Annotated in this window: 50 protein-coding genes (1 of these 50 running past the window's edge); 18 read left to right on the plus strand and 32 right to left on the minus strand. The window is 69.5% G+C overall.

The window, feature by feature from the left end; translation table 11 throughout:
* From RIB98_06675 to RIB98_06685, 3 genes are all read right to left on the minus strand, one after another.
* Positions 1-587, minus strand: a 587-nt coding sequence (locus tag RIB98_06675; protein MEQ8840647.1) for a glycosyltransferase, incomplete at its 3' end; no start/stop codon positions are given.
* The gene (locus RIB98_06680) at positions 584-1,549 is read right to left on the minus strand and encodes a methionine biosynthesis protein MetW (protein MEQ8840648.1); all 966 of its coding nucleotides are present in this window, start codon (positions 1,547-1,549) and stop codon (positions 584-586) included. The genes RIB98_06680 and RIB98_06675, both read right to left, overlap by 4 nt.
* 9 nt (positions 1,550-1,558) lie before the next feature.
* The gene (locus RIB98_06685) at positions 1,559-4,270 is read right to left on the minus strand and encodes a hypothetical protein (protein ID MEQ8840649.1); all 2,712 of its coding nucleotides are present in this window, start codon (positions 4,268-4,270) and stop codon (positions 1,559-1,561) included.
* Positions 4,271-4,301: 31 nt separating this feature from the next.
* Here RIB98_06685 and RIB98_06690 point away from each other — a divergent pair, with 31 nt between their 5' ends.
* Genes RIB98_06690 through RIB98_06700 form a run of 3 tightly spaced genes read left to right on the plus strand, consistent with a single transcriptional unit; the run spans position 4,302 to position 6,939 of the window.
* Positions 4,302-5,651, plus strand: a complete 1,350-nt coding sequence (locus tag RIB98_06690; GenBank protein MEQ8840650.1) for a glycosyltransferase — start codon at positions 4,302-4,304, stop codon at positions 5,649-5,651.
* 14 nt (positions 5,652-5,665) lie between these two features.
* On the plus strand, positions 5,666-5,941 hold the full coding sequence (locus tag RIB98_06695; protein ID MEQ8840651.1) for a hypothetical protein: 276 nt from the start codon (positions 5,666-5,668) through the stop codon (positions 5,939-5,941).
* Positions 5,938-6,939 (plus strand): glycosyltransferase family 2 protein, encoded by a 1,002-nt coding sequence (locus tag RIB98_06700; GenBank protein ID MEQ8840652.1) that lies wholly within the window; start codon positions 5,938-5,940, stop codon positions 6,937-6,939. The genes RIB98_06695 and RIB98_06700 overlap by 4 nt, the downstream gene beginning before the upstream one ends.
* Here RIB98_06700 and RIB98_06705 read toward each other — a convergent pair.
* Positions 6,851-8,092, minus strand: a complete 1,242-nt coding sequence (locus RIB98_06705) for an O-antigen ligase family protein (protein ID MEQ8840653.1) — start codon at positions 8,090-8,092, stop codon at positions 6,851-6,853. The genes RIB98_06700 and RIB98_06705 overlap by 89 nt on opposite strands.
* Positions 8,093-8,135: 43 nt before the next feature.
* On the opposite strand from RIB98_06705, the gene RIB98_06710 reads away from it, so the two are divergent.
* Together RIB98_06710 and RIB98_06715 are read left to right on the plus strand one after the other, a co-directional pair.
* Positions 8,136-8,957 (plus strand): ABC transporter permease, encoded by an 822-nt coding sequence (locus RIB98_06710; GenBank protein ID MEQ8840654.1) that lies wholly within the window; start codon positions 8,136-8,138, stop codon positions 8,955-8,957.
* Positions 8,954-9,718 carry an ABC transporter ATP-binding protein gene (locus RIB98_06715; protein ID MEQ8840655.1) on the plus strand — a complete coding sequence of 255 codons (765 nt, stop codon included), beginning with the start codon at positions 8,954-8,956 and terminating at the stop codon, positions 9,716-9,718. The genes RIB98_06710 and RIB98_06715 overlap by 4 nt, the downstream gene beginning before the upstream one ends.
* Here the strand turns inward: RIB98_06715 and RIB98_06720 are convergent.
* The 3 genes from RIB98_06720 to RIB98_06730 are packed head-to-tail and all read right to left on the minus strand — an operon-like array spanning position 9,702 to position 13,187.
* Positions 9,702-10,688, minus strand: a complete 987-nt coding sequence (locus RIB98_06720; protein MEQ8840656.1) for a glycosyltransferase family 2 protein — start codon at positions 10,686-10,688, stop codon at positions 9,702-9,704. The genes RIB98_06715 and RIB98_06720 overlap by 17 nt on opposite strands.
* Positions 10,685-12,082, minus strand: a complete 1,398-nt coding sequence (locus RIB98_06725; GenBank protein ID MEQ8840657.1) for a sugar transferase — start codon at positions 12,080-12,082, stop codon at positions 10,685-10,687. Before RIB98_06725 ends, RIB98_06720 begins: the two co-directional genes overlap by 4 nt.
* Positions 12,083-12,107: 25 nt before the next feature.
* The gene (locus tag RIB98_06730; GenBank protein ID MEQ8840658.1) at positions 12,108-13,187 is read right to left on the minus strand and encodes a polysaccharide pyruvyl transferase family protein; all 1,080 of its coding nucleotides are present in this window, start codon (positions 13,185-13,187) and stop codon (positions 12,108-12,110) included.
* Positions 13,188-13,225: 38 nt separating this feature from the next.
* Between RIB98_06730 and RIB98_06735 the strand changes: the two genes are divergently transcribed.
* Positions 13,226-13,957, plus strand: coding sequence for a glycosyltransferase family 2 protein (locus tag RIB98_06735; protein MEQ8840659.1), 732 nt, complete (start codon positions 13,226-13,228; stop codon positions 13,955-13,957).
* On the opposite strand, the gene RIB98_06740 is transcribed toward RIB98_06735, so the two are convergent.
* On the minus strand, positions 13,954-15,846 hold the full coding sequence (locus RIB98_06740; GenBank protein ID MEQ8840660.1) for a S8 family serine peptidase: 1,893 nt from the start codon (positions 15,844-15,846) through the stop codon (positions 13,954-13,956). The genes RIB98_06735 and RIB98_06740 overlap by 4 nt on opposite strands.
* Positions 15,847-16,013: 167 nt before the next feature.
* Between RIB98_06740 and RIB98_06745 the strand changes: the two genes are divergently transcribed.
* Complete coding sequence (locus RIB98_06745) at positions 16,014-17,972, plus strand: SpoIID/LytB domain-containing protein (protein ID MEQ8840661.1); 1,959 nt, start codon at positions 16,014-16,016, stop codon at positions 17,970-17,972.
* Complete coding sequence (locus tag RIB98_06750; protein ID MEQ8840662.1) at positions 17,969-19,873, plus strand: S-layer homology domain-containing protein; 1,905 nt, start codon at positions 17,969-17,971, stop codon at positions 19,871-19,873. The genes RIB98_06745 and RIB98_06750 overlap by 4 nt, the downstream gene beginning before the upstream one ends.
* A gap of 8 nt (positions 19,874-19,881) precedes the next feature.
* On the opposite strand, the gene RIB98_06755 is transcribed toward RIB98_06750, so the two are convergent.
* Positions 19,882-20,949, minus strand: a complete 1,068-nt coding sequence (locus RIB98_06755; GenBank protein MEQ8840663.1) for a hypothetical protein — start codon at positions 20,947-20,949, stop codon at positions 19,882-19,884.
* 24 nt (positions 20,950-20,973) lie between these two features.
* Between RIB98_06755 and RIB98_06760 the strand changes: the two genes are divergently transcribed.
* A complete protein-coding gene (locus RIB98_06760; protein ID MEQ8840664.1) occupies positions 20,974-21,870 on the plus strand; it encodes a hypothetical protein in 897 nt (298 codons plus the stop codon).
* Here the strand turns inward: RIB98_06760 and rfbD are convergent.
* The 7 genes from rfbD to RIB98_06795 form a co-directional block, all read right to left on the minus strand.
* Positions 21,863-22,699 carry a dTDP-4-dehydrorhamnose reductase gene (gene rfbD, locus RIB98_06765; GenBank protein ID MEQ8840665.1) on the minus strand — a complete coding sequence of 279 codons (837 nt, stop codon included), beginning with the start codon at positions 22,697-22,699 and terminating at the stop codon, positions 21,863-21,865. The two genes, RIB98_06760 and rfbD, sit on opposite strands and share 8 nt — an antisense overlap.
* Before the next feature lie 13 nt (positions 22,700-22,712).
* Positions 22,713-23,681, minus strand: a complete 969-nt coding sequence (rfbB, locus tag RIB98_06770) for a dTDP-glucose 4,6-dehydratase (protein MEQ8840666.1) — start codon at positions 23,679-23,681, stop codon at positions 22,713-22,715.
* A 30-nt stretch (positions 23,682-23,711) separates the two neighbouring features.
* Positions 23,712-24,281 (minus strand): dTDP-4-dehydrorhamnose 3,5-epimerase family protein, encoded by a 570-nt coding sequence (locus RIB98_06775; GenBank protein ID MEQ8840667.1) that lies wholly within the window; start codon positions 24,279-24,281, stop codon positions 23,712-23,714.
* 59 nt (positions 24,282-24,340) lie between these two features.
* Positions 24,341-25,444: a glucose-1-phosphate thymidylyltransferase gene (locus RIB98_06780; protein MEQ8840668.1), complete on the minus strand. Its 1,104-nt coding sequence runs from the start codon at positions 25,442-25,444 to the stop codon at positions 24,341-24,343.
* Positions 25,445-25,512: 68 nt separating this feature from the next.
* The gene (locus tag RIB98_06785; GenBank protein MEQ8840669.1) at positions 25,513-26,775 is read right to left on the minus strand and encodes a hypothetical protein; all 1,263 of its coding nucleotides are present in this window, start codon (positions 26,773-26,775) and stop codon (positions 25,513-25,515) included.
* A gap of 117 nt (positions 26,776-26,892) precedes the next feature.
* Positions 26,893-28,059: a molybdopterin-synthase adenylyltransferase MoeB gene (moeB, locus tag RIB98_06790; GenBank protein MEQ8840670.1), complete on the minus strand. Its 1,167-nt coding sequence runs from the start codon at positions 28,057-28,059 to the stop codon at positions 26,893-26,895.
* Between the two features lie 56 nt (positions 28,060-28,115).
* Positions 28,116-28,883, minus strand: coding sequence for a Sir2 family NAD-dependent protein deacetylase (locus tag RIB98_06795; protein MEQ8840671.1), 768 nt, complete (start codon positions 28,881-28,883; stop codon positions 28,116-28,118).
* 108 nt (positions 28,884-28,991) lie between these two features.
* Between RIB98_06795 and RIB98_06800 the strand changes: the two genes are divergently transcribed.
* Together RIB98_06800 and RIB98_06805 are read left to right on the plus strand one after the other, a co-directional pair.
* Positions 28,992-30,065 (plus strand): hypothetical protein, encoded by a 1,074-nt coding sequence (locus RIB98_06800; GenBank protein MEQ8840672.1) that lies wholly within the window; start codon positions 28,992-28,994, stop codon positions 30,063-30,065.
* Positions 30,066-30,148: 83 nt separating this feature from the next.
* Positions 30,149-30,775, plus strand: coding sequence for a hypothetical protein (locus tag RIB98_06805; protein MEQ8840673.1), 627 nt, complete (start codon positions 30,149-30,151; stop codon positions 30,773-30,775).
* Here RIB98_06805 and RIB98_06810 read toward each other — a convergent pair whose 3' ends face one another.
* The 8 genes from RIB98_06810 to lpdA form a co-directional block, all read right to left on the minus strand.
* Entirely contained in the window at positions 30,776-32,218 is a 1,443-nt protein-coding gene (locus RIB98_06810) for a leucyl aminopeptidase (protein ID MEQ8840674.1), read from the minus strand.
* 84 nt (positions 32,219-32,302) lie between these two features.
* On the minus strand, positions 32,303-33,208 hold the full coding sequence (gene ligD / locus RIB98_06815; GenBank protein ID MEQ8840675.1) for a non-homologous end-joining DNA ligase: 906 nt from the start codon (positions 33,206-33,208) through the stop codon (positions 32,303-32,305).
* Positions 33,209-33,224: 16 nt separating this feature from the next.
* Positions 33,225-34,154, minus strand: a complete 930-nt coding sequence (locus RIB98_06820; GenBank protein MEQ8840676.1) for a Ku protein — start codon at positions 34,152-34,154, stop codon at positions 33,225-33,227.
* A gap of 52 nt (positions 34,155-34,206) precedes the next feature.
* Complete coding sequence (locus tag RIB98_06825) at positions 34,207-35,061, minus strand: hypothetical protein (GenBank protein ID MEQ8840677.1); 855 nt, start codon at positions 35,059-35,061, stop codon at positions 34,207-34,209.
* Entirely contained in the window at positions 35,058-36,167 is a 1,110-nt protein-coding gene (locus tag RIB98_06830; GenBank protein ID MEQ8840678.1) for a Xaa-Pro peptidase family protein, read from the minus strand. Before RIB98_06830 ends, RIB98_06825 begins: the two co-directional genes overlap by 4 nt.
* A gap of 9 nt (positions 36,168-36,176) precedes the next feature.
* A complete protein-coding gene (gene lipA, locus RIB98_06835) occupies positions 36,177-38,030 on the minus strand; it encodes a lipoyl synthase (GenBank protein ID MEQ8840679.1) in 1,854 nt (617 codons plus the stop codon).
* A complete protein-coding gene (gene sucB, locus RIB98_06840; GenBank protein ID MEQ8840680.1) occupies positions 37,931-39,358 on the minus strand; it encodes a 2-oxoglutarate dehydrogenase, E2 component, dihydrolipoamide succinyltransferase in 1,428 nt (475 codons plus the stop codon). Before sucB ends, lipA begins: the two co-directional genes overlap by 100 nt.
* A 124-nt stretch (positions 39,359-39,482) precedes the next feature.
* Positions 39,483-40,919: a dihydrolipoyl dehydrogenase gene (gene lpdA / locus RIB98_06845; protein MEQ8840681.1), complete on the minus strand. Its 1,437-nt coding sequence runs from the start codon at positions 40,917-40,919 to the stop codon at positions 39,483-39,485.
* 368 nt (positions 40,920-41,287) lie between these two features.
* On the opposite strand from lpdA, the gene RIB98_06850 reads away from it, so the two are divergent.
* The gene (locus RIB98_06850) at positions 41,288-42,958 is read left to right on the plus strand and encodes a diguanylate cyclase (GenBank protein MEQ8840682.1); all 1,671 of its coding nucleotides are present in this window, start codon (positions 41,288-41,290) and stop codon (positions 42,956-42,958) included.
* 3 nt (positions 42,959-42,961) lie between these two features.
* Here the strand turns inward: RIB98_06850 and RIB98_06855 are convergent, their stop codons facing one another.
* From RIB98_06855 to RIB98_06865, 3 genes are read right to left on the minus strand one after another with little or no spacing between them, the layout of a single operon-like run.
* The gene (locus RIB98_06855) at positions 42,962-44,146 is read right to left on the minus strand and encodes a PqqD family peptide modification chaperone (GenBank protein ID MEQ8840683.1); all 1,185 of its coding nucleotides are present in this window, start codon (positions 44,144-44,146) and stop codon (positions 42,962-42,964) included.
* Positions 44,143-45,546: a hypothetical protein gene (locus RIB98_06860; protein ID MEQ8840684.1), complete on the minus strand. Its 1,404-nt coding sequence runs from the start codon at positions 45,544-45,546 to the stop codon at positions 44,143-44,145. Before RIB98_06860 ends, RIB98_06855 begins: the two co-directional genes overlap by 4 nt.
* A gap of 5 nt (positions 45,547-45,551) precedes the next feature.
* Positions 45,552-47,276, minus strand: coding sequence for a division plane positioning ATPase MipZ (locus tag RIB98_06865; GenBank protein MEQ8840685.1), 1,725 nt, complete (start codon positions 47,274-47,276; stop codon positions 45,552-45,554).
* A gap of 156 nt (positions 47,277-47,432) precedes the next feature.
* Between RIB98_06865 and RIB98_06870 the strand changes: the two genes are divergently transcribed.
* Both RIB98_06870 and RIB98_06875 read left to right on the plus strand, forming a co-directional pair.
* Positions 47,433-48,524 carry an aminotransferase class I/II-fold pyridoxal phosphate-dependent enzyme gene (locus RIB98_06870; GenBank protein MEQ8840686.1) on the plus strand — a complete coding sequence of 364 codons (1,092 nt, stop codon included), beginning with the start codon at positions 47,433-47,435 and terminating at the stop codon, positions 48,522-48,524.
* Positions 48,521-49,663 (plus strand): glycosyltransferase, encoded by a 1,143-nt coding sequence (locus RIB98_06875; protein ID MEQ8840687.1) that lies wholly within the window; start codon positions 48,521-48,523, stop codon positions 49,661-49,663. The genes RIB98_06870 and RIB98_06875 overlap by 4 nt, the downstream gene beginning before the upstream one ends.
* Here the strand turns inward: RIB98_06875 and RIB98_06880 are convergent.
* Together RIB98_06880 and RIB98_06885 are read right to left on the minus strand one after the other, a co-directional pair.
* Entirely contained in the window at positions 49,612-50,781 is a 1,170-nt protein-coding gene (locus tag RIB98_06880) for a glycosyltransferase family 4 protein (GenBank protein MEQ8840688.1), read from the minus strand. The genes RIB98_06875 and RIB98_06880 overlap by 52 nt on opposite strands.
* Positions 50,778-51,581 (minus strand): polysaccharide deacetylase family protein, encoded by an 804-nt coding sequence (locus RIB98_06885; GenBank protein ID MEQ8840689.1) that lies wholly within the window; start codon positions 51,579-51,581, stop codon positions 50,778-50,780. The genes RIB98_06880 and RIB98_06885 overlap by 4 nt, the downstream gene beginning before the upstream one ends.
* A gap of 79 nt (positions 51,582-51,660) precedes the next feature.
* Here RIB98_06885 and RIB98_06890 point away from each other — a divergent pair, with 79 nt between their 5' ends.
* Positions 51,661-52,617: a GNAT family N-acetyltransferase gene (locus RIB98_06890; GenBank protein ID MEQ8840690.1), complete on the plus strand. Its 957-nt coding sequence runs from the start codon at positions 51,661-51,663 to the stop codon at positions 52,615-52,617.
* A 9-nt stretch (positions 52,618-52,626) separates the two neighbouring features.
* On the opposite strand, the gene RIB98_06895 is transcribed toward RIB98_06890, so the two are convergent.
* A complete protein-coding gene (locus RIB98_06895; protein ID MEQ8840691.1) occupies positions 52,627-53,799 on the minus strand; it encodes a glycosyltransferase in 1,173 nt (390 codons plus the stop codon).
* Between the two features lie 142 nt (positions 53,800-53,941).
* Between RIB98_06895 and RIB98_06900 the strand changes: the two genes are divergently transcribed.
* From RIB98_06900 to RIB98_06910, 3 genes are read left to right on the plus strand one after another with little or no spacing between them, the layout of a single operon-like run.
* Positions 53,942-54,868 (plus strand): NAD-dependent epimerase/dehydratase family protein, encoded by a 927-nt coding sequence (locus tag RIB98_06900; protein ID MEQ8840692.1) that lies wholly within the window; start codon positions 53,942-53,944, stop codon positions 54,866-54,868.
* Entirely contained in the window at positions 54,858-55,475 is a 618-nt protein-coding gene (locus RIB98_06905; protein ID MEQ8840693.1) for a sugar transferase, read from the plus strand. The genes RIB98_06900 and RIB98_06905 overlap by 11 nt, the downstream gene beginning before the upstream one ends.
* A complete protein-coding gene (locus tag RIB98_06910; GenBank protein MEQ8840694.1) occupies positions 55,472-56,089 on the plus strand; it encodes a NeuD/PglB/VioB family sugar acetyltransferase in 618 nt (205 codons plus the stop codon). The genes RIB98_06905 and RIB98_06910 overlap by 4 nt, the downstream gene beginning before the upstream one ends.
* On the opposite strand, the gene RIB98_06915 is transcribed toward RIB98_06910, so the two are convergent.
* Positions 56,005-56,709: a hypothetical protein gene (locus RIB98_06915; GenBank protein MEQ8840695.1), complete on the minus strand. Its 705-nt coding sequence runs from the start codon at positions 56,707-56,709 to the stop codon at positions 56,005-56,007. The genes RIB98_06910 and RIB98_06915 overlap by 85 nt on opposite strands.
* Positions 56,710-56,714: 5 nt before the next feature.
* A protein-coding gene (locus tag RIB98_06920; GenBank protein ID MEQ8840696.1) for a nucleoside-diphosphate sugar epimerase/dehydratase crosses the window boundary here: on the minus strand, positions 56,715-57,671 show its 3' portion. It continues 900 nt past the right edge of the window; the window shows 957 of its 1,857 coding nt (coding positions 901-1,857); its start codon lies beyond the right edge, outside the window; it ends in the stop codon at positions 56,715-56,717.

The following is a 57,671-nucleotide window of genomic DNA, read 5'->3' on the forward strand; positions in this document are numbered from 1 at the left end:
AACAGCAGCGTTGCCTGACCCGGGGACGGCGCCCCGGAACCGCGTGGCAGGTCCGCAGGTGCACGCACTGCCTGACCCGGGGACGGCGCCGTGGCCTGTTCCCACAAGGGGGAGAACAACACCGGCGACACCGACACCGACGCGGGGGACATGCCGAGCGCGAGGAGTTCGTCGGCGTTGTACTGCGAGACGGCAATGGCGTGGTCGGCCCGTCGGGCCAGGCGGGCGAGCTGACGACGACCGTGGTCGAGCTCGGCGGCGACGGCGGGTTCCCACGGATCGAAGAACTCCGCCGGGGTCATGTTGTGATAGTTCAACACCAGTCGCTCGGGCCGCGACATCACGTAGTCGCCGACCGGCGACCCGATGGAGGTCTGGTAAAGGATCAGGTCCGGCGCCGGTGCGTTCGGGTGGTCACGGAAGTCACGACCGCGGTCGCGTACCTCGGGATGGACATGGGCCGCGAAGATCTCGGTGTCGGCGCCCATCTCGCGCAGGACGTCATCGACGGCCAGCGTGTGATGACCGACCGCGTCTCTGCCCGCCAGTACTGCCGTGAACTGGTGAACGATCGGACGACGGCTCACGAGCAGCGGGCGATCACGACCGCGTCGTGGCCGGCCTCGCCATGGGCCACCAGCTCGGTCTCGAGGCCCGCCGCCGCCATGGCCCGAACCCATGCTGCCGCCGAGAGACCTCTGCCGGCCAGGAACTCGGCATCGACCGGCGCTCGCGCCGCGAGGTTCTCGGGAACGACGGCCACCGCGCCGCCCGTGCCGACCGCCGCCACTGCCTGATCCAGCAGGCCCAGCAAGGACGACACCCCGGCACGCGCGACGGCGCCGCCGATCACCACGGCACCCAGCGTGCCCGCCTCGATGGCCGCGAGCTCCGCCGTTGCGTCACCCACTCGGAGGTCGAGCCCGGCGTCGATACCGGCCAGGACGGCGGCTGCGTCGGTGTCGACACCGAAGGCCGGGACACCCCGGTCCTGCAACGCCGCCACACACCGTCCCTCGCCGCACGCGGCGACGAGAACGGGACCGTCGACGGTCGCGAGGCGGGCCGCGAGCAGCTCGCCGATCTCGCCGCCCGGCGTGGCCGCCGGCGTGGCGAGCTGGTCGATCCGATCGTCGAGACCGACCGCGGCTTCGACCTCGGTCAGCCGCTCGTCCATCCGCCGCAGGAGGCGCGCGTGCACGTTGTGCAGCGCATTGAGCTGATCGCTCATGTAGCGCAGGTACCAGTAGGTGCCCTTGCGAATCGCACCCTTCACCTGCTTGATGCCCGGCCGCTCGCCGATCGGCGCATCGACATCGATCAGGGACAGTCGATCGACCCGGTCGAGCAGCAACTCCTCGGCGTCGCCCGCGGCGCCCGGAGGTGCGACGTCGGCCCACACCCGTTCGATCTCCCGTTCCAACCGAGCCACATTGACGTCCTCGCGGCGCCGACGCTCGGCCGAGGCGACGACCTCCGCCTGGATTCTCGCTGCGAAGTGATCGTCGTCGAGGGGCGGCACGGCAGTGGACGGGTCGAGATCTGACACGGCCCGAAGCTACCCGGCGGAGCCCGACGACGAGCGGAGGTGCCCCCGTCGGCGGCCGTCGTAGAGCAGGGCAATCGTCACCACGAGTCCTCCGGCGAGCATCCAGAGGCTCGGTCCGAGGCGGGACGGACGGAAGTCGAGGACGACCTCGTCGGTGTCCGGCCCCACGACGACACCGAGGAAGGCGGCGTCGGCCACGACCAGATCGGCGACGTTCCCGTCGACGGTCGCCCGCCAGCCCGGATAGGCCGTACGCGACACGATCAACAGCGCAGGCCGGTCGACCTCGACCCGGACCGCCACCCGGTCTCTTCCGTAGTCGACGTCGAGGACCTCGAGCCCCTCGCCCGCCGACGCAGCCGATGCAGAGGACGAGACCGTCAGGCCGACGTCGCTGTCGACGACATGCCCTCCCGCCGCCACCAGGCCCGCCGCCGCCACCGGATCGTCCTCGACCTGCACCTGGTCGACCAGCAACACCGGCTCCACCGGACGATCGAACAACAGCACGTCGCCGATGCGGGCCAGGGTCAGATCGTCGTCGCCCGCCACCGTGCCGACGGCAAGCGATCCGTCGTCGAGCGTGTCCACGAAGACGGTGCTCGCCGGCGCCCCCACCGAGACGAACACCTCGGCGCCAGGGGCCAGTTCCTCACCGAGCACGGCCACCGAGAGCAGACCCTCGTCGCTCGGCTCGAGCCATCGTTCCTCGACCAACGGACCATCGTTCGTGACCACCTGCACCTGCAGCAACCCACTCACGATCGGCTCCACCCGCAACAGCACCGCTCGCAGACCTCCGGTGGGCACCGAGACGACACCCGTGAGCGGCTGGAGCGCCGGATCGGCCTCCCCGAAGCCGGCGGGAGGTTCGACGACCGAGCCGATCGGAATCGAGTCGGGGAACTGCGCCCAGACACCCACACCGATGGCGTCCCAGACCGGTGTTCTCGGATCGGTGCCCTCGGCGATGTTCGGATAGGTCGGCGTCCCCCCGCCCTCGCGCAGGAGCATGGCGGGGTCGACCGCCCGCAGCAGCTCCTGATAGCCCGCCGACTTGAGCACCTGGCCCCGCGCGTCGTCGATGTCGAAGAGCTGGGTCGTCGAGGCGAAGAAGGTTCGCCCCTCGCCGGCCAGTCGTTCGCCGGGGGCCAGCAGATTCTTGACCTCCTCGTGGGCCGGCGTGGCCGTGAGCCGCTCGGCGGCCGACACGATCGTGGGAACCGGCATGGCGAAGCTCAACATCTCGACACCGACCACGACGACGAGCCCCCAGCCCACCACGGCAGCCGTGGCCTGGCCTCGTATGCGGGCCACGACGAGCGCCACCGTGGCGACGAGGGCGATCGCAGGAACCGTGGAGACGGCCAACACCTCGCGGAACACGCCACCGGCGCGGGCGACGTCGAGCCAATCGAGAATGGACGGCGCCAGGACGAGGGTGGCGCCACCGAGCACGGCGAGGGTCGCCACGACATCGCGCCGGGTCGCCGACCCCGGTTGTTCGAGGATCCGATCCACGCCGAGGGCGGCCCCGAGCGCGAGCCCGACGCTCAGCAGCACCTTGGCTCGCGTCATCAGACCGCCCTGCGAACCGGTGAGGTCGCCGAGCGCCACCCCGACCGGGCCGCCCACGTACGCGATCAGGACCCCGAGCAGGGCGATGGCCGCCAGTGCGAGCGCCAGTGAACGCCGCCGACCCGGGCCACTCCGCAGTCCGCTGACCAGGCCGAACGCCGCCAGCAGCACCACCGAGGCACCGGCATGGGCGTTGAACTCGATCCAGTTCCCCTCACCGAACCAGCTCGGCCCAACGGCATCGCTGCCCCAGACGGCCGGAGCGACCGCCGTCATCAGGTAGGCCACGCCGGCCGACGAGTCATCCGGGTTTCCCACCCGATGACTGGTGTCGCTCCAACCGATGTACTCGCTGAAGCCCAGCAGGTGAGGCCCACCGAGCAGCCCCGCCACCACGATCGCCGCCGCGGCAACCGCCATACGAGCGACCGGCCAACGGCGGCCGCCGGCCGCTCGCCACTCGTGGGCCACCCGCACGAGCGCGTAGACCACGGCCGCGAGCATGAGATAGATGAGCACCGAGGGGAAGTTCGACCACACCATCAGCGCAACGACTCCACCGAGCGGCACCGCCCGCCAGAGCCGCGGGTCGCGGATCAGTCGCTCGATCGCCCACAACAAGCCGGGCGCCAACGCCGCGACCGAACTGTGCGGCCAGTTCATCCAGCCGACCATGAAGCCCGAGAACCCGAACGCGATACCGCCGACCAGGGCCGACACGCGCTGGAGTTCGTGCGCCCGCAGGAAGCCGAACGTCAAGAGGATGGCCACGAGCGCGCGGACTGCGGCGACGAGACCCGGGGCATACCACTGCGGGCTGAACAGGTAGGGCAGCTCGAAGATGGGCGCGCCCGCCTTCATCGTCGGCTGTCCGCCGGCCAGGTCGGGGTTCCACCAGCCGACATCGCCGCTACGGAGATCGTCGGCCAGGCTGCCCCAGTGGGCGTGGATGTTGATCGGATCACCGGGCCCGGTCTCGAGCGAGAAGTCGTCGGGTTGATACGAGTCGAACGGCGGACTCGTGGCGACGATGTCGGCCGAAACGAGACTGCCGCCCCCGAACAACGCAGGCCAGAACGCGAAAGCCACGACGCCGAGAACGACGCCCCAAAGGGCGCGGCGGGATGTCGGAACCGGTGCCATCGTCTGCGGACGCTAGCTTCGCTGACAGCCCATGGTTGCCCTCCACCCGGTTCCGCTCGATCACGGCCCGCCCGATGCATCGATTCCCGACACTGATCTGGTGATCGCACTGGCCGACGACGCCGTGCTCGATCGGGCGGGCGCCGACGCGCTCGTCGAATACGCCGCCACCGAGCCGGCCGATGCCTGGTTCGGCGATGTCACCCACGGTTCGCTCACCCGTCTGCGCACCGCCTGGAGCCCGACCCGAGCCACGGAGGACCCCCACGCCTTCGCCCCGTTCGCGGTGCGGGCCGGCTGGTTGCGGACCCAGGGCATCGCCGCCGATGCACCCGACGTGGCGCAGCGGCTGGCGCAGACCGAGGCCGACGTCGTCCACCTCACGACAACACTGACCCGACATCCCTCGCCACCAGCCACGAACGTACGCAGCCGACCGCCGAGCGGCCGCCCCTCCACCGACATCCCTGCCGCGGCGATCCCTGCCACCGTGACCGTCGTGATCCCCACGGCCGGCGCCCGACTCCCGGACGGCGCCGTCGCGGTCGAGCGACTTCTGGCCCGCCTCGGTGCACTGCCCGAACGGATCGAGTCGGTGTTCGTCGTCGGCGACGAGTTCCACGCCGACCCGGCGGTGCTCGAGGGTCCGGGCCGCCGTGTGGTGCGGCGCCCTCCCGGGCCGTTCAATTTCTCGAGCGCGGTCAACCTCGGCGTGCTGCACGCCCGTTCCCCGATCGTGCTGCTGCTCAACGACGACACCGAGCCCGAGGGCTTCGCCTTCATCGACCGCATGGCTGCCCGCCTCGACGACCCACGAACCGCGGCGGTCGGCGCGCTCTTGACCTACCCCGACGGCACGGTGCAACACGCGGGAATCGTCATCGACGACGCTCGGCCCCTGCACCCCTTCGTCGGCTGGCAGCCGGCCGCGACCGAGCCCCACGGCGGGCTCGTCGCCCGCGACGTCATCGCCGTCACCGGCGCCTGTCTCATGGTGCGCCGTCGTGACTTCCTCGCCGTGGGTGGGATGTCGCCGTCGTTTCCGCTCTCGTTCAACGACATCGATCTGTGTATCCGTCTCCGGCGTGCCGTCGGCAACGTCGTCATCGAGCCGGCGGCCACCCTGGTCCACCACGAGACGCTCACGCGGGCGCCGGTGATCGCCCCCGACGAATGGGACCGTTGGATCGGCCGCTGGGGCGAGATCGTCGACCCGTGGTACCACCCCGCCCACCATCGGCCCGACGACCCCCACGCCCTGGCCCGCAACGCCGACCACCTCCCGCCGGCCACCGACGACCCCGCCGTCCCGGTCACGACCCGGCGCCCGGTCCTGCGGTCCCGAGTTCACCACGCCCGCCTCGCCGCGGCCGACGACTGACGTATCGTTCCGGCGTGCCCCCGTTCGACGAGCTGCCGGTGCCCGGCGACCCCGACCCCATCGAGTCCGACGATCCCACCGTCCTGCGGACCGAGATCCTCCGGCTGCGCGACGGCCTCCTCGGTGCCAACGGACGCGCCGAGGTGCTCGGCGACCGCATCGCCGAACTCGAGCGACGCGAAGCCGAGCTCGATGCCGCCAATTCCGAACTCCACGCGGCGCTGGCCGCCAACCCGCTCATGCGGGTCCTGCGGGCTGCGCGCCGGCGGATGCCTGGAGCAGGCCCGTGAACGGTCCACTCGACGAGTTCCTGTCCACCTACGGCCAGGTGGGCCCGACGCCGGAACCGACGGCCGACGCGGTCCCGTCGTTCAGCGTGATCGTACGCACCCAGGGCACCCGACCGACATCGCTGCACGAGGCCATCGAGTCGTTGGCCGCCCAGCACCATCGCGAGTTCGACGTGGTCGTGGTCGTACACGGCGACGAGGCCACTGCGGAAGGGGTGCGCCGAGATCTCGGGTCCCGTGCCGGCCTGCGCCTCGACGTGATCGGCGTACAGGGCGGCGGCCGTTCGACCCCGCTCAACGCCGGCCTCGAACGGGTCACCGGTTCACACGTGTGCTTCCTCGACGACGACGATCTCGTCGACGACGACTGGCTGGCAGCCTTCGCCGACGCGATCGGGGCGGCGCCCTCCGCGGTCATCCGCGCCGTCACCCGGAGCCAGTCGTGGACGACCGACGGCGGGGTCGAACCGGTACGGGCGACGGGCCCCGTCGAGTTCCCCTTTCCCGATCGGTTCGACCTGCTCGCCCACATGAGCCTGAACCTCACGCCGATCTGTGCGCTGGCCTATCCCCGCCACCTCGTCGACGAGTTCGGTCTGCGCTTCGACGACGACCTTCCCGTCTACGAGGACTGGGACTTCCTGATGCGCGCCGCGATGGTCGCCGGCGTCGTCTCGATCCCGGCCGCGACGTCGCTCTACCGCCGACTCGACGGTGGCAACGCCGACGACGCAGCCACGGTGGCGACATGGGAACGGGCTCACGCCGCCGTGATCGATCGGCTCTCGTCGCGCCCGGTGCTCCTGCCGGCAGGCGACGCTCGCCGACTGGCCGGCACGCACTTCGTGCTCGATGGACGCAGCCGCCACGAGCAGGACCTGGCCTCGGCCCGCGACGAGCTGGATCAGCTCACACGGTCGCCGGTTCGCTGGGGACGGGCGTTCGGTGCTCGACTCGGGAGCGCCGCACGGCACCGCATCGCAGCGCGGCGGCCATGAGCAGCACCCAGTTGTAGGAGAACCAGAGCACGAAGCTCTCGGTCAGGTTCTCGATCACCAGGAACAGCACGAGGGCGAGCCACGTCCACGACGCGACCGAAGGACGCCGCCATGCCGCCTCGAGCGAGCCGTAGAGCGCCAGCCCGATGATGACGAGGAACGGGACGAGTCCGATCAGACCGAGACCGAGCCAGACCTCGAGGAAGCTGCCGTGCGCGCTCCCCCTCCCCAGGAGCGGATCGGCCGCAGTGAAGTCGGGGTCGACCCACACGTTGAACCAGCCGAACCCGTGGAGCGGTCGCTCACCGATGCGGTCCCACACGAGGCCCCAGATGGTGCGCCGCTGCACGAACGTCGACTCGTTCCACAGTTGCGACACCATCACGGACGTGACCGCGATGCCCAGCAGCGCGATCCCGATGGCCGCGGTGCGCACGCGTGGCCCGTATCGATCGGTGCCGACTCGTGCGGCGACGAGCAGGAGCGAGGCGCCGGCCGCGACCACCAGGGCCAACCAGGCGGTGCGACTCCCGCTGCCGAGCATCGCCACCACGCCGATGCCGACGAGCATGCCCGCCCATACCCGCCCCCTCCGACTCCCGAACCAGAGGCTCAGTCCCGCCAGGATGGCCAGACCGGCGACCGGCGCCAAGGAGTTGCGGTTGGTGTAGATGCCGCGCCAGTCGTCGTTGATGTCGCTCCCGATCGAGCTCGAGAGCGCCACGGTGACGAGGCTGGCGCCGACCCCGAGCCCCGAGGCCACGGCCAACGCCCGTCGAAAGTCACCGAACTCGAGATCGGCGATGACCCAGGCGAACGCGGCGAGTCCCACGTAGATCAGGGCCCGACCGCGAGCGATGTCCGGCGACAGGCTCCAGAGACTCGAGAGGACGATCCAGGCACTCATGAACACGACCGGAGCCGCGGCGGCGACATGGGGTCTGGCCAGGCGAGCGCCGTCGAGACGGTACCGATCGAGGACGACCGCCGCCGTTGCCGTGACGGCCACCGCCAGCAGAACGGCCCGGGTGAACGGCTCCTCCCACCCCCGATCACCGTCGAGCAGCCGTTCGCCGACGAAGAACAGCGGCCCGTTGGTCAACACGAGGATGCCGGCCCCAACCACGAGCGGACGGAGCGGGCGCAGACGCATCGTCCCATCGTACCGACGCCGAATCGCTAGGATCCGACCGGTCATGGCCCTGTCCCTCACGATCACTCCCAGCATGCGCAAGAGCGCCTCGCTGATCTACCACTTCGCGGAGCGCGAATCGAAGGCCCGCTACAAGCGCAGCCTGCTCGGCTGGTTCTGGTCGTTCATGAACCCGCTCACCACGGTGCTCGTCTACAGCTTCGTCTTCGGCGTCGTCTACAACGCCGAGCCGCCGCCGACGCGCAACGGCAACGCGGAGAACTTCGGCCTGTACCTGTTCACCGGGCTGATCGTGTGGAGCCTGTTCACGGGTGTGGTCAACGGCTCCATGGGGTGGCTCATCGGGGTGAGCGATCTGCGCAAGAAGATCTACTTCCCCACCGAGACGGCCCTTCTCGGCGGCGCCGCCGCCAACTCGGTCCAGACCGGGCTCGAGGCCATCGTGCTGCTGGTGATCATGGCCGTGCTCGCCAACCTGTCGTGGACGGCGGTCTTCCTTCCCGTCGCCCTCGTGCTCGCCCTCATGTTCGGGCTCGGCATCGGTTTCATCGTGTCGGTCTTCAACGCCCGCTACCGCGACGTGCAGTACCTCGTCGGCATCCTGTTGAACGTGGCGTTCTTCACGGTGCCGATCGTCTTCACCGAAGAACTCCTCAACCGCCCCGACGTCCCCGATCTCGCCCGCACGCTGGTGCTGTGGAATCCACCGTCGCTCTTCATCGACATCGCCCGCGACGCCACCTACTTCCTCGAAGTGCCCCAGTGGAACCGCCTGCTCGCCGCGGCGGCCTGGGCCATCGTCACCTTCGCCATCGGCTGGGTCTACTTCCGTGACCAGAGCATGGCCATCAGCGAGGAACCATGACTGCAGGATCCATCCGCGTCGAGGGTGTTTCGAAGAAGTTCCGCCTCGAACGAAACCGCCCCAGTTCGATCAAGGAAGCCATCCTGCGGATCGGCAAGAAGTCCGAGGCGGACGACTTCTGGGTGTTGCGCGACATCGACCTCGACATCGCGCCCGGATCGTTCTTCGGGCTCATCGGCCACAACGGCAGCGGCAAGTCGACGCTCCTGCGACTCATGGCCGGCATCCATCGACCCACCACCGGAACGATCGAGTCCGAGGGTCGTCTCTCGGCCCTGCTCGAACTCGGCTCGGGCTTCCACCCCGACCTCACCGGTCGGGAGAACGTCTATCTCAACGGCGCCATGCTCGGCCTCAGCCGCAAGCAGATGGCGGCGTCGATGGACCAGATCATCAGCTTCAGCGGCATCGGTGAGTTCATCGACGAGCCGGTGAAGATCTACTCGAGCGGCATGTACGTGCGCCTCGGCTTCGCAGTGGCCGTCAACGTCGACCCCGAGCTCCTGCTCGTCGACGAGGTCATCGCAGTCGGCGACGAGGAGTTCCAACGCCGCTGCATGACCCACATGAACAAGCTCCGTGCCGCCGGCACCACGATCGTCCTCGTCTCACACAACACGCAGTTGATGGCGGATCTGTGCGACACCCTCGGGTGGCTCGACCACGGCCGGCTGATGAAGTTGGGCGATCCCGACGAGGTCGTCGCCGCCTATCTCGACCATGTCAACCGGGGTGACAACACCCTCACGACCCGCGATTGACGCGGCCGAACAGGAAGCCCACTCCCCACGCCACGTGCATGGTGGCGAACACGGCCATCAGCAGGTAGCGATCGGTCTTTCGCGGAAGTGAACCCCGCGAATCACGGGCGACGGCGAGCGCGGCACCGCCGTAGGCGGCCGGCACCAGCAGGCCTCGGGCCCGGCCGCGAACGAGTTCGACGGCCGAGACGAGCAGGCCGATGACCAGCAGCGGCGCCACGGTCTGACGGGGCTGGAGCGAGCGGGGGTTGCGGCGCAACACGTGACGCTTCCACGTGCCGTACTCGTAGTACTGCGACGCCAGGCTGCGGAAGGTCGCCCGAGGTTGGTAGGACACGACGAGGGTCGGGTCGAGCCACACCTGGTGGCCGGCCTCGCGCAGTCGCCAGTTCAGCTCGTAGTCCTGGTTGCGGTCGAGCGTCTCGTCGAAGCCGCCGACTGCCTCCAGCGCGTCACGTCGGAAGACACCCAGATACACGGTGTCGGTGGGCCCCTCGTAACCGTCTCGGCGGAATCGGGCCGGGCCGGCACCGAACGGCGAGCACATGCCCACCGCGATCACCCGTTGCAGGCCGTTGTCGCCCACCGGGTGCTGCACTCCGCCCACGTTGGCCGCACCCGTACGGTCGAGGGTCTCCACCGCCCGCTTCAGATAGCGAGGCGGCAGGACGCTCTGCGCGTCGACCCGCGCGACGATCGGCGCCGACCCCTTGGCCGTGGCCAGGTTGAGTCCGACCGGCGTGCGCCCGGTGGGGTTGGCCACCACGACCACACGGGGATCGGCTGCCGCGCGGGCCTCGGCGATCTCCCAGGTGGCGTCGCGACCGGGACCGACGGCCACCGTCACCGCGACGAGACCGTCGTAGTCCTGTTCGAGCACGGCGTCGAGGCATGAGTCGAGCGTTCCCGCGGCATTGAGCGCCGGAATGATGACGTCGACATCAGGACGCAGCGAGTCGTCGGTGCTCAACGGGCCGACCGTCGCAGCATCACGAGCATGGTCTCGGCCATGATCTGGAGGTCGAGCACCGGCGACCAGTTGACGACGTACTGGAGGTCGTGGCCGAGCTTGTAGCCGGGATCGGTCTGATAGTGCCCCCGAATCTGGGCCAGGCCGGTGATGCCCGGCGGCAGGTCGTGACGCCGCCCGTAGCCGGGGATCAGCTCCTCGAACGCCTCGACGAACTCGGGGCGTTCGGGTCGCGGACCGACGATGGACATCTCACCCTTCAGGACGTTCCACAACTGCGGCAACTCGTCGAGGCGACTCTCGCGCAGCCATCTCATGCCCGGGACCACTCGGGGGTCGTCGGCGTCGGCCAACACGGCACCGACGTGGTCCTCGGCGTCCTCGCGCATCGAGCGGAACTTCACCATCGTGAACCGTTTCGCGCGGTGTCCCACCCGTTCCTGGCGGAAGAACACACCCTTTCCGACGCGCCATCGCACATAGATGCTCAGACAGAGAGCGAGAACGAGCAGCGCCGGGGCCAGCACCAGCAGCACGAGGATCTCGAGCATCCGCTTCAGGCGGAGTCGATAATTGGGCACCGCCTGGGCCCGCAGCGCCACGAAGGGCATCCCGGCGATCTGGCGGCTGCGCTGCAGACCGAGCAGGGTGTCCGAGGGCGAGATCCGGTAGAAGACGCCGACCTTCCCCGCCGCCAGCTGTTCGAGCGGGCTGGGATAGACGAGATCGAGTGAGTCGCCGCTGAGCAGCAGGACGTCGGTCGCCTGCACCCGACCCACCTGCTCGAGCAGTCCGTCGGCGACCGCGGTCTGCCCGACGACCGTGGCGTCGCCGCCGGAATCGGCCAGATGGGCACGCGCCAGCGAGATGTCGTCGGGGTTGCCGACGAGGAGAATGCGCGAGGTCCCGTAGCGGCGGGAGCGAAACCGGCGGGCCACGAAACGACTCACGGCGATGGCGAGGGTCGCGAGACCGAGCAACGCGAGCAGGTTGCCGCGCGGCATCAGATAGCGATTCGTGGCGAGGCCGGCGGCGGCGGTGCCGAGGATCGCGAGCGATGTCAGGAGGCTGATCTTGGGCAGCATGGGCGGAAGGCCGAGCCGTTGCTCGTACTCGTACAAGCCACCGAAGTAGTACGCCGTCATGTGGATCGCCGTCGCGACGCCGAAGCCCACGAGGTAGTGCGAACGTGCGTAGGTGGGCCACTCGACGCCGAAGCGGGCGAAGGTGATCAGCACCATCAGGCTGTAGAGCGTCAACGCGTCGATGACATGGAGGTAGCGGAACCCGTGCCGTCGCAACCGACGGATGACGAACGCCTCGCCACCGTTCGGCGGGCTGTGGGTGGGAGTCTGGTGTGTCCGCATCGTCGGCTCGGCCCGCAGCAGGCTCATGAGGTGCTGCAGGGCTCAGGAGATGCTAACCGCGACGTCGGTTGCCGCGGGCGGCACCGGCCGCCACCACGAGCGCCTCGATCGACTCGTGGGCCGTCGTCACACCGGGAAGAACCGTGCCCACGGCGGGCGCGAGCGGCACCGACGACGCGGTCACCAGGTCCCATGATGGAACCAGCCGCACACCGCAGTCGTGCAGCTGTTGGGCCAAACTACGGACCTTCGCCTGGTCGGACACCACCAGCGCCGGCACGCCGGCCCGAGCGGCCAACACGATCGGGTGATAGCGCGAGCCGACCACCAACCGGGCGCCCATCACCCGGCGGACGTGCTCGTCGACGTCGTCCGCCAACACCTCGGCATCGGTGACGAGAGTCGCCGCGAGCTCGTTGGCGATGTCGGCGTCGCGCGCGCCCCGAAACCGGGACAGAACCACCCGGGCACCGAGCGCCACCGCCAACCGATCCAGCGCGCCGGCGATCGCATCGATCGGCGGCGCCTCGATCCGTCGCGACGCCGGACTGACCACGCCGGGACCGACGGCGCCCCCGACGCTCACCAGGATCTCTGCTGCCGGCTCGACCGTGGGCAGGTCGAGCCCGAAGACCACGTCGGCGCCCGTCGTCGCGGTGACGCCGGCGGCGGCCAGGGCGGCCGTCGATGCCTCGTCCCGGGTGATCACCGTCGCGTCGCGCAACGCGTGCCGGAGGAGCGATCGCGAGGATTGCCGACGAAGCGGCTCGGCGCCGACGCCGATCGCCGCGATCGGGATTCCCCGGCGCCGCGCCGCCAGCACCACGGCGAGGTGTCCGGGGAGGCTCCACACACTCGAGGAGTCCTGGAGAATGCCGCCGGGTCCGAGACAGACTCCGTCCATCGAGGCGACCGTCGACCATCCCCGCGGCCCCCAGGGGACCGACTCGACGCCGTGCAGCGCGCTCGTGCGGGCCGGCTGTCGAGAGGCGATGACCGGGCACGCGCCCGCCGATCGCAACCGCTGGACCATCGCGCGGGTGAGCAGTTCATCGCCGACGTTGCCCGCGCCCGCCCAGCCGGACACCAGAATCCGGGGCTCGACAGTCGAGGATGCGGCGGGGCTGGACACTCCGCGGACGCTACCCCTGCTGCTAACGTCATCGGACCATGGCGAGCACCGTTCAACCCCGACTCTCCGTCGTGATGCCCTGCTACAACGAGACCGCCACGATCGACGAGATCGTGAAACGGGTCCTCGCGAGCCCCCACACGGCCGAGCTGATCATCGTCGACGACGGTTCGACCGATGGCACGCGAGACCGGCTCGCCACCTTCGACGACGAGCGGGTCCGCGTCGTTCTCCAACCCGAGAATCGGGGGAAGGGCGCGGCGATCCGTCGCGGGTTCGAGGAAGCCCGGAGCGAGTTCGTGATCGTGCAGGACGCCGACCTCGAATACGACCCCGTCGACTACGACCTGGTGCTCGAACCGCTGCTCAGCGGGGCCGCCGACGTGGTCTACGGCAGCCGTTTCCAATCGAGCCGACCGCGCCGGGTGCTCTACTTCTGGCACTCGGTCGGCAATCGGATGCTCACGTTGCTGTCCAACATGTTCACCGACCTGAACCTCACCGACATGGAGACGTGCTTCAAGGCGTTCCGCACCGAGGTCGTGAAGAGCCTCGATCTCACCGAGGACCGCTTCGGCATCGAGCCCGAGATCACCGCCAAGGTCGCCGCCGGAGGTTGGAGCGTGTGGGAGGTCGGCATCTCCTATTCCGGACGCACCTACGCCGACGGCAAGAAGATCAACTGGCGCGACGGCGTCGCTGCGGTGCGCTGCATCGTGAAGTACGGCGTCGAGACGCGTCGCAGTCGCCCGAGCCATCTGCGCGGCTAGAACAGCGCGAGATCCGGCGGTGCGACCGCACCGGTCCAGGCCGCCGGCGCGTCGGCCAGTCGGAACTCGAAGGTGACCATCTGGGCCCGGGAGACGGTGTCGCCCGGCGAGAACGAGAACGGCGTGGTTCCCGTCGTCACCCCGTTCTCCGCCATCCAGGCGACGGCCGTCGCATAGAACGCGCCCGGCGCCACATCGCGAAAGCCGGACCCGAACGCCGGGGACGGCTGTCCGGCGGTGCGCCACATGAAGGTGGCCAACTGCCCGCGGGTGACCGGTTCGTCCGGCGAGAACCGTCCCGGTGCGGTGCCGGTGGTCACGCCGACGGCCGACGCCCACGCCACCGCCTGGGTGTACCACTCACCCGTCGCCACATCGTCGAACACCGACCCGTTCCCATGGTCGGGCGACCCCATGAATCGCCAGAGGAAGGTGACGGCCTGGGCCCGGGTGAGCGAGCCGTCGGGGACGAAGGAGTTCGTGCCGATCCCGGTGGACACGCCCCTCACCTTGGCCCAGTCGGCCGCCTCGACCCAGTAGCCGTCGACGGCATCGACGAAGGGAACGAAGTCCACCAGTGGGCCGAGCCGGAGCTCGGGATAGCGCGGATCGTGGTCGAACGGGTTGGGGGTCGTGCGCTCGACCATCGAGCCCGCCACCCGCAGAAGGTTGCGCGTCCGCGCCACCGACCATTCGGACGGGAGCCGCTCATCCACGAGGGCGAGGGCCGCGGCCACGTGCGGCGCCGAGAACGAGGTGCCGGTCTGGTCGGCGAAGCCCGACGGGTCGAAGCTGTCGAGCACCGTCGTCATGATCGGGCCACCGGGCGCCAGCAGGTCGAGGTCGGCGCTCGTGTTCGAGAAGCCGGCGACGGCGCCGGCGGCATCGGTGGCACCGACGGCCACCACCCCGGGGAGACAGGCGGGAAAGCTCACGGCATCGACCCACCCCTGGTTCCCGCTTGCCGCGACGACTGCGATACCGGCGGAGGCGAGACGATCGATCACGTCCTCCCACACTGCGTCCTCACAGCCCTGAGGGGAACCGCCGAGGCTGAGGTTGACGGCGGCGATGTCGAACGTGTCGCGGAGTGCGTAGACCTCTTCGAGCGCGGCCAACACCCCGGCCTCCGGAATGTAGGTGCGATAGCGCTCTTCGGGATCGGTGGCGTCGAGGTCGCCGTCGACGACGGCGGTCACCCGCAGGGCGATGATGCCGGCATCGGGCGCCACCCCGGCGAGCGCGGCGTCGTCACCGGAGATCACCCCGGCGACGGCCGTGCCGTGGGTGCAACTCAGCGGGATGGTGACGCAGGGTGTGGCCGTGGGGCTGCGGCGCTCACCGTTGTCGCACTGCTCGACGACGTCGATCTGACCGTTGTCCGAGATGCCGTCGAGGAAGCACCCCTGGGCGACGACCGAGCTGCCGAGGTCTGCGTCGACCAGTCCGGGATGGTCGTCATCGACCCCGCTGTCGATGACGGCGACGACACGCCCCTCGCCGCTGTACCCCTCGATCCGGAAGTCGGTGGCGCCGACCGTGGCGGTGCTCTCGTCGAGGGTGAGCTGCAGATCGTCGCGAGCCGTTCTCACCGACGCCACCGAAGCCGACGATTCCAGCGCCGCGAGGCCGTCGAGTGTCACGTCGGCCGCCATGAGATCCAGGGATTCGAGCACTCCGGTGGTCTCGATGCCGTCGGACAGGTCGAGCAGACTCGCCTGGATCGGCGCGTCGCCGGGAACCCCGAGATCGACGAGATCGACGATCACCGCCACAGTGTGGTCGGCCTCGCTGCCGCTCGGCTCCCCGCCCTCCGCTGCGCCGGCGCGCCCGTGGGTCGACAGCAACACCGCGAGGGCGGCGACCGTGACGAGCGGGATGCGACGCATTCTGGCTCCGTTCGGGCGAGGCGGATGTACCACTCCGTATTCAACACCAGTAACTTCGGCACCGTGGTTCGGGCCCTGAGACTTCTCGTCGAGGTGACGCACACAGACGGCGCACTTCCCGTAGATTGGGGATCTCCTGTCGCGGGCGGTCCGCCAATGGGATCCCGATGATTCGTCTGCCTCTCCGTCGCTTCGCCCTCGCGGTGCTCATCACGCTGGTCGCCTTCGGCGCCGCGCCCGTCGCCGCTGACACCCCCGTGCCCACGATCAGCTTCATGGGCGGTGGATTCGGCCACGGCATCGGCATGTCGCAATACGGCGCGCTCGGTCGCGCCGAGGCCGGGCACACCTACGACGAGATCCTCGGCTTCTACTACCCGGGCACCACCCGTCAGCCGATCCCCGGCCCACTCGGCGACGACAACGACATCGACGTGCGCCTCGGCGTGCGCTCCACCGTGGCGATCACCCCCGCCGGCGGCGATCTCGCCTTCGCCATGACCGGTGGCGAGGTGTTCGCCACCTCGCCCGGCCCGGTCACGGCGACGTACCTCCCTCCTTCCGGCCCCGAAACACCGGGCAAATGGCGCCTCCTGGTCGGCAGCGGCGCCGAGCAGGTCGACCTCTGCGCGGCGTCGGCCTGCACCGGCCAGCTGGGCATCACCACGACGGGAACCCACGTGCTCGTGACCGAGGGCCCCGGAGGCGCCGGTATCGGGGTCCCCCGCGGCGGTCCGTCCTCGGGGGCCTACGCCCGAGGCAGGATCCTCCTTCGTCCCGGCGCCACCGGCGGCAACTGCGGGAGCGCCACCGACTTCTGCGTCGTGCACGGCGACCTCGCCATCGACGACTATCTGCGGGGTATCGCCGAGATCCCCCAGTCCTGGCCCATCGAGGCGCAGAAGGCGCAGGCCGTCGCCGCCCGCAGCTACGCCGCATCCGCCGTCATCCGCCGAAACGGCAACGGCAACGCGTGGGACGTCGTCAACGACACCGGCGATCAGTACTACGTCGGCTACGGCGTCGAACTGTCCGGCTGCCTCGAGTGGTGCAAAGGCATCGACGCGACCGCGAACGAGATCCTCACCCACGGTGGCGTCATCGCCGAGACCTACTACTCGGCCTCCAACGGCGGCGCGACGGCCGAGCCGCCCCACGTATGGGCGTCCGGCTCAACCCGGCCCTATCTCGTCGCCAAGGCCGACCCGTTCGACGGCAACGACGCCAACCCGTACCGGGCCCGAGAGGTGGCCTACCCGCTCGCCGACGTTTCCCGCTGGCTCAACGAGTACCACCTGCGCGTCCCCGACGCCGGCGATCAACTCCAGGTCGGCACCGTGCGAGCCATCACGATCGAGGACGTTCCCGCTTCCGGCCGCCTCAACTTCGCCGAGGTGACCATCGTCGGCACGAAGAAGACGGTCGTGGTCACGAACTCCGACGGCAGGCCCTACGGCGAACGGTTCTACAACGCGCTGAAGCTCGGGTGTCAGGCCACGTTGCTCTGCGATCCACTCGTCTCGTCCAACTTCTCGCTCCTCCGGCTGATCTCGTTCACCGACGTCGAGTTCGACGACTACTTCTACGTGCCCGTCCTCTGGATGACCACCGAGGAGCTGACCACCGGCGTCACGCCCACCACGTTCGGGTCCGGAGAGTCCAACACCCGGGGTCAGTTGGCCACCTTCGTCTGGCGTTTCGCGGGCAAACCGCAGGCCACGGTCCCCCACGGGTTCACCGATCTCGTCGCCGACAGCTACTACGAGGACGCGGTGGCCTGGATGAGAGAGAACGGCATCACCACCGGCACCTCGCCGATGGAGTTCACCCCCCAGGGCTCCGTCACCCGAGCCCAGGCGGCCACCTTCCTCTGGCGCTTCGCCGGCGCACCCGAGTCGACGGCCGACCACGACTTCACCGATGTCCCCGACGATCGCTACTTCACCGAAGCGGTCCGTTGGATGGTCGAGTGGGACATCACCACCGGCACGACGCCCACCACGTTCGCTCCGGAGGAGCCCCTCACCCGGGCCCAGATCGCCACGTTCCTCTGGCGGCTGGCCGGTGCCCCCGGCGCGTTCGCCGAGGGTGTCGAACTTCCCGCGGCCATGAGGACCACGTCGTGATCTCGCGCCGCCGGGTCCTTCAGACCGCGGCGGCGGTCCCCGCGCTCGGTCTGCTGCCGGGTTTCGTCAGGACAGCCGGCGCGAACGCCGGCACGCCCGTGGGCGCCGGCGCCATCGTCGAGGCCGACGGCCTCACCGGTCTCTCGCTGAGCTGGACGGGCGATACGCACACCGGTGCAGTGGTGCGGGCGCTCGTCGACGGCACCTGGGGCCAGGACATCGAGGTCGAGAGCGACCACGGCCACGGACCCGATGATCCGTCGGGCCGAGCCCACGGACCCGCCGTGATGGTGCCCGGGGCCGAGGCCTACTGGGTTGCGAACCGGGGCGTCGACGACCTGCGGGTCCACGAGATCACCGCCCCCGAACGGCGGCTGCGAGCCGCCGCACTCACGATCGTCACCCCGATTCCGGGGCTCGAGATCATCGATCGCAGCAGTTGGACCGACATCCCCCGCCGCGACACCATCGATTGCGCCCTCACCACCTCGGTGTTCGGTCTCGGCTGTCGCGCCGACGTCGGTCTTCGCCACGGCATCGTCCATCACACCGTCAACCCCAACGGCTACTCGGAGTCGGCCGTCCCCGACCTGATCCACGGCATCCAGCGGTACCACGTCGACACACGGGGCTGGGACGACATCGGCTACAACTTCGTGATCGATCGATTCGGCCGCATCTGGCAGGGGCGCGAGGGCGATCTCTACGAACCGATCGCCGCCGGGCACACCACCGGCCTCAACGGCGAGAGCGTCGGCGTCGCCGTGCTCGGCACGTTCAGCACCGACACCGTCCCTGACGCCGTCGTGGAGTCGCTCGGCCTGCTCCTCGGGTGGAAGTTGAGCCTCCACGGTGTCGACCCACTCGGCCACACGCTGGTTCGGTCGGCGGGCAGCGACCTCGCCGAGCCCGGAGAATTCGTCGATGTCGACAACATCAGTGGCCATCGAGACAACGGGCAGACGTCATGCCCCGGCACGGTCCTCTACGAACGACTCGACGAGATCCGTTCGGCGGCCGCCGAACTGGTGCCGGTCTTCGGTCACCTGACACCCACCTACAGTCTCGACGACGTCCGCTGCGAGGGCTGGGTGATCGATCGTTTCTCGCCGGCCGAGGCGCAGGACATCGAGATCATCGTCGATGGTGGCGAGCCCATCGTGATCACCGCCGACGGCGAGGTCGACGACCTGGCCGACGACTATCCCGACGCCGGCGCCGCCCACGGTTTCGACCACACCGTGCCGATCGACCTCGACACCACGTCCATCGTGGTCCGGGCCACGGCCGCCGACGGCCGCACCGCCGATCTCATGGACCTCACCCTGTTCGCCACGTTCGTGGATGTGGAGCCCACGCGGTTCTTCGCCCCGGGCGTCTACTATCTGCGCCAGAAGGGCCTGACCACCGGCACCCGGCCGGGCCTCTTCGAGCCGATGGACCATGTCACCCGTGGCCAGATGGCCACCTTCCTCCATCGGTTCATGGACCTGCCGCCATTCACCGCGCCGGCACCCTTCGTCGACCTGGTCGAGGGTGCCTTCTACGAGGCCGCCGTGAACTGGCTCTACGAGTCGGGCGTCACCACCGGCACCTCGCCCACCACGTTCGAGCCGGAGGCCTTCGTCACCCGCGGTCAGATGGCCACGTTCCTGTGGCGGATGTGTGGCCAGCCGGCCGCGCAGTCGTCCGCCGTGTTCTCCGACGTACCCTCGGGCGCCTTCTACGAGAAGGCCGTCGCCTGGATGGCCGAGCTCGGGATCACCACCGGCATCTCGCCCACCCTGTTCGCCCCGCTCGACAGGATCCGGCGCGGCGAGATGGCCACCTTCCTGCAGCGGCTCGGCACCACCCCTGAAGCCTGGACGCTGGTCGAGCCGCCCTCCGCGGTCGACTTCTAGCCTCGGGCTCAGCCGTTCGCGTCGGGTACCCGGCGGCCGGCGAGTTCGTAGGTCCAGGCGGTGAGATCGTCGACCGGGTCGCCGCACCACGCCAACATGGCTCGTCGCCCGTGGTCGTGGGCCCGTTGGACCTCCTCGCGATCGGCCAGGACCCGTTCGAGTTCGGCGAAGAACGCCGCCTCGTCGCTGAGCAGGAACGCCCTGGTGAGGCCCCAGCGCTCCTCGAGTTCGACCTGATACGGGTGGCGTCCGGCCCAGGTGTTGAACCGCAGCGACGGTGTCCCGATGACGCCGGCTTCCGAACACACGGTCTGGCTGTCACCGACCACGAGGTCGGCGGCCGCGAGGACGTGGTGGAACCGATGGTGCGCCGCAGTGATGCGCCGCTGGACCAGATCGGCGGGGAGATCGGCCTCCGAGGAGATCAGCACGGTGCCGGTGGCCGACAACATCTCGATCACCCGGTCGATCTGCGGGCGCGACATCCCGGCCTCGCTCACGTCGTGACTGGCGGTGAACGCGGTGAGTCGCAGCACGTGGAAGTTCTCGTCGGCCGCGAGCCCGAGCTCGGGGCGGATGTCGGGATCGGGAACGAAGCGTGACGGGTGGAGGTAGAAGAGTTCCTTGTAGCCCTGGTAGCGCCGGTGCTGGCGCCCGTAGCTCTTCTCGGTCGCGGAGGGACTCGCGATGATGTTCGCCAGCGGCCCGGCCACGTAGTAGAGCAGCCCGGCGACATGGCCGTCGTCGGTGTCGTACATCACCGGCGTGCGGGTCAGCCGGGCTGCGTGGACGCCGGCCGGCGATCGGGTGAGGACCACATCGGGCCGAAAGGCTCGGACCGTGCGCAACGCCCGCCAGTCGCGGACCAGCAGCTCGCGGGCCAACCCGAACATCGACGTGCCGGCGGTGGATGCTCGCACGTGTGGGCGCCGACGGGCCTCGATGAGCTCGACCACCGAGTCCTTCCCGGGCCGGGAGAGCCAGAGGGTCTCCTCGCCGTTGGCGAGCAGCCGGTCCTCGACCGCGCCGAGCGTCCACACATCGGCGGGGTGCACCGCATCGATCAACACCTTCATCCCGGGCGACGGTAGCGTCGCGGAATGCCCGACGCGCTCCGCCGACTCCTGGATCAGCGCGCCCAACCGCTGCCACCCCGGCTACGGACCGCCCTTCTGCTGACCTCGGGCATCGGCGTCGTCGTCGCCTCGGTGTGGGCCTGGCGATCGAGTGGCCTCGCCGTCGCCGACATCGACTGGCTCCCCATCGTCATCTCGTTCGCGATCGCCGCGCCGGCGAGCCTCGGGTTGAAGGCCGCCGAATTCCACGTGGCGGCCCGGGTCGCCGACCAGACGCCGCCGGCCCGCCGCAGCGTCGAGGTGGCGGTGATCTCCTCCGCCGCGAACCTGCTCCCCCTACCCGGATCCCTCCTCGTCACCGTGCGCTCCCTCTCGGAGGACGGCTCGACCTACGGCCGCGCGATCGCCGCATCCGCGGTTCCCGGCCTGGCCTGGCTCGGAATCACGGGTCTCGTCGGGGGCGTGGCCATCGGCCTGGAAGGCACATGGTGGCTCGCCGCCCTCGTCGTCGCAGCCGGATTCGGCGCCGGTCTGGGCGCGGCGTTGCTGTTCCGGGCGAACGCGCCGACGGCCGGGCGCGCCGGGCTCGCGGCGGCGGTCATCGCCGTCGAGAGTGGTTGGCTGGCGATCAGCGCACTCCGCCTCGGGCTCGCGGTCAGCGCCCTGGGCGTCTCGATCGACCCGACGCAGGCCGTGGCGCTCTCCGTGGCCGGGGCGCTCACCGTGGCGATCGGATTCTTCCCCGGCGGGCTGGGCGTACGGGAGGCGCTCATCGCCGCGCTGGCGCCACTGATCGGCCTCCAGTTCGACACGGGCGTGCTGCTCGGCAGCCTCGACCGGGTGATCTGGCTCGCGTTCTTGGCCGTGGCGGCCGGCGCGCTCGCGCAGGCCAACCGAGCGGGCCGACGCGCGCTCAGCTGAGGCGGGCCACCAGTTCGGCCAGCGGCGCGCGGAAGTCGCGGGTCTCGGGCAACCCCGACAGACGCAGGGCCATGTTGTCGAGCACCGAGTTCGCCGGCCGCGGCGCCGGATAGTCCATGCCCAGCTCCTCGGTGCTGCACGGGTTCACGCGGGACGGATCGGCGCCGGCCGCCGTCGCGACCTCGCGAGCGAACTCGAACCAGCTCACCGCACCCTGGTTGGTGACGTGGAACAGCCCGGGCCGCCTGGCCAGGGCCAGGTCCCGCAACACCGGGGCCAGGTCGGCGGTGAAGGTCGGGTGTCCGACCTGGTCGTCGACGAAGGTCAGCGTGTCGTGTTCCCCCAGGAGCCGCAGGATGGTCTTCACCATGTTGTTGCCGTGTTCGCCACACACCCAGGCGGTGCGCACGACGGTGGCCCCGAACCCGGCCTCGCGCTCGCCGGCCAGCTTCGACCGCCCGTAGACCGACACCGGACACGGTTCGTCCCACTCGTTGTACGGGCCGACCTTCGTGCCGTCGAACACGTAGTCGGTCGACACCGAGGCGAGGTGGGCACCGACGGCGTGCGCGCCCTCGGCCAGGTGGCGAACGGCGAGCGCGTTGACCGAGTACGCGAGATCGACCTCGGTCTCGCAGAGGTCGACCGCCGTCAACGCTGCGCAGTTGATCACCACATCGGGGCGCAGCTCGTGGAGCGCGCCGAGCACCATGGCGCGGTCGGCGATGTCGAGCTCGGGAAGGTCGACGGCGACGACCTCGTGGGGCTCGAGCAGTGGCTGGATCTCCGTACCGAGCTGACCGTTGGCTCCCGTGACCAGGATCTTCATCGAGCTGGGCCTCTCATCGAACAGCCGCCGTGTTCGCCTTCAGCGGCTCCCACCAGGCCCGATTGTCCCGGTACCAGGCGACCGTCTTCTCGAGACCCTCGGCGAAGTCCTGGGCCGGTGCCCAGCCGATGGCCTTCAGCTTCGAGCAATCGATCGAGTAGCGACGGTCGTGACCCAGGCGGTCCTCGACGTAGTCGATGGCGGACTCGTCACGCCCGCAGAGTTCGATCAATCGGTCGGTCAGCTCACGGTTGGTGATCTCGTTGCCCCCGCCGATGTTGTACACCTGGCCCGGTTCGGCGTTGCGCAACACCACGTCGACGCCCGAGCAGTGATCGGCGACGAACAACCAGTCACGGATGTTCATCCCGTCGCCGTAGAGGGGCACCGTGCCGCCGTCGAGCAGGTTCGTGGTGAACAGCGGGATGACCTTCTCGGGGAACTGGAACGGTCCGTAGTTGTTCGATGCCCGGGTGACGATGACCGGCACCCCGTAGGTCGTGAAGTAGCTCAACGCGATCAGGTCGGAACCGGCCTTCGACGCCGAGTAGGGAGAACGGGGGTCGAGGCCGTCGGTCTCGACCGAGGAGCCCTCTTCGACCGAGCCGTAGACCTCGTCGGTCGACACGTGGAGGAACTTGTCGACCTCGAGATGGCGGGCGACGTCGCACATGACGTTGGTGCCGTCGCAGTTCGTGCGCACGAAGGCGTCGGGGCCGGAAATGGACCGGTCGACGTGGGACTCGGCCGCGAAGTGCACGACCTGGTCGCAGCCCTTCATCGCGGCGGTGACGGCGTCGCGGTCACAGATGTCGCCCTCGACGAACGACACCCGCGCCCCGAGCACGTCGGCGATCGAGGCCATGTTGCCCGCATAGGTCAACGCGTCGAAGATCACGATCTCGTCATCGCTCGTCTCGAGCACGTGACGGACGTAGTTGCTTCCGATGAATCCGGCGGCGCCGGTGACGAACAGCTTCATGGACAGGTCTCCTTGGGCATCCGCCGACGATCAGGTGGTACGCAGCGAGTGGTAGGGACGGCGATTGGCCGGAAGATCGGCCCGCCGCGGGTTGGCCTGGTCCCGGCCCGACAGGATCGGGTCCTCGAGACCCCAGTCGGCGCCGATCTCGGGATCGTTCCAGAGCACGCCGAGCTCGTCGGCCGGGTTGTAGTAGCCGTCGACCAGGTAGGTGAGCGTGCAGTCGGTCAGCGCCGCGAACCCGTGGGCCACGCCGGGCGGAATGTAGATACCGTGGTGCACGTGGTCGGCGGGATTCTCGCCACCGAGGTCGTAGACGATCGTCTTGCCGTCGGTCGGGCCACCTTCGCGCAGGTCGTGCAACACGACACGAACCTTGCCGTAGGGGCAGTACCAGTAGTCGCTCTGGTGGAGGTGGTAGTGCAGCCCCACCACCGCGCCGCTCTGGCGGTCGCCCCGGTTCCCCTGGATCATCTCCCGCTGGCCGGGGAACCAGGAACGCCGGTAGGTCTCGATGAAGTAACCCCGCTCATCACGGTGGATGTCGGGCTCGACGATGTAGACGCCGTCGATGACGTCACTCGGCGTCACGGTTGCCATGAATGCTCCAGGCTTGTTCTGATCGTGGATGTTTCATCGTGGACTGCGGAAGGATCGGACTACTCGATCTCGAGATGGCAGTGGTCGCCCAGCATCACACGGGTGGCACGCGGCCGCGCGTCGCCCTTGCTGATCTCGGTGTCGCGGCCGACCAGCGAATCGGTGAGGCGAGGGATGTCGGTGACCGAACTCCGCCGCAGCAGGACGGAATTGTCGATCTCGCTGCGGCTGATGCGACAGTCGAGGGCGATCGAACTGTAGGGCCCGACGTAGCTGTCCTCGACGATCGTGCCGGCACCGACGATGGCCGGCCCCCGCACCGTCGAGTTGACGATCTTGGCGCCGGCCTCGATGACCACGCGGCCGTCGATCGTCGAGCGATCGTCGACCTCGCCGTCGACACGACGGCCGAGCTTGTCGAGGACCAACCGATTGCATTCGAGCAAGGGGTCCTTCTTGCCGGTGTCGATCCACCAACCGACCAGGACCTCGTGATTCACCCGGTGGCCGTTGCTCACCAGCCACTGGATCGCATCGGTGATCTCGAGCTCACCCCGGGGCGACGGCTCGATCGAGGCCACGGCGGTGTGGATCGTCGCGTCGAAGAGGTACACGCCGACGAGGGCGAGGTCGGACGGCGGCACCTCGGGCTTCTCGACGAGTTGCAGTACCTCGCCGTCGGGGCCGATCTCGGCCACGCCGAACGCGGTGGGGTTCTCGACTCGGGCGAGCAGGATCTGGGCGGCCGGCGCCACGTGGTCGACGCCCAACTGGGGCTCGGCCCGGCGAGCGTTCTCGAAGCCGTCGACGAACTCGGTGAGCCCCTGCTCGAGCATGTTGTCGCCGAGGTACATCACGAAGTCGTCGTCGCCGAGGAAGTCACGGGCGATCAGCACGCAGTGGGCGAGGCCGAGGGGCTCGTCCTGCACGATCCAGGTGACGGCGACACCGAACTGTGAGCCGTCGCCCACGTGTTCGCGGATCTCGTCGCCGGTCGCCGGGGCGATGATGATGCCGATCTCCTCGATGCCCGCGGCGGCCATGTCCTCGATTCCGTAGAACAGAATCGGCTTGTTGGCTATGGGCACCAGCTGTTTCGCGCTGGTGTGGGTGATCGGGCGAAGCCGGGTTCCGGCACCGCCGCTGAGAATGAGACCCTTCACGGGGGGTAAGGGTACCGAGGGCGGACGGCGCTGTCTCTAGGCGCGATGGCCCAGAGGCGGCAGGCGCGTCAGTCGCCGAGGTCGTGCGTCCTCAGCCGCCCGGACCGGGTGTGCACCGTGTACTCGTACTTGAGCAACCCGGCAGTGACGAGCGAGCCCGTCGTGACGGCGGCCACCAGCGCCGTCTCGACCCGCAGGAACGGCTCGTTCGCGAACATGAGCGCAATCGGGAACGCAGCGACGCCGACCACGAACCCGACCACGGCGAGCTGGGTGTGATCCAGGGCCACCAGCCCGAGCGACAGCGACAGCATCACCATGAGTCCACCGCCGCTGGCCGACAGCAGGGCCATGTCACGGGCGCCGATCTCGTCCCCGAAGAGCGTCGCCACGAGCCACGGACCGATCGCGGCCATGACCCCCACCGAGACCACGGCAACGGTGACCACCGCGGCCACGAGGCGGAGCTGCACGGCTCGGAATCCGTTGAGGTCGTTCTCACCGGCCATGCGGGCCAAATTCGGCAGCAGGGCCGCCTTGACCGCCTGGAAGAAGAACAACGGCACCCGCGAGATGATCAGGCCGTTGAGGAAGACGCCGGGCGCCTCTTCGCCGAGCTCGGTGCCCACGATCTCGAGCGCCACGGGGCCCACGTTGAGCATGAACGCCTCACCGAGGCCGGCGATGAGCAGCCAGCCCAGCGACGGGGTCAGTTCGGCGAGCGGTGCGGGCGGGCCGGGTTTGACGAACGGCCGCAGCGTCCCGACACCGACGACGGTCGCGATGGCGAACGCGATCCCGATCGACACGGCGTAGGCACCCACGATCTCGATGCCGATGATCGCGAGCACGGCCGCCAGCGTGACCCGGGTGAGGCCCTCGGCGGCGAAGTAGGCCCCGTAGCGGGTGAACTCGTGGCGCCCGGAGAGCACCCCGCGTACGCACTCGGCCACCATGAACGCCGCCATCGCCAGGATCAGCGCGACCAGGAGGTCGACCCGGTCGTCGAGCAGGTGATCGAGGCCCAACGGCCATGCGGCGATCGCGCCGAGCACGACGATGGCGACCTGGACCGTTCCGATGCGCAGGGCCTGCCGGAAGACCGGTGCGCTCCCCTCGCCGCGTCCGGCCCGGTTGGCCGTGGCCCGGGCGAGTTCCTGTTCGAGCGGCTGGAAGAGGCCCGGCCCGAGGATGTAGATCAGGCCCCACAGCACGGCGAGGCCGCCGTACGCGTCGTCGCCCAGGGCGCGGCGGGCCACAACCAGGAAGGCGTAGGTCGTGATGCCGTTGACCACGAGTCCGGTGCCGATGGCGGCAGTGCCGACAGGCAACGGATTTCGGTCGCGCAGGGTCGCGAGTCGAGGGTGGATGGGGCTGCTCCAAGGTCCGTCTCGCCGATCCCGGCGGGACCGGGCGAGCCTATCGGCGCGGTCCCGTGCGAGAACGGATCAGGCGGGCGTGAAGCTCGGCATGCAGAGGCCGTCGAGCTCGGTGATCTCGATGCGGTCCCGGTTCTCCCAGGTGACCTCGTTGTCGGGGTCGACGCGCAGCTTGAACTCTCGGAACGTCATCTCGAGGGCGTCGAAGGCGACCAGGCGACCCGAGAGCGATTCGCCGATGCCCAGGATGAGCTTGACGGCCTCGAGCCCCTGGATCGTACCGACGATGCCGGGGAGCACGCCGAGCACGCCGGCCTCGGCGCAGGAGGGCGCGAACTCCGCCGGCGGCGCCTCGGGCAGCATGTCGCGATAGGTCGGACCGTTGCGGGGATCGAACACGGTGATCTGACCCTCGAACCGGAAGATCGAACCGTGCACCACGGGGATGCCCAGCTTCACGCTGGCGTCGTTGAGGAGATAGCGGCTCGGGAAGTTGTCGGCGCCGTCGACCACGACGTCGTAACCCTCGAGGATGTCCATGATGTTGTCGGCCCCGAGACGGGCGTCGTAGGTGACGACGTTGACATCGGGGTTGAGTCCCGTCAGCGTCTTCTTGGCCGAGTCGACCTTACGTTCACCGATCCGGTCGAGGTTGTGCAGGATCTGACGCTGGAGATTGGACTCGTCGACCACGTCCATGTCGATGATGCCGATGGTGCCGACACCGGCCGCAGCGAGATAGAGCGCGGCGGGCGAACCGAGGCCGCCCGCACCCAGCAGCAGCACCTTGGCGTCGAGCAGCTTGAGCTGGCCTTCCTCACCGATCTCGGGCACCAGCAGGTGGCGCTGGTAACGGTTGCGCTGGTCGGGCGTGAGGGTCTGGGGTCGCTTCCATTCGCGTCCCTCGTCCTTCCACTTGTTGAACCCGCCGTCCATCGAGACGGCGTTGGGGTAGCCCAGCTGCTCGAGCGTCTGCACGGCGAACGCCGAGCGCACGCCGCCCGCGCACATGACGACGAGCTTGGTGTCACGGTCGGCCACCCGGTTCTCGATGTTGGACTCGAGCTGACCGCGGGGAATGTGGATCGATCCGGGGACGGCCCCCTGTTCGTACTCGTCGGGTTCGCGCACGTCGAGGAGCGTGTAGCCCTCGGCGAGCAGCGACTCGCCGTCGGCGGTGTCGACCTCGTTGATCGACGCTTTCGCCTGCTGAAGAAGTTCACGGAAACTGGCCATGACGGAAAGCCTACCTACTCGGTCGGGAATTGCGATCTCCCCGTTCCCAACCGATGTCAGCGCATCGGCATTCCCACGATCCGGGGCAGGACCGCGGCGATCCGGTCGTGGATCACCACGTCGGCCAACCGATCCATCACCGTCGGCTCGCCGTTTACGATCACCACCCGGGCGCCGGCCGACTTGGCGATCTTGACCGTCTCGTTGATGGGAAAGACGGCGAGCGACGTACCGACGGTGAGGAAGAGATCGGCCTCGACGGCCGCGATCTCGGACCGGCGCAGATCCTCGGCATCGAGCGACTGGCCGAACGAGATCGTCGCCGACTTGAGAATGCCACCGCACACCCGGCACGGCGGGTCCTCCTCGCCCGCCCGCACTCGTTCGAGCGCCACTTCCATGTCGTCTCGCCAGCCGCACGACAGACAGCCGACCTTCCTGGTCGTGCCGTGGATCTCCACCACCTTGTCGGGGTCGCTTCCGGCCCGCTGATGGAGCTCGTCGACGTTCTGGGTGATGAGGGTGTGGAGCTTCCCGCGCGTCTCCAGGTGCACGAGCGCCTCGTGACCGACGTTCGGATCGACGTTCGCCCACAGCGAACCCTCCGCCCGCGCCGCCCAGTTCGCCTTGCGCACATCGGGGTCGTTCACGTAGTGCCGGATGTTCGAGGCCTTCTCGGCCTGCGGGTTCTTCGTCCAGAGGCCCTGGGGTCCGCGAAAGTCCGGGATCCCCGAATCGGTCGAGATGCCGGCGCCGGTCAGGACCACCACCGAGCGAGCGTCGTCGATGAGCGTCCGGGCCGTCTCCAGCAGCGTGTCGTGCATGGGCGCTGATGGTAGGCGCGTCGGGACCGGCAGCGTCCACGCCTGTCGCGGGCACAGCTGGTAGACCATTTCGGTCAATCGCGTTGACGACCGAGAAGGCGGAGGACGATGTCGGACACCTCACAGGGCGACGGATGGTGGCAGGCCTCGGACGGCAAGTGGTATCCGCCCGAGACGCACCCCGACTACACCGCCCCGGCCCCCTCCACGCCGCCCGGTCCTCCCCCCACCTCACCGCCATCGGCATTTCCCGACCCGACCGCGGCGATGTCGACCGCGCCCACGGGGACCGCAACCCCGCTATGGAAGAAGCCCGTGTTCCTGGCCATTGCCGGCGTGCTCGTCCTGGCCGGCGCCATCGCGGCCTTCACCCTCGGGAGCGATGACGACGATCCGTCCGACACGGCGACCACCGACGCCTCCACCACCACGACCGACGAAGTCGACGCGACCACGACGACCGCCGCCGACGACGCGACCACGACCACGGCAGGCACCGACACGACGACCACGGTCGACGACGACACCACGACGACCGGTTCGGGCGCGGACGACACCACCACCACCCTGGCCGAGACCACCACGACCAGCGGCGCCGGCCCGGGCGCCGACACGTGCACCTACGCAGGCCTCGACGACTTCGAGGACATCCAGCTCGAACTCGTGTTCACCAGTCCGTTCGACGCCGATCTCCTCGTCACGATGGGCCTCATCGGCGGCGACGGCATCCGGTTCATGACGAGCAACGCCTACATCGAGGCCGCCTCGGCCGGTGAGCAGTTCCGGCTCGAACACGACACCATCGACGAGCTGCCCGCCGGCGTCTCACCCGACGACATCGAGTGTCAGGTCCTCGAGATCGAGTCCAACGACTTCGGCGACCCCGATCCCGGCCCGGCCTCCGGTGACACGTGTGTCGTCAACGGCGTCGACAGCTTCGGCGACATCCAGGTCGTCATCACCGTGGCCAACCCGTTCGACGAGACGACCGACCTCTCTATCGACTACGCCCTGCGCGACGCCGACGGCGCCCGCCGAAAGACGCTCTTCACCACGGCCGACGTGGTGGCGCCGGGCGAGTCGGTTCGCGTCGACGCCGACACGGTCACCGACCCGATACCCGGCACCGACACGGACACACTCACGTGCGACATCCTCGCCATCGGCGACTTCGGTTTCTAGACCCACCGCTTGACAGGAACACATGACATGGACTGAGATGCACCGAGCTTCCCCGGTTGAATCCACACCCCACGGGAGCCCGCATGTCCGCTCAGTCCACACCCCTCGCCGACGCCCAAGTCGAGCAGGTCTACATCCGCAGCTGGGACGACCCGATCATCGACCGCATCGGTCACGATCCCCGCTCCAGCTATGTCGAACAATTCTGGCTCGGCATCCTCGGCCCCTCCACGATCTGGTTCCTGCGTCACTGCCGACATGAACTCGACCGGTCCCCGCATGGTTTCGTCCTCGATCTGAGCGACACCGCCGGCGCACTCGGGCTGGGCCACAAGGGCGGCCGCAACAGTCCGCTCGCCCGCAGCATCGCCCGAGCGTGTCGCTTCGGTGCGGCCCAACCCGTGTCGGTCGGTGAACTCGAAGTCCGTCGGCGCCTCCCACCGCTCAATCGTGCGCAGCTCGGGCGCCTGCCCCCGCCGCTCCAGCGCCGCCACGACACGTTCCAGCGCGACCAGGAATCCGGCGATCAGGCCACTCTCGAACGCCGGGCCCGGCGTCTGGCCCTCGGTCTCGTCCAGTGCGGCGACGGCGTCGACGACGCCGAACTCCAGCTCGGCCAATGGCGCTTCCACCCGGCGATCGCCGCTGCCGCCGTGCGATGGGCCTGGGACCACCACCACGGCGATCATCCGGCGACGCGTTCGGACTAGCTACTCCGGCGGCGAGAAGTTGGTGGCGAGTTCAGCCAGCAGGCGCACCCCGAAGCCGGTGCCACCCTTGGTGAGATCGGCCTCGTCGGCGTCGCTCCAGGCCGGACCGGCGATGTCGATGTGGGCCCACGCGATGCCTTCGGCGACGAACTCCTCGAGGATCAGTCCGGCCGTGAGCGCGCCGCCGTAGGGCGTGCCGATGTTCTTCATGTCGGCCACCGGCGACTCGAACTGCTTCTTGTAGTCCTTCGGAAGGGGCAGGTGCCACACGCGTTCGCCTGAGGCGTCGGATGCGGCCTCGATCTGCTCGATCCACGACTCGCGGTTGCCCATCAGACCGGCGATGGCGGGGCCGAGCGCCACCATGCAGGCCCCGGTGAGCGTCGCCAGGTCGACGATGGCATCGGGCTTGGCCTCACTGGCCAGCGACAACGCGTCGGCAAGGATCAACCGACCTTCGGCGTCGGTGTTGAGTACCTCGATGGTCTTCCCGTTGCGGATCCTGAGCACATCACCGGGACGAGTGGCGTCGCCACCGAGCATGTTGTCGGTCATGGGCACGAACGCCCGCACCCGACACGCGGGAGCGAGACGAGCCATCACGCTCATCACTCCGACGACCGCCGCGCCGCCGCCCATGTCGCACTTCATGGTCATCATGCCCTGGCCGGTCTTGATCGACAGACCGCCGGCGTCGAACACGATGCCCTTGCCCACCAGGGCCAGCGTGCCCTTGGCCTTGCCCTCGGGCTCGTAGGTGAGTTCGACCAGACGGGGCGGCAGTTCGGAACCCCGGTTCACACCGAGCAAGCCGCCGAGCTTGCCCTTCTTGATCGCCGCTTCGTCCCACACCTTCACGTTGAGACCGTTCTTGCGGCCGATGGCGGCCGCTCGCTTCGCGAACTCGGGTGCGGTGAGCGTGCCGCCCGGCTCGTTGACCAGGTCCCGGGCCAGCGTCTGGCCGTCGGCGATGGCGTCGCCGAGGTCGAGTGCCGCCTGGTTGCGGACGCCGCTGCCGCCACCCACGTCGACCCGACGCAGCTTGACGGGCTTGGGATCGGACTTGTAGGTGAGGAACTTGTAGCTGCCGAGCCGAACGCCCTCGACCAGCGCTCGGCGGGCCGCCGACGGGTCGAGCTCGCTGTCGGGCAGCTCGATGCCGATGCGTGGATGACGAGCGAAGCCTCGGCCTGCAGCTGCGCCGGCCCGGCGGACTCCGTTCGCATCGAGATCGGCCAACGGTCCGACGCCGATCAGCACCATCTCCCGGCCGTCGTCGGCCCATTTGTACGTCTGCCCGACCTTGCCCTCGAATCCGGCCGCATCGAGCTGCTTCGCGGTGAGGTTTTCGAGACCGGCCTGGACCTGCTCGACGGTGACGAGGCGAATGGCGGCCTTCGCGGCCGTGGTGACGGAACGAACGGCGTGGAACGTGATGGGCATCGGTGGCCTCCGGGGATCGATCTCGAACTCGTCGCACCCTACGCGCCGCGTCGGCCGCCGCGGGTGAGGGCCTCGGGGGCTCGATCAGCCCCCGGTGGGGAGTTCCTGTTCGAGCGTCAACGTCGGTGCGAAGAGATCGCCGTGTTCCTCGATGCGGTCGAGCACCTCGCTCGCCTCGAATCCGAGCGGCTCCCCGTCGGCGCCGTCGGCGACCTCGTCCCAGGTCAACGGGGTCGACACGGTCGGTCGATCCTTCGCCCGCAACGAGTACGGCGCGATCGTCGTCTTGTGGCGCGAATTCTGACTCCAGTCGATGAATACCTTGCCCTTGCGCAGCTTCTTGGTCATGTTCGACAGCACGAGCCTCGGGAGCTTCTTCTCGAGGAGTTGTGCCACGGCCAACGCGAAGTCCGAGGCGTGATCGTGTGCGTGTGGCGTGTTGAGCGGCGCATAGAGCTGCATGCCCTTGCTGCCCGAGGTCTTCGGGAACGACGCCAACCCGACGGTGTCGAGCACCTCCCGGATCTCGAGTGCGACCTGCGCGCACTCGACGATGGTGGCCGGATCGCCGGGGTCGAGATCGAAGACCAGCATCGTCGGCGTGTCGATGTCACCGCATCGAGACATCGGCGAATGGATCTCGAGTGCCGCGAGGTTGGCCGTCCACGCGAGCGCGGCGATCGAATCGAGCTTGCAGTACTCGATGCCACCGCGGCGATCACCGGGGCCGAGACAGGTGTCGACCCAGCCCGGTCGATGCGAAGGACAGCGCTTCTCGAAAAAGGAGTCGCCGGTCACCCCGTCGGGCCATCGCCGCAGGGTGATCCCCCGATCCTCGATGTGGGGCAACATCACCGGCGCGATGCGCACGTAGTAGTCGATGACCTGGGCTTTCGCGAACCCGACCATCGGATAGAGCACCTTCTCGAGGTTCGACACGGCCAGCCGGTGACCGTCGACCTCGACGTGGACACGCTCGGATTCGGGCACCGGCTCGATCCGCCGTTCAGGCCGACTTGCGGACGCGAGCAGATTTCTTGGCCGCCTTCTTGGCGGACTTCTTCGCCGCCTTCTTCGCGGGCTTGGCCCCACCCTTTCCGGCACCCTTTCCGGCGGGGCCCTTCCCCGCGGCCGGATGACGACCCCGCGCCTTCTTCGCTTCCTTCACCGATGCCTCGAGCGCGGCCATGAGGTCGATCACCTTGTCCGACGACGCGGCGGGGGCGGGAACGAGATCGTCGCCGGTCTCCCCTGCCGCCTTCCGCTCGATCAGCTCGAGTACCGCCTCGCGATAGGTGTCCTTGTGACGCTCGGGCTCGAAGGTGGCGTCGAGGGTGGCGATGAGTTGCTCGGCCATCGCCTGCTCCTTTTCGTCGATCTCGATGTCGTCGAGCAGGTCGAAGCCCCCGATGTCGGCCGGGTCGACGATCTCGTCGGCGTAGACCATCGTGGACAGCACCAGCCGCCCGTCGACGGGGCGCACGGCGCCGAGGTACTGCTTCGACCGCATGACGAAGTGACAGATGCCGACCTTCGATGCCTCGTCCATGGCGTTGGCCAGCAGCTTGTAGGGCTTGGCCGTCTGCGCATCGGGCACGAGGTGGTAGGCGTTGTCGTAGAAGATCGGGTCGATGTCGGCCAGATCCACGAACTCGTCGATGTCGATGGTGCGCACCGCTTCGGGATCGAGAGCGGCGACCTCGTCGTCGGTGATCAGCACGAACTCCCCCGAGGGAAGCTCGTAGCCCTTCACGATGCGCTCGTAGGGCACCTCCTCGCCGTCCTCGGCCGACACGCGCTTCTGCTTGACCCGCGAGCCGGTGGCCGAATCGATCTGGTTGAAGCGGACCGTCTTGCGACTGACCGCGCTGTACAACTTCACCGGGATGCTGACCAGCCCGAAGCTGATCGACCCATTCCAAATCGCTCTCGGCATGACTCCAGTGTGCACACGGTCGGGGCCGCAGAGGCAAGCATCGGCCCTGCGCTCAGGTGTCGAGGAGGATCCGAGCCACCAGGTCCTGCCCGAAGGCGGTGAGGATGGCCAGGTACATCAACCCCGTCGCCGCCATCACCGCCGAGTACTCGCGCTCGCGCAGCGCGGCCCGGGTGACGAAGACGAGTCCGATCGTGGTGACCACGCAGGCGACCCAGAACCAGCCGAGCAGGCCGTTGTACGCGTCATCGATCGAACCGTTGAGCACCGAGATCATGCCGGTCGGAAGAAGCATCGCGATCGTCTCGGGGACCCAGAGGATGCCCGTCCATCGCACCAGCTCGTGGATGGGGGCCCGGGCCAAGCCGGGCTGCACCAGATACCAGTGTCCGAGCAACATGGCATCGGTGACGACGCCGAGGAACAGCGCGCTGGTGATGCCGCGGAACACCGACAACAGCACCGGGTCGCCGGCCGCGATCGACCCGAAGAGCACCGCCACCAGGCCGAGCCCTGCGGTCACCAGGTCCAACACCGGCGGGAACTCGGCCGCCGACTTGTCGAAACGTTGCTCGTCACGGTCGATTCCCGTCATCTCGGCGACGCGCGTCGTACGCCGTTCGACGACCTCGCGCTGTCCTTCCACGCCGGCCCGGCGTCGACCCACCGAGATCCCCAGCGTGACCAGGCCGGCGGCGATGAAGGCCATCGTCGCGATCTCGCGGGTCCAGGTCGGGTCGGTGGCGAAGGCGGCGACCAGCGAGCCCCCGGCCAGGATGAGGAACGTCAGGCGCTGGATCCAGCCGTAGCCCAGGCCGACCTCGCGGCGGCGAGTGGTGACCCACAGGAAGAGCCAGCCACCGGCCGCCCACTGGACCAGTACGGTGGCGCCATCGACTCGAATCACGCGGTCACCACGGCGAGGTGGTGATCGACGAGGTTCAGCGAGTCGGGCCCGTCGGGGGTCGCGACCACGATGTCTTCGAGCCGCATGCCCCACTGTCCGGGCATGTAGATGCCCGGCTCGATCGAGAACGCGTTGCCGGCCGCGAGCGGCGCGGTGTTGCCCTCGACGATGTAGGGGTCTTCATGGGCCTCGACCCCGATGCCGTGACCGGTGCGGTGGATGAAGTACGAACCGAAACCGGCGTTGTTGATCTTCTCCCGACCGGCCCGATCGACGTCCTCGGCCGGCGTGCCCACCGTCGCGGCCCGCACCGACGCGGCTTGCGCCTCGTGGAGCACGGCATACGCCTCGAGGAAGTCGCGTTCGGGGCGGTCGCCGACCCAGACGCAGCGCGTGATGTCGGAGCAGTAGCCGACGCCGTCGTCACCGACCATCGTGCCGCCGAAATCGCACAGCAGACCCTCGCCTTCACGGATGATGCGCGAGCCCGCCTCGTGGTGTGGTGATGCGGCGTTCTCCCCCGCTGCGACGATGGCGAAATTCACCCGACCGTGGCCTTCGGCGATGATCTGACGCCCCAGCTCGGCCGAGACCTCGGCCTCGGTACGACCGACGAGTGGAATCTCGCCGGCCTGCAGGCGGGCGGCGATGCGATCGACCGCCGCGCTCGCGGCCCGGAGCCGCGCGATCTCGTCGGCGGTCTTCACCGAGCGGATGGGGCTCGTGATCGTGGATGCCCGTCGAAACGAGGTGCCGGGGCAGGCGCTGATGAGATCGACGAGAAACCCGCTCCACATGTGGTCGCCGACCGCGGCCGTCGCCGCCGGACCCATCAGCGACGCGATGAGGGCGATGGGGTCCTGGCTCTCGGTCCACGGTGTGAGGGTGAAGACCCCGGCCTGTTCGCGCACGCGGGGCGCTTCCAGCGCCGGCACCACGAGCGAGGCATCGCCGTCACGAGGCACCACCAGCATCGTGATCCGTTCGAGCGGCATCGCCTCGTAGCCCGAGAAGTACGGCAGGTCGGCACCGACCGACAGCAGGAGGACATCGACCCCATCGGCGTCCATGCGGGCCCGGGCACGTTGCAGTCGTTCGGCGAACATGCGTCGAGGCTATGAGGTGACCGCTGAAGCGGCATCTCGGGCGTGGTACGACGAGCGGGTGAGCGGCGACGACTCGACATGGCCGATTCCCGCCGCCTCGCCGAGTCGCTTCCACTCCTCGAACCGGGCCGGCTCCCACCACTGCGCGACCGGAAGGTGATGCGAGGTCGGGCGCAGATACTGGCCGATCGTCACGATGTCGGTGCCGACGGCCGCGAGGTCGGCCAGGGTCTGTTCGACCTCGTCGGACCGCTCACCCATCCCGACGATGATCGAGGACTTCGTCGTCAGTCCCGCCGCCTTGGCCCGAGCCAGCACCGAGAGGCTCCGCGCGTAGCCCGCCGAAGGGCGAACGGCGCGCTGGAGTCGGGCCACGGTCTCGATGTTGTGGTTGAACACGTCGGGTTCGGCGGCGAAGAGCACCGCCAACGAGGCGTCGTCACCGCGCAGATCGGACACCAACGTCTCCACCCGACACTCGGGGTTGCGTTCGCGGATCGCCGCCACGGTGGCGGCAACGGCGGCTGCGCCACCGTCGTCGAGGTCGTCGCGAGCGACCATCGTGATCACTGCGTGACGCAGACCCATTCGATGGACGGCCTCGGCCACCCGGGCCGGTTCGTCGGGATCGGGGGCCAGGGGTTTGCGGGTGTCGACGAGGCAGAACCCGCACGCCCTCGTGCACCGTTCACCGAGCACCATGAACGTGGCGGTGCCGTCGTTCCAGCACTCGGAGATGTTCGGGCAACCGGCCTCTTCACAGACGGTGACGAGGTCGAGTTCGCGCATCGTCGCCCGGATCCGGCGGTATTCCGGGCCGGTGTCGAGCGGCACCCGCATCCATTCGGGCTTGCGGGCTCGGAGCCGCACGGGGTCGTGGTCGGTGGCTCCGGCTTCCTCGAGCCGCCCCAGGAGTCGCACCGACGTGCCGTCGGCAAGCGCGTCGAAGTCGGACTCGGAGGGCCCCGGGGCCCGACCGTGACCGACGCCGTCACGGCCGACGGGCGTGCCGGCGCCCTCGCCGCGGGTGAACGGGGCGAGGTCGCGATCGTCGACGCGCCAGGCGACGTCGGCCCGGTCGATGGGCCGACCGGCGGCGAACCGGCGGGCCATCGCCTCGGTCACGAGATCGACCACCGTGGCCATCGTCGCGTCACGACCCTCGCGGGCCAGGGAGGTGACCCCCTTGTCGGTGATGCCACACGGCACGATGCGATCGAACCATTCGAGATCAGGATCGACGTTGAGCGCGAACCCGTGCATCGAGCGGCCTCGGGTGATCCGCACGCCGATCGCCGCGATCTTGCGTGGCTGGGGCGAGTCGGTGCCCACCCACACACCCGTGCACCGGGGCAGGCGGCCGGCCTCGAGCCCGAGCTCGGCCAGCACCTCGATGAGCACGGCCTCGAGACCGTGGACGTAGGCCGCGGTGTCGGCCATGCCCCCGCCCCGACGGCCGGGCACGGTGAGGATCGGGTAGCCGACGAGTTGGCCGGGTCCGTGGTAGGTGATGTCACCTCCACGATCGGTCTCGACGACCTCACCGCCGAGGTCGCGCACCGCGGACTCGTCGATCAGCAGATGTGCGGCCGGTGTGCGCCGACTGGTGGTGATCGTGTGCGGATGCTCGAGCAACAGCAGGTGGTCGGCGTCGTCGGCCACCAGCGCTCGCTGGAGGCCGAGCGCGTCTCGATAGGCGACCCGGCCGAGCCATCGAACCCGGAGGGCTCGCCGGTCGACAGCGGCCTCACCCGCGGGACGGGTCAGCGGACCTCCGCCTCCCAGTCGCGCGTCTCGATGATCTCCTTGACGCGGTGCATGAACGCAGCGGCGTAGGCCCCGTCGAAGGCTCGATGGTCCCAGGCCAGAGCCAGCACGCCGACCGAGTGGATCGCGATCGACTCGTTGCCGTACTCGTCGGTGACGACGACGGGCTTTCGCTGCACGCCGTCGGTGGAGAGAATCGCGACCTGCGGCTGATTGATGATCGGGAACTGCATCATCGTGCCGTACTGACCCGCGTTGGTGAGGGTGAAGGTGCCACCGGAGAGGTCGTCGGGGCGGAGCTGCTTGGTGCGAGCCCGCGACGCGACGTCGACGATGTCGCGCGCGATCTGTCGGAGGCGCTTGCCATCGGCAGCCTTCACCACCGGGGCGAGGAGGCCGTCGAAGTCGATGTCGACGGCCACGGCGAGATTCACCTCGTCGTGGACGACCAGGTGATCGCCGCCGAAACTGGCGTTGAGGTGCGGGTACTCGCGCAGCGCATCGACGACGGCGCGGGCGATGAAGGGCAGATAGGTGAGGCTGAACCCCTCGTCGGCCTTCCAACCCGACTTGATCGAGCGACGCACGTACTCGACGCGCTCGTAGTCGACCTCCATCGCCGTGAGGACGTGGGGCGAGGTCTGCTTCGACATCACCATGTGTTCGGCCGTGCGCTTGCGCACGTTGTTCAGGGGCACGATCTCGTCGCGTGGGCCCACCGCGGGGACCGGTGCCGAGTCGGTGGCCGGGGCCGGGGCCGGCGATTGCGAGGGCGCCGCCTGCGGGGTGGACTCGGGCGCCGGTGCGGCCGGGGCCTCGGGGGCCTCGGCTGCCGGTGCCTCGGACGAGGTGCCACCACCGGCGAGAATCACTCGCTCGACATCGGCGCGAGTGATGCGGCCACCGATCCCCGAACCCTCGATGGTCGAGGCGTCGAGTCCGTTGTCGTTGATCAGGCGACGAACGACCGGGGAGAGCACGAGTGACGCGTCCGCCGCCGGCGCGGCCGGCGCTTCGGGCTCGGGAGCCGCGGTAGGAGCGGGCGGGGGTGGGGGCGGGGGTGCCGGTGCCGGTGCCGGCGATGGTGCAGGGTCCGGCGTGGACTCGGCCGTCGCCGGCGCGGACTCGGCCGGCGGAGCCGGCGACTCGGCCGGCGCGGCATCGGCCGCCGGAGCCGGCGATTCGGAACCCGCATCGCCGACGCGGGCCAGCACCTGGCCGACCTCGACGACGTCGCCTTCCTGGGCCAGGATCTCACTCAGCACGCCGGCCACCGGGCTCGGAACCTCGCTGTCGACCTTGTCGGTCGAGATCTCGAAGAGGATCTCGTCCATCGCCACGTCGTCGCCGACCTGCTTGAACCACCGTGTGATCGTCCCCTCGGTGACGGTCTCACCCAGCTGGGGCATCGTGACATCGGCCATCAGTTCCTCATTCCCGTGTGCTCATTTCGGTGTTTCTCGTGTCTGGTGTGCTCGTGCCTGGTTACTTGCTCGGTGCGCCCGGATCGGCGGTCGCGGCGACGCTTTCGATGGTAGGTGGCCGCGGTCAGCCGTGGAGGGAGCGTCCGGTCAGCGACAACACCGTCTCGCCGAACAGCTCCGACATGGTCGGGTGCGGCTGGATGAACGCGGCGACGTCGTCGACCGTGGCCTCCCAGTTGACCGCCAGGTATCCCTGACCGAGCTGCTCGGTGACCCACGGCCCGACCATGTGGACGCCGAGGATCCGTCCGCCCGTGCCGTCGGCCCGCTTCTCGGCGATGACCTTCACGATGCCGTCGGTGTCGCCGACGATCTTGGCCCGCCCGTTGCCGATGAACCGATGCGACGAGGTGACCACGTCGAAGCCGGCCGCCTTGGCCGCCTCCTCGGTGTAGCCGGCGAAGGCGACCTCGGGGTGGCAGTAGATGCACCACGGTGTGCCGTGATGGTCGAGCGGCACCGGGGACTCGCCGAGGATGTCGCGGATCGCGAGCATGCCTTCAGCGAACGCCACGTGGGCCAGCTGCGGTGTGTTGATCAGATCGCCCACCGCCCACACGCCTGGCTCGCCGGTGCGGCAGCGTTCGTCGACCGTGACGTACCCGCGCTCGTCGGTGGCCACGCCGGTGCCCTCGAGCCCGAGCAGGTCGGGGAAGGGCCGACGACCCACGGACATCACGATGGTCTCGACATCGAGGGTCTCGCCCTCGCCGAAGGCCACGGTGGTGTGGTTGCCCGATGCGTCGGGAGTGTGGCCCTGCACCATCACACCGGTCCGCACCGTGATACCGCGCTTCTTGAACGACCGCTCGACGACCTTCGTGGCGTCGGCGTCGCATCCGGCCAGGATCTGCGGCATCGCCTCGAGGATCGTGACCTCGACACCGAGATCGCCCATCATCGATGCGAACTCGCAGCCGATCGCCCCGCCGCCGATGACGGCGGCGGTGGCGGGGAGCGACTCGATCGAGAGCATCTCGTCGGAGGTGACGACGAACTTGCCGTCGACGTCGAACCCGGGGAGGGACCGCGGCAGTGAACCGGTCGCCAGGACGACGGCGGGCGCCGTGAGGGTGACGTCACCGCTCGCACCGCCGCTGACGGTCACCCGATGGTCGGCGCCGAGCGAGCCGGCCCCGTCGTAGACCGTGACCTTGCGGCCCTTGAGGAGACCGGTGAGCCCGCCGACCAGCTGATCGATGATGTCCTGTTTGCGGGTCATCGTGACCGACCAGTCGAGGGTCGGCGCCGAGGCGTTCACCCCGAACGCCGCCGCATCCTGCACCGTGCGGAACACGTGCGCCGTCTCGAGCAGTTCCTTGGCCGGGATGCAGCCCACGTTGAGGCAGGTGCCGCCGATCTTGCCGCGCTCGATCATGCCGACGTCGAGTCCGATTCCGGCGCCGTAGAGTGCGGCGGCGTAGCCACCGGGGCCACCGCCGATCACGATCACATCATGTTGTCCGTCGATCGGAACGACCTCCTGTGAGAACGAGGTCAACCATAGCGATCCCGGCCGACCCTCAGGCGATGATCATCACGAGTTGGACGGCCCCGGCGACGAGGATCACGAGACCGGTGATCAGCGCGGTGATGATCAGTTTTCGGGTGCTCATCGCCGTCCAGTATGGCGGCGAACGCGGTCGAGACGGCGGCGAACCTGGTCGAGCGGTGCCACTTCGTCGGTACCGCATCGCTCGCTTCGGGTACTTCGTCGAGCCGATACCACGTATAGTGGCGGCAAGTCGCACGCAACGTGATGTCCGGACGGCGGCAACGCTCTGGTACAACTGGACGACGACCCGAGGCGAGGGAGAGGGACCGGGCGAGGAGATGGAGCAACAGTCGCTGCCGGACGCCGCGGACCGGATGACCGACGCAAGCGCCCGACCGCTGACCCGTCCCGCGAGAGCCGGTGTCACCGCGCTCTGCCGCGCCCTCGAGGTCTTCGATCCGCCGGCGGCGCGCCGCGCCGCGCTCCGGGCCCACCTCGTCGACCGCCTCGCCGTCGCCGCCGGCGTCCCCACGTCGGACCGTGTGGATGCCGTCACCGGCGCCCTCCTCGCCGAGATCTCGATCGTGCTGACCCATGTCCGACCCGTCGGCACCGTGGACATCGTTCCCGATCCCGCGTCGGCCGTGCTCGCGGCCAGCGTGCTCAGCCGGCTCACCGGGCTGGGCGGGACAGCGCGCACCGTCCGCCACCAGTACGAACGATGGGACGGCAGCGGCGGACCCCACGGCATGCGCGGTCCCGACATCCCGCTCGCCGCCCGGCTGCTGGCCCTCGCCGCCACCCTGGTCGGACACCCGTCACCGGGCGCGGCGCCGAACTGGACCGCCCGTCAACGTCGCGTCGACGAGCTGCTCGGTTCCGCCCTCGACCCCGACCTGGGCGCCGCTGCGATGCTCGAGCTCAGCTCCGGCGACCCCGTCCATTCCGACATCGAACTCGACGAGGTGCTCGACGCGCTCGAGCGGTTCGTTCCGCCCGAACGCGACTCGCCCGTCGAGGCCCTCGTCTCGATCGGGGCGGCGGTGCGCGCCGCCGACTCGATGCCCGACGTGCTCCTCGTCATCGCCGAACAGGCCCGCCGCGCCCTGCAGGCCTCCACGGTCACGATCGGACGACTCGATCACGAGGCCGCCGAATACGAGACCCTGCTCAACGTCGGCGACGTCGGCCCCGGCAAGGAGCGTTTCCCGGCCGAGGAGCGCCACGGCGCCGGTGACCATCCCGGACTCGAATCGATCTTCGACGGTCAGGGTTACGTGCGGGCCACCGACGACGGGCGGGCCGACGACCCCGCCATCGTCTCGCTGTACCAGCGAGGGCTTCGCTCCGAGGCCGTGTGGCCGATCAGCATCGGCGAGAGCGTGTGGGGCCTGGTGATCGCCACCACCCGCGCCGAGTCCAACGTGCTGGATCACGACGACCTCGCAACCCTTCGCCTCGTCGCCACCCACATCGCGGCCGCCGTCACCCAGGCCCAGCGCATCGCCGAGTTCGAGGAACTCGCGCTGCGGGACCCGCTGACCGGCCTCGGCAACCGGCGCGTGCTCGAGGATCGTCTCCGTGACGTCTTCTCCCGGCCGGCCGTCGATCGTCAGGACGTCGCCGTCATCATGTGCGACGTCGATGGCCTGAAGGTGGTCAACGACAACGAAGGCCACGCAGCCGGCGACTCACTCCTCGTCGATGCAGCCCGGGCCCTGGCGGATGCCGCGGACACGGTCGACAACTCCGTGGTCTGCCGGATCGGCGGCGACGAGTTCTGCATCATCCTCGACGGCGGCGGCATGCTCTCGGCCCACCCCGTCGCCGACCTCGCGCTCGCCCAGTTCGCCCGTAGCGGCCACAACCGGTCACTCTCGTGCGGCGTGGCCCTGGCGACGGCCGACATGCTCACGTCCGGTGATCTGCTCCGCGCCGCCGACGAGATGCAGTACGAGGAGAAGCGTCGCCGCAAAGGCCTCCCGCCGCTCGACGAGCTTCCGGAAGAGGGCGACCGGCGACGCACCCGGCGGGTCCCCGACTGACACTCAGATGGTGACGGCGGACCCGACCATGGTCGCCGCCAGCGTGTCGCCGACCGCGGCCACCGCCTCGGCGGTGTCGCTGTAGCCGAGGCGGACCACCGGCACGTGGGCGACGATCTCGACGAGTCGTTGGAACACCCCCTGACCTCCCACTCGGAAGTCGAAGGCATCACCCAACAGCAGGTGCAGCGCCTCGACCGGCGCGACGGGGGTGACCCGGGTGGCCGCACCCGCCCGCCACTGCGGGCAGACGACGGCGGAGATCGGCACCGGCCCGCAGAGTTCGCCGACTCGGGCCGGATCCACATGCCACTCGCGACCAGCGAGGGCCCGGGCGACTCCGTCCTGCGGGTCCGGCGCGAGATCCGGGAACAGCGGGAACGATCCGGGATCCAGCGCGATCGACTTGGGGAACGGCCGGATGCGGAGCTGGTCCGTGATCGCGGCCGCTTCATCGGTGAGGTAACCGAAGCCGGCCCCGAGCAGCGCCGTGGTCAATGTGGACTTCCCGTGGTTGGAACCGCCGGGGAGCAGCACTCCCCGACCGTCGTGTGCGACCGCGCCGGCATGCAACACGAGATGATCGGGAACCGACGCCACAGCGAGGGCGTTGACCTCGGCCAGTGCCCGCAACACGACCGAGAGCCGCGACCCGAGCGTGGCCGGTGACCCCGTCCCGACGGTCAGCGTCCAGGTGTCGCCCGGTCCCGGCTCGATGACGAGCACGACATCCGGCGAGCGATCGCAGCGCAACGGGGCGAGCGCATCCTCGATCGCCGACGCGATCTCGGCGTCCGGGCACACGATCCCCAATCGGGCGTCCAGCGCGGCGAAGCACGCGAGTCCCGACACGTCGCCCGAGTGATCACGGTCCCGCCGACGCGGCGGCGTCGCGGGGAGATTTCCCCGCTCGTCGGCCTGGAGAAGCCCGTCGGCGCGGAGTTGTTCGACGGTGCGTTCCACGTCGAGGCGGATGTCGGCCGGGGACACGCCGAACTCGTCACCGAGACCGACCGCGAGATCACCGATCGTCTCGGCCTCGCCGAGACGCCGCCAGATCGCGGCCGCCGAACCATTGAGGATGTGCAGCCGGCGAGAATCCAGGTGGAACAGCGCCAACTCGGCGCCGAGCGGCGCCTCGACCACGAGGCGATTCGGCCGGGGGGCGACCGTCGCGGTGTGTCTCACGATCGAGCCTCCGATTCGTGCGCCGCCACCCGCCGTTGCCGAATGCGATCCTTCGCCGTCGGCAGGGCGACGATCACCAGGATGAGCGGCAGCGTCATCACCCGTTGCCGGGCGATGATGCCGAAGTTTCCCATCGCGGAGAACAGGTAGACGAAGACGATCGTGAACGAGAGGGCGTAGGCCACGTAGGCCTCGTCGCGAATCGACCGGACCGCGGCCATGACCCTCGGGATCGCGGTGATGAGCAGCCCTGCGAGCAGCATCCCCTCGAGCGAGGTCAACAACATCGGCGCGCTCGACGCCTCGTGGGGAAACGGCCGGAAGATCACCGTCACGAAACCCCACGGGTACTCGCTGAGACCGTCGATGCGCGCGGCCTCGAAGTGCGAGCCGCCCTGCGACGACCGGGCGTTGACGAGGTCGAGCGCGGCGGACAGCCCGGTCGGGTTGAGCCCGTCGGTGTCGGAGAGGGCCTCGACCGAATCGGCGGCCACGGACCCGCCGATGACCAAGGCCGCGACGATGCCCACCCGGGCGACCACCCCGGCGGCGCCGCGTCCCGGCGCGCGGGTGATGACCGCGACCACCATCGCCGTCACCGCGATGAGGGCGACGTGCGGTCGTACCAGACCGACCACGAGCAGCCCGGGCGCAGCGAGCGCCAGCCCCCGCAGGCCTCCCTCGAGCAGGCGGGCGCCGCCGAGCGCCACCATGCCGAGGCCGAGCAACACCACGGACTCCTTGCCGATGCTCGACGGCCAGTAGACGAGTGACGGCCAGAGCATGAGCAGGAGGGCGTAGCGGACCGGGTCGACGGCGGGGAGCGCCGCACGACAGGCCAGGAGGAACAGCACCAGCCCGATGAACCCGAACAGCGAGAACACCACGAACGTGGCGAACTCGTCCTCGAGCGTCAGCACCTCGACCAGGCCGGTGAGATAGCGCACCGATCCCGTTCCCGGAATCGATCGGCCGGTGTCCACCGTGAAATCCAGCCGGCGGAAACTGTTGGCGAGCTCCGCACCGGCACGGAAGTAGTCGACACTGTCCTCGCGGCCCTCGAATCTCGGCAGGGTGGCCAGCAGCTTGAGACCCAAGGAGACGCGCAGCAGGCCGGCGATCTCCACCTCCGGGAATTTGGAACCGAGGCGGCTGAAGACCGGCCAGGAGACGAGGACCGCCAACGCGGCGACCGCCGTGCCGAGGATCGAGGATCGCCCCACGGCCGGTGCCAGCGCATAGGCGAGCAGGGCGATGCCACAGAGGGCCCAACCGGCCGGCGCCGTCCAGGCCAGACGACGCGTGGGGCGAACGATCCGACGCTCGCTCGGCCTCGGGATGGCATGTGTCTGAGGGGCGACTGTCTGAGGGGCGACTGTCGGCGGAGGGGTTCCGGCCATGTCACTCACCGGCTCGGTGCGACCTCAGGGTCGACCAGTTCCTCGATCGTCGAACGGCGCCGCCGACCGCTCGGCTCGAGATAGGGATCGTCGTCGTCGTAGTAGTAGTCCGAGGCGTTGGGCACGTCGCGGGCACCGACCAGAGCGACGCCCAGCGGCGCCCGTCCGCGCCGTTCGAGCAGCTCGGAGGCCCGAGCCGCCGAGTCCGCATTCGTCTCGGCCGCATTCACGACGAGCACGACGTGGTCCGAGACCCCGAGCAGGTCCGCGGCGTCGTTCGTGGTCAGGATCGGCGCCGTGTCCAGGAGGATCACGTCGAATCGGTCCCGCGCGCCGAGTATGAGCCGGCGCTGGGCGTTGATGACGTCGCTCGGCGTCGCGTCACCGTCGTTCGCGGTGACCTGGGTGACGAGTTGCACACCCGGCACGTCGGTCACGTTGAAGCGTTTCGGGGTCGCCGTGCCACCCAGGTAGCGGTGCAGGCGGGGTCGACGGAAGTCACAATTGATGGTGAGGACTCGACGGTCGCCCTCGGCGAGGACGGTGGCGAGGTTGGCGACGGTCGTCGTCTTGCCTTCCGACGGCCCGGCCGAGGTGACGAGGATGACATGGGCGCCCTGTTGGTCGCCGCTCCTCTCCACGTCGACCCGACGGGCGTACTCGATCGCCGAGCGCAGCGCGCGGAACGACTCGGCGGTCCTCGATCGTGGTTCCTCGAGCGTGAGGATCCTGGTCGACTTGCGATCCTTGCGACTCAGCGGGGGGATCTCGGCGAGGACCGGAAGGTCGAGCGTCGCTTCGACGTCGAACTTGCTGCGCAGCTTCGAGTCGAGGCGCTCGGCGAACATCACATAGCCGAAGCCCAGCGCGGCACCGAACAGCGCGCCGGCCAGACCGCGAGCGCCGGGACCGTCGGGGATGGCGGGGGCCGCCGATGACGAACTCGACATGCTCGGGGCTGCGCCGACGACGTCGCCGATGCCGATGTCGACGTTGGCCCCGGCCGCGCCCTGACGAACCCGGGCGTCATAGCTGCGCTCGGAGATCTCTACGGCGGACGCCGGTTCGAGCGTCTCGAGCGGGACGACCGGGACACCGGCGGCTTCGAAGTCGCTCAGGCGTGACTGGGCGGGCCCCAACTGGCGCTCGCACAGTTCGACGGCCACTTCCTCGTCGCGGGTGTTCTCGGGTTCGGACTCCTGCTTCAGGAGCAGCGCGAGCGAGGCCTCGTCCCGGCAGGCCTGTGCCTGTGCAACCTGGCCTCGGGCGATCGCCATCCGGTCATCGTGGTAGCTCTGCGACTCCGCCCCGAGGAAGCTCAGGAGCTGGAGCGCGTACTCGTCGGCCGTTGCCTCGGCCTCGGCCGCAGTCTCGCCGACACCACAGACCGACATGCTCTGGATGTCGTTGCGGACGTCGACCCGGACCTGGGTCTGCAACTGGTCGACATCTCGACCGAGCGACGTCGCGACCGCGGCGGGGATCTCGCCCTGCGTCAATCGCTGCGCCAGCTGCGCCAGGTTGCTCACGTCCAGGGTCTCGTAGATGTCCGGCGGTCGGTCGACCAGAAGCGTGTGGCACGCGTCGTAGTAGACCTTCGCCACCGACTCCGGAGCCGCGTCCTGCGCGACCGCGGCGCTGGCGGCACCGAGCGACGCGCCGATGACGGCGAGCAGCACGATCGGTCGCCAGCGGCGCCGAATGGTTCGAATCAGATGTTGGGGTTCCATGATCGTGGTTCTCGCCCACCCCTCGGGCTGGTCCGACATCTCCCTCCGAAGACGCCAGATCAGCGTGTGCCTGTGCGACGCTCTGCCTGTCGGCACCACATACGTCGACATGAGCCGAAGGACCCAATGGGCCGAATACATCTGTCACCACCCGACATGAGTGCGATCGAACGCGAGCTGCTCCTGGGGGCATTCGACGCGAACTGGGTTGCGCCGGTCGGTCCCGACCTCACGGCGTTCGAGTCGGAGTTCGCCGACGCGCTCGGAGTGGCGCCCGGGGTCGCCCTCTCCAGCGGCACCGCCGGCCTGCACCTCGCGCTCCTCGTCTGCGGCGTTCGGCCCGGCGACGTCGTCATCGTGCCGTCCTTCACGTTCGCGGCGAGCGCGAATGCCGTCGCCTATGTCGGCGCCGAACCCTGGTTCGTCGACAGCGAACCATCGACATGGAATGCCGACCCGTCGCTGATCGCCGAAGCCCTCGATGTCGCTGCGGCCGAGGGCCGTCGGGTCGGCGCCGTCGTCACCGTCGATCTCTACGGCCAGTGCGCGGACCATGCGCCGATCGCCGCCGCGTGCGCCCGGCACGGCGTGCCACTCGTCGAGGATGCGGCCGAGGCCGTCGGGGCCACCTGGGAGGGAGCGAGCGCGGGTTCGTTCGGCGACGTCGGGGTGTTCTCCTTCAACGGCAACAAGCTGATGACCACCGGCGGCGGCGGCATGGCGATCGCCCGCGACCCCGCCGTCGTCGAGCGCATTCGCCACCTCTCCACCCAGGCCCGCGAACCGGTGCCCCACTACGAGCACCGTGAGATCGGCTACAACTACCGCCTCAGCAACGTGCTGGCGGCGATCGGACGCGGACAGGTCCGGCGCCTCCCAGGAATACTCGCCCGCACGGCCGAGATCCGCGCCGTCTACGAGGACGCCCTCGGACCGCTCGACGGCGTCGGCTTCAACCCGATCGACGCGCGGGGCACGGTCAACCACTGGCTCACGATCGTCGTGCTGGCCGACAATGCCCGGAGCTCGCCGGCGGCGTTGATCGACGCCCTCGACGAGGTCGATGCCGAGGCGCGTCCCGCCTGGAAACCGATGCATCGCCAGCCGGTGTTCGCCGAGCACCGCATGTTCGGCGGGGCCGTGGCCGACGACGCGTTCGCCCGGGGCGTCTGCCTTCCGAGCGGGTCCTCCATGACCGACGACGACCTCCAGCGGGTCGTCGATGCGGCCGTGGGCGCGCTGGCGTGAGCCGGCCCGACCCGACGCGCCTGCGGGTACGCCATCTTCTCAAGGGACTGGGGCCCGGCGGGGCCGAGCGACTCGTGGTCGCCCAGGTGACCGCCGGTGGCCCGGTCCACCACGACGTCACGTTCCTGGTGCCCGAGAAGCAGCACCTCGTCCCCCTGCTCGATGCCGCCGGCGTCGCCCACCGCTGCCTCGACGCGCCGACGGCGGCCCGGCCGGGCTGGATCGCAAGCCTGCGCTCCCAACTCACCGGTGACCCGGTCGACGTACTCCATGTCCATTCCCCCGCGCTCGCCGCCGTGGCCCGGGTGCTCGTGCGCACGATCCCCTCTTCACGACGCCCGAAGGTGGTGAGCACCGAGCACAACCGCTGGCCCCGCCATCACCGTCTGACCCGATTCGCCAATCGCGCCACGATCCGGTTCCAGGACGCCACCATCGCGGTCAGCGACGACGTGAAGGCGACGATCCAGGGCATCGACCCATCACGTGTCGAGGTGATCGTGCACGGCATCGACCTCGACGCGACCAGAGAGTCGGCCGATCGCGAATCGGTCCGCCGGGAACTCGGTTTCGACGCGACTGATGTCGTGGTCGTCTGCGTGGCAAATCTCCGCAAGGAGAAGTCGCTCGACGTGCTCGTCGACGCGGCCGCCATCGCCCTCGAGCGCGAGCCGCGTCTGCGCTACGTCCTCGTCGGACAGGGACCACTGGCCCGCGACGTCGACGACTGGATCCTGCACGCGGGCATCGGCGACCGGTTCACCGCCCTCGGCTACCGCGACGACGCCACCCGGGTGCTCAGCGGCGGCGACCTCTTCACCCTGTCCTCGGCCCACGAAGGGCTGCCGGTCGCCGTGATGGAAGCGCTCGCCCTCGGCCTCCCCGTGGTCGCCACGGCCGCCGGTGGTGTCCCCGCTGCCGTGGGCGGCGCCGGCATCGTGGCGGCGGTCGGCGATGCTGCGGCCCTCGCCGCCGGTCATCTCGCCCTCGCCACCGATGCGGCCCGCCGGGCCGAACTCGCCCGTCGAGCGACCGTCGAGTCGGAACGCTTCGCGCTGCGTCGATCGATCGCCGAGATCGAGGCGGTCTACGCCGGGGCCATGGCCGGCGAGACCGTCCGGGCCAGCAGCCACTCGTAGGTCCGCAGCGTCGTTGCGATCACGTCGCGATCGTCGAAATGCTCGATCGCTCGTGCCCGCGCCGCGTGTCCGGTGGCCCGCCGATGGTCGGGGTCGAGCACCAGCGGCCGAAGGGCGGCGACGAGCGCGGCCGGGTCGCCCACCGGGAAGAGTCGCCCGGTCACGCCGTCGGCGACCACCTGTCGGCAGCCACGGATGTCGGTGGCCACGACCGGCAACTCCATCGCCGCGGCCTCCATCGCCGATCGGGGGAAGCCCTCCCGGTGGGAGGCCAGCACGTAGATGTCGAAGGCCGAGTAGAGATCGACCATGTCCTCTCGGCGACCGAGGAATGTCACCCCGTCCGCCTCGGCCGCAGCCCGGTCGGCCGCGGTGATCGATCCCGCTTTGTCGGGTTCGTCGGGTCCGACCACGACGAACCGACAGTTCTCGCCGGCCATCGCCCGGGCCGCGGCGAAGAGGGCGGCGTAGCCCTTCTCCCAGACCAACCGTCCCACCGCACCGACCACGACGGTCTCGTCGTCGATGCCGAGCGCCGCCCGGATACGGGCGCGGGCAGCGGGGTCGGCGGCCGCCGGGGAGAAACGTCGGAGGTCGACACCGTTTCCCAGGACGGTCAACTTCGAGTGGGGCACACCGAGCCGGCGCATCACGGGAAGATCCTCGGGATTCTGGAGGAGCTCCGCATCGGCGCAGGCCGACGCGATCCGCTCGAGGCCGTACACCACCGCGCGCTTTCGCCAGCGATCCTCCGGCAGCGCGTACAGGCCGTGGGTCGTGTTGACGATCACCGGCACGCCAGCTGCACGCGCCGCGACACGGCCGAGCAGCCCCGGCTTCGGATTGTGCGTGTGCACGATGTCGGGGGCGAGGCGCCGGAACTCACGACCGAGTTCGACGAGCGCCCGGAGATCGCGGGCGGGCGACATCGCCCGGGTGAGCGACGGCACTGCGATGTGACGGATGCCGCCGGCCTCCAAGGCCGGGACGTGGGGGCCCGGCGCCGACATCGCGAACACCTCGTACCCGGCCGCGGCGAACGCTTCGAGCTGGGGCCGCAGGAGCCAGTCCAGACTCATGTCCGTGGTGGTCAGGTGAACGAGTCGTGGTGGGTTCATGCCGATGCTCCGGCGTAGCGGCGGCGGTTGACGAACCGCCGCATGTCGTCCTCGAACGCCATTCCGCCGGCGAGCTTGCGATCGAACCAGCGTGGCCCGTCGGTGGTCTGGACCGGGGTCCGGGCGAGACGGTGCACATCGGTACCGACCGGGTTCGCGCGGGTCCCGGCGAGCGCGGCGGAAAGGAATCGGGATCGCACCTCGTGCTCCGCTGCCGCTGACGGGCGGAGGGCCTTGGGGTAGGCGAAGTGGCGCGGGGTCACGCCGAGCCGTTCCTCGATCAGCTGGATCGAGCGATCCAGATCCTCGGCCACCCGATCAGCATCGAGACGATCGAGCAGCACGTGGCAGTGGGTGTGCGAGCCGATCGTCATCAGGCCGCTGTCGAGACACTCGCGCAGGCCCGACCAGGTCGCCGGGCGCCCGTCATCGGGAAAACCGAGGCGATCCTCCACATGGGCCGTGGCGACGTAGAGCGTCGCCGGGATTCCGTGCCGAGCCAGCACCGGCAGCGCCTCGTCGACGACGTCGTCGGTGCCGTCGTCGAAGGTGACGACGACCCGGCCGCGAAGGTCGTCACCGGCGGCCAACCGTTCGACTGCGTCGTCGAGCGCGATGACACTGCCCTGCTGGGCCAGCATTTCCATCTGCGCATCGAACGTGGGCGTGGGGAGATCGACGCGAACCGGTGTCCGCGCACCGACGCGGTGATAGATCAACACGACCAGACCCGCGGTCGGGCGACGGACGACGTCGACCGCACCGGCGGCGAGCTTCACGACAGACGGGAGCAGTCCCACCGACCCCCATCGGCACGATGCGGCTCCCGTGGAGGTTTGCGGCCCTCACCCCCGAGAACAGGCCGGATAGCCTCGCGCCGTGAACCGTCCGCCCCCGACCGTGCGTCGGGCCACCATCGACGACATCCCGGCCGCGATCGAGGTGGCCACGGCCGCGCTCGGCTGGACTCCGGGCGAACCCCACGAGGCGTTCTTTCGCTGGAAGCACCTGGAGAATCCGGCCGGTGCGTCGCCGATGTGGCTCGCGATCGACGACGGCGCCGCCGTCGGGTTTCGCACGATGTTGCGGTGGACCTTCCACGACGAGGCGGGCGAACTCCGGCCTGCGGCGCGCGCGGTCGACACCGCGACCCACCCCGACCACGAACGACGGGGCATCTTCCGGGCGCTGACGACCGAAGCCGTCGACGACCTCACGTCCGAAGGCGTCGCCTTCGTCTTCAACACCCCCAACGACAACAGTCGGCCCGGCTACCTCCGCATGGGCTGGCGCGACGTGGGTCGGATCCCCACCCGCGTCGCGGTGGCCGGACCCCGATCGCTCCCCCGCCTCGCCCGGGCCCGCACGGCGGCCCGGAAATGGTCTGAGCCGTGCCCGGCCGGGACGCCCGTCGAGCAGGCGATCGACGACCTGGTCGCCCTCGAACGGGCGACACCTCGTCCCCCCGCGCTGACCACCGTTCGCTCGCGGGACCATCTGCTCTGGCGATACGGCTTCGAGCCGCTGCACTATCGAGTGCTCCGCACCGACGCTGCCGCCGCTGTGGTTCGACTGCGCCGCCGTGGACCGGCCCTCGAAGCGGTGCTCGCCGAGATCTTCAGCCCGGATGCCGCATCGACCCGGCACCTGTTGCGCGCGGTCCGCCGCCAATTGCCGGCCGACCACCTTCTCACCCTCGCCGCGACCCCACACCCCGCACCGTGGCTGCCGACGCTGCCCAGACTGGGGCCGCGACTCACCGTGCGCGATCTCGCCGCCGCGGGACCCGACCGGGACCGTTTCCGGTTCTCGTTGGGCGACATCGAACTCTTCTGAGCGGACGAGTCATCGGCGTTCGTCGACCAGCTCGTCGACGAGCGCGGCGAAGGCCGCGGCCACCACCTCGGGCCGAACCTCGACGCGACCGGCGTGCATACGCGCCCGATCCGACAGGTTCATCCATCGCGGCTCGTCGTCCCAGATCGAACCGACGGCGCGGACCCACTGTTCCGGCCCGGCATCCTCGGGGACGAGAACCCCGCCCTCGCCGACCGCTTCGACGAGACCGGGGAGCGCGCTGGCGACGACGGGCAGGCCGTTGGCCTGGGCCTCCAGCACGGTCCGCGGTCGATTGTCGACCAGATGCGGCGCCAACAGGATCCGGGCGTCGCGAAAGAGCGCTTCGGGGCGCGGGTCGAACGCGCGAAACACCACGTTCGGGTGTTGCCGGACGAGGCGTTCGACCTCTTGTCGATCCGCACCGTCGAGTGACCAGGATTCCTGGAGGACGATCGGGATGTCCGGGCGGGCCGCCGCGAGCGGGCCGATCACGCGGACACCGTGGCTGGCCAGCGGGTTGACGAGCAGCAGCACTTCGCGCGACGGGAGTTGTGCCATCGGCTGAACCTGCACGACCGAAGGCACCATCTCGGCATGGAGCCCGAGGCGGGCGGCGTCGTCGACCAGCGTGCCGGAGTTCGCCAGGAGCAGATCGGGGAAGAGGCCGGCGGTCAGGTGGCCGATCGCGTTGGCCTCCCGGAGGTGGAGGGCGGTCGGAATGCCCCGTTGCCGACAGACGGCCCGAATCCGACGCCACGTCGTGCGGGAGATGCTCGAGACGACCACGACGTCCGGCCGCCAGCGCCGCACCGAAGCCTCGAAGGCGTTCTCCGGCGCGATGGTGGTCTCGTGGCGGAGCCCATCGATCTCGCGCCACGTCGTTCGCGCCCCGAGTCGACGCCGAACCCCGTCGACGGGCCGGCCGATGGCGCGGCCGTCGAACCGGGCGGTGGCATCGGTGAACTCCGACAACAGCCGTCGACGGGGTGCCGCCGTGTCGCCGGCATCGACGAGGAACCGCACCTGACGGCCCTCGGCCTGCATCGCGACGGCCAGCTCACGCTGGCTGCGTCCCGAGCCGCCGCTGATCACCGACGACACGAAGAGCATCCGCCGTGCGACGGCGGCCGAGCCGTCGTCGTCGCCCGGCCGCGGCGAATGCGAGAGGGGCGAGGTCATCGCCTCTCCATCGGCGCCTCACGGTCGTGGATGAGCCGAAGTGCTGCGCGTCCCTCGAACACCGGTCCCTCGAACACCGGTCCCTCAAACAGGGCGCCCGGCGACCGATGAGAGGAGGACGGACCTCTCGGAAGGGGAACCCATGCACGTGCTGGTCACCGGCGGCGCCGGATTCATCGGCGCCAACCTCTGTCGCTCTCTGGAACTCGCCGGCCACTCGGTCACGGCGTTCGACGACCTGTCGACCGGCTATTCCGGCAACCTCGACGGCACCGACACCGAGCTCGTGGTGGGGACGATCCTCGACGATCGAGCCCTCGATGCCGTGGTGGGGCCGGCCGATGCCGTCGTCCACCTCGCGGCACGGCCCTCCGTGCCCCGGTCCATCGTCGACCCGGTCGCCAGCCACCTCTCCAATGCCACCGGCACGGTGAACGTGCTCGAAGCCGCCCGCCGTGACGGTCTGCGCCACGTGATGTGCGCCGGATCGTCGTCGGTCTACGGCGCCAATTCCGAGCTGCCGAAGCACGAGGGCCTGGCGTGTCGCCCGGTCAGTCCGTATGCCGCCAGCAAGCTGGCCACCGAGTCCTACACCATCGCCTACGGGCACAGCTACGACCTGCCGACCCTCGCATTCCGATTCTTCAACGTCTTCGGGCCGCTGCAGGCCGCAGGCCACGCGTACGCCGCAGTCATCCCGGCCTTCGTCGATGCCGCCCTGCGGGGCGAGCCCCTGCCGGTCAACGGCGACGGCACCCAGAGCCGCGACTTCACGTTCATCGACACCCTCAGCGCCGTCATCGTCGATGCGGTGAACCGACGGGTCACGAGCGACCTCCCGGTGAACCTCGCGTTCGGCACGCGTACCGATCTCCTGACCGTGATCGGGATGATCGGCGACCTCATCGACGGGGAGATCCGGGTCGAGCACGGCCCGGTACGCGCCGGCGATGTCCCCCACTCGCAGGCCGACGACCGGCGCGTCCGCGAACTGTTCCCCGACATCACCCCGGTGCCGCTCGAGATCGGCTTGAAGTCGACGGTCGACTGGATGCGAGATGTCATCTGAGTCCGGCCCGTACGCCGGGAAGCGGCTGGCCGATCTCGCGATCCTGGTGGTGGTCGCGGTTCCGGTGTTGCTTCTCGGTGCGCTCTGTGCCGTTGCCGTCCGGCTGACCTCCCGTGGCCCCGTCTTCTTCCTCCAGGAACGGGTGGGGATGAACGGGAATCCCTTCGTGGTCTGGAAGTTCCGCACCATGCTCGACGGGGACAATCCGATCATTCCGTCCGACGATCGCATCACCGCCGTCGGGCGGGTGCTCCGCCGGATCTCCCTCGACGAACTTCCCCAGTTGATCAACGTGGCCCGCGGCGAGATGAGCATCGTCGGCCCCCGGCCGACCCTGGCCTATCAGGTCGAGCGGTGGACCGATCGACAGCGGGGCCGCCTCGCCGTGCGGCCGGGCCTGACCGGCCTGGCCCAGGTCAACGGCCGCAACGATCTGTCGTGGGCCGAACGCATCGAGTACGACCTCACGTATGTCGACACCCAATCGATCCGCACCGACGCTGCGATCCTCCTCCGGACGATCTCGGTCATGGTCGGCGGCGAGGGAACGGGAGCAACGGCGGTCGACGATCCGATCGCTGCCCCGGTCGAAGCAGGTGCGGCATGAGTGATCGGCTCGTGATCGTGGGCGCCGGGGGGCACGGCCGCGAGGCCGTTGCCATCGCGCGCCACGTCAATCGTGTGCGAGACCGCTGGCATGTCATCGGCGTCGTCGACGACGGCGAGATCGACCTGGGCCTGATCGACGGCGAACTGGTGCTCGGCACGACACACGTGCTGATCGACTCGGGCGACGAGCACGTGATCGCCGTCGGCGATCCCGCGGTTCGCCGGACCATCGCAACCCGCATCGGCGATGCCGCGCCGGCGATCCCGCTCGTCGACCCGTCGGCGTGGATCGGCGACGACGTCGACCTCGACGACGGCGTCATGGTCCATCCGGGTGCGATCTGTACGACCAACGTCCGCGTCGGGTTCCATTCCCACCTGAACTGCGGCGTCGTCGTGAGCCACGACTGCTGGATCGGTGACTTCGTGAGCCTGTCCCCCGGCGTGAAACTCAACGGCGCCGTGCGGGTCGGTGACGGGGCGTTCCTTGGTACCGGGGCGATCGTGTTGCCCGGTCGAACGATCGGTCAGAACGCAGTGGTGGGTGCAGGAGCGGTCGTCGTCGACGACGTCGCGGCGGGGTCGACGGTCATGGGCGTCCCCGCTCGCTGAGCACGCGCGCGCCGCGAACTCCGTCCTCGAGAACGACGCGCAGTCCGGGCGAGAGCCCGCACCGCCAGTGCCAACATCACCGTCACCGCGCCCACCGCGATGGCCGGGGTGAAACGGGAGGGCCGCCCGATCGATCCCCACGACGCACCCGCCAGCGGGAGCAGGAGGAGCGACGAGTGCAGGACGGAGCGGCGGTCGGGTAGCCAGCCCGGGATCGCGCCGATGACACCGGCGCCCAGCAGCACGGCGCCGCCGAGCAGTGGCACCTCGGTGTCCGGCACGATGGCCCAGACACCGGCACAGCCGGCCAGCGCGACCAGCGTGGCGGTCGATCGTGGCATCCGCGCCAGCGCCGCCGCCACCAGGATCGCGACCGACGTCGCCAGCACGTGGGCGCGGTCGGCGTGATCGGTGAACGCGAGGTGGGGGGCGCGGTCCGCGGTGGCCGAGATCAGCACCGCGGCGGCACCCACGACGAACAGGAGCCACCGTCGCAGACCGGGGCCGGCGACCACTGCAGCCGAGACGCCCACCACGATGCCGGCGACGGCCAACGACGGATGGAGCGGGCCCTCCGGCACGACGAGCAGCGCGTTCGACATCGCGCTCAGGTTCGACATCGCGCTCAGGTCGTCAGCGACTGCTCGGGCTGCACGGCCCCTCGCGCCGAACCGACCTGGCAGAGACCGACCATCTGCGCCCGGAGACGGTCGATGTCGCGCTCGTCGAGGCAGTCGATCTCCGACGGCGCCTGGGCGGGAACCCGGCAGTGCGAGATCAACGGATGTGCGTGCCGATCATCACGTTCGGCCTGGCCGAGCAGGACCTCGTGGAGCTTCTCTCCCGGACGCAGGCCGGTGAACACGATGTCGATGGGGCGGTCCGCCTGGGCCACCAGACGACGGGCGACGTCGACGATCTTGACCGGTTCACCCATGTCGAGGACGAGTGCCTCGCCGTCCAGGCCGACCGCACCCGCCTGCACGACGAGCTGCACGGCCTCGGTGACCGTCATGAAGTAGCGGGTCACGTCCGGGTGGGTGACCGTGATCGGCCCGCCCTCGGCAACCTGACGTTCGAAGGCACCGAGCACGGAACCACGGGACCCGAGCACGTTGCCGAACCGCACCGAGAGATAGACCCCGTCCTCGCGGGCGGCGTACCACGACGTCAACTGCTCGGCGATCCGCTTGGTGTAACCGAGCACGCTGGTCGGATCGGCGGCCTTGTCGGTCGAGATGTTGACGAAGCGGTCCACGCCCGACACCGACGCGGCCTCGAGCACGTTGAGCGTGCCCCGCACGTTCGTCTTGACCGCTTCGGCGGGGTGGAGTTCGAGGAGCGGGAGATGCTTCAGCGCTGCGGTGTGGAACACCACATCGGGCCGGTGATGCAGGAACACGTCCTTCATCCGCTCGGCGTCGCGGATGTCGGCCACGACCAGCCGTTCGTTGTCGAGCAGGGCTCGGCCCTCGATGGCCATCTGCACGGCGTGCAGCGCCGACTCGTCGCGATCGAGCATGATCAGCGCCCCGGGTCCGAAGCGGTGGAGTTGACGACAGAGCTCGGAGCCGATGGACCC

The sequence above is a fragment of the Acidimicrobiales bacterium genome (assembly GCA_040219515.1).
GTDB lineage: Bacteria > Actinomycetota > Acidimicrobiia > Acidimicrobiales > Aldehydirespiratoraceae > JAJRXC01.

Bases quoted from the DNA above. Each gene is read 5' to 3' on its own strand.
- RIB98_06685 (MEQ8840649.1), bottom strand. From the start codon at position 4,270: ATGGCACCGGTTCCGACATCCCGCCGCGCCCTTTGGGGCGTCGTTCTC.
- RIB98_06690 (MEQ8840650.1), top strand. From the start codon at position 4,302: ATGGTTGCCCTCCACCCGGTTCCGCTCGATCACGGCCCGCCCGATGCA.
- RIB98_06705 (MEQ8840653.1), bottom strand. From the start codon at position 8,092: ATGCGTCTGCGCCCGCTCCGTCCGCTCGTGGTTGGGGCCGGCATCCTC.
- RIB98_06710 (MEQ8840654.1), top strand. From the start codon at position 8,136: ATGGCCCTGTCCCTCACGATCACTCCCAGCATGCGCAAGAGCGCCTCG.
- RIB98_06715 (MEQ8840655.1), top strand. From the start codon at position 8,954: ATGACTGCAGGATCCATCCGCGTCGAGGGTGTTTCGAAGAAGTTCCGC.
- RIB98_06725 (MEQ8840657.1), bottom strand. From the start codon at position 12,082: ATGAGCCTGCTGCGGGCCGAGCCGACGATGCGGACACACCAGACTCCC.
- RIB98_06735 (MEQ8840659.1), top strand. From the start codon at position 13,226: ATGGCGAGCACCGTTCAACCCCGACTCTCCGTCGTGATGCCCTGCTAC.
- RIB98_06740 (MEQ8840660.1), bottom strand. From the start codon at position 15,846: ATGCGTCGCATCCCGCTCGTCACGGTCGCCGCCCTCGCGGTGTTGCTG.
- RIB98_06745 (MEQ8840661.1), top strand. From the start codon at position 16,014: ATGATTCGTCTGCCTCTCCGTCGCTTCGCCCTCGCGGTGCTCATCACG.
- RIB98_06755 (MEQ8840663.1), bottom strand. From the start codon at position 20,949: ATGAAGGTGTTGATCGATGCGGTGCACCCCGCCGATGTGTGGACGCTC.
- RIB98_06760 (MEQ8840664.1), top strand. From the start codon at position 20,974: ATGCCCGACGCGCTCCGCCGACTCCTGGATCAGCGCGCCCAACCGCTG.
- rfbD (MEQ8840665.1), bottom strand. From the start codon at position 22,699: ATGAAGATCCTGGTCACGGGAGCCAACGGTCAGCTCGGTACGGAGATC.
- rfbB (MEQ8840666.1), bottom strand. From the start codon at position 23,681: ATGAAGCTGTTCGTCACCGGCGCCGCCGGATTCATCGGAAGCAACTAC.
- RIB98_06775 (MEQ8840667.1), bottom strand. From the start codon at position 24,281: ATGGCAACCGTGACGCCGAGTGACGTCATCGACGGCGTCTACATCGTC.
- moeB (MEQ8840670.1), bottom strand. From the start codon at position 28,059: ATGGCCAGTTTCCGTGAACTTCTTCAGCAGGCGAAAGCGTCGATCAAC.
- RIB98_06795 (MEQ8840671.1), bottom strand. From the start codon at position 28,883: ATGCACGACACGCTGCTGGAGACGGCCCGGACGCTCATCGACGACGCT.
- RIB98_06800 (MEQ8840672.1), top strand. From the start codon at position 28,992: ATGTCGGACACCTCACAGGGCGACGGATGGTGGCAGGCCTCGGACGGC.
- RIB98_06805 (MEQ8840673.1), top strand. From the start codon at position 30,149: ATGTCCGCTCAGTCCACACCCCTCGCCGACGCCCAAGTCGAGCAGGTC.
- RIB98_06810 (MEQ8840674.1), bottom strand. From the start codon at position 32,218: ATGCCCATCACGTTCCACGCCGTTCGTTCCGTCACCACGGCCGCGAAG.
- RIB98_06820 (MEQ8840676.1), bottom strand. From the start codon at position 34,154: ATGCCGAGAGCGATTTGGAATGGGTCGATCAGCTTCGGGCTGGTCAGC.
- RIB98_06830 (MEQ8840678.1), bottom strand. From the start codon at position 36,167: ATGTTCGCCGAACGACTGCAACGTGCCCGGGCCCGCATGGACGCCGAT.
- sucB (MEQ8840680.1), bottom strand. From the start codon at position 39,358: ATGGCCGATGTCACGATGCCCCAGCTGGGTGAGACCGTCACCGAGGGG.
- RIB98_06850 (MEQ8840682.1), top strand. From the start codon at position 41,288: ATGACCGACGCAAGCGCCCGACCGCTGACCCGTCCCGCGAGAGCCGGT.
- RIB98_06860 (MEQ8840684.1), bottom strand. From the start codon at position 45,546: ATGGCCGGAACCCCTCCGCCGACAGTCGCCCCTCAGACAGTCGCCCCT.
- RIB98_06865 (MEQ8840685.1), bottom strand. From the start codon at position 47,276: ATGGAACCCCAACATCTGATTCGAACCATTCGGCGCCGCTGGCGACCG.
- RIB98_06870 (MEQ8840686.1), top strand. From the start codon at position 47,433: ATGAGTGCGATCGAACGCGAGCTGCTCCTGGGGGCATTCGACGCGAAC.
- RIB98_06880 (MEQ8840688.1), bottom strand. From the start codon at position 50,781: ATGAACCCACCACGACTCGTTCACCTGACCACCACGGACATGAGTCTG.
- RIB98_06895 (MEQ8840691.1), bottom strand. From the start codon at position 53,799: ATGACCTCGCCCCTCTCGCATTCGCCGCGGCCGGGCGACGACGACGGC.
- RIB98_06900 (MEQ8840692.1), top strand. From the start codon at position 53,942: ATGCACGTGCTGGTCACCGGCGGCGCCGGATTCATCGGCGCCAACCTC.
- RIB98_06905 (MEQ8840693.1), top strand. From the start codon at position 54,858: ATGTCATCTGAGTCCGGCCCGTACGCCGGGAAGCGGCTGGCCGATCTC.
- RIB98_06910 (MEQ8840694.1), top strand. From the start codon at position 55,472: ATGAGTGATCGGCTCGTGATCGTGGGCGCCGGGGGGCACGGCCGCGAG.
- RIB98_06915 (MEQ8840695.1), bottom strand. From the start codon at position 56,709: ATGTCGAACCTGAGCGCGATGTCGAACGCGCTGCTCGTCGTGCCGGAG.